General features: G+C 73.2%; 48 protein-coding genes (1 of these 48 running past the window's edge). 20 read left to right on the forward strand and 28 right to left on the reverse strand.

Annotated features, from left to right (window positions below; translation table 11 throughout):
- Positions 1-149 precede the first annotated feature (149 nt).
- From LX15_RS25605 to LX15_RS25620, 4 genes are all read right to left on the reverse strand, one after another.
- Positions 150-1685, reverse strand: coding sequence for a protein kinase family protein (locus LX15_RS25605; protein WP_253672213.1), 1536 nt, complete (start codon positions 1683-1685; stop codon positions 150-152).
- A gap of 98 nt (positions 1686-1783) precedes the next feature.
- Complete coding sequence (murJ, locus tag LX15_RS25610; protein WP_253672214.1) at positions 1784-3445, reverse strand: murein biosynthesis integral membrane protein MurJ; 1662 nt, start codon at positions 3443-3445, stop codon at positions 1784-1786.
- Between the two features lie 284 nt (positions 3446-3729).
- Complete coding sequence (locus LX15_RS25615) at positions 3730-6006, reverse strand: DUF6049 family protein (protein ID WP_253672215.1); 2277 nt, start codon at positions 6004-6006, stop codon at positions 3730-3732.
- On the reverse strand, positions 6003-6500 hold the full coding sequence (locus LX15_RS25620) for an NUDIX hydrolase (protein ID WP_191892457.1): 498 nt from the start codon (positions 6498-6500) through the stop codon (positions 6003-6005). The genes LX15_RS25615 and LX15_RS25620 overlap by 4 nt, the downstream gene beginning before the upstream one ends.
- Before the next feature lie 139 nt (positions 6501-6639).
- Here LX15_RS25620 and LX15_RS25625 point away from each other — a divergent pair, with 139 nt between their 5' ends.
- On the forward strand, positions 6640-8091 hold the full coding sequence (locus LX15_RS25625; RefSeq protein WP_253672262.1) for a CCA tRNA nucleotidyltransferase: 1452 nt from the start codon (positions 6640-6642) through the stop codon (positions 8089-8091).
- 310 nt (positions 8092-8401) lie between these two features.
- Here LX15_RS25625 and LX15_RS25630 read toward each other — a convergent pair whose 3' ends face one another.
- Positions 8402-9745 carry an MFS transporter gene (locus LX15_RS25630; protein ID WP_253672216.1) on the reverse strand — a complete coding sequence of 448 codons (1344 nt, stop codon included), beginning with the start codon at positions 9743-9745 and terminating at the stop codon, positions 8402-8404.
- A gap of 331 nt (positions 9746-10076) precedes the next feature.
- On the opposite strand from LX15_RS25630, the gene LX15_RS25635 reads away from it, so the two are divergent.
- A complete protein-coding gene (locus LX15_RS25635) occupies positions 10077-10649 on the forward strand; it encodes a YqgE/AlgH family protein (protein ID WP_253672217.1) in 573 nt (190 codons plus the stop codon).
- A 51-nt stretch (positions 10650-10700) separates the two neighbouring features.
- Here the strand turns inward: LX15_RS25635 and LX15_RS25640 are convergent, their stop codons facing one another.
- A complete protein-coding gene (locus LX15_RS25640; RefSeq protein ID WP_253672218.1) occupies positions 10701-11144 on the reverse strand; it encodes an SdpI family protein in 444 nt (147 codons plus the stop codon).
- 66 nt (positions 11145-11210) lie between these two features.
- On the opposite strand from LX15_RS25640, the gene LX15_RS25645 reads away from it, so the two are divergent.
- Together LX15_RS25645 and leuS are read left to right on the forward strand one after the other, a co-directional pair.
- A complete protein-coding gene (locus LX15_RS25645; RefSeq protein ID WP_253672219.1) occupies positions 11211-12374 on the forward strand; it encodes an esterase-like activity of phytase family protein in 1164 nt (387 codons plus the stop codon).
- 179 nt (positions 12375-12553) lie between these two features.
- A complete protein-coding gene (gene leuS, locus LX15_RS25650) occupies positions 12554-15427 on the forward strand; it encodes a leucine--tRNA ligase (RefSeq protein ID WP_253672220.1) in 2874 nt (957 codons plus the stop codon).
- Between the two features lie 84 nt (positions 15428-15511).
- Here the strand turns inward: leuS and LX15_RS25655 are convergent, their stop codons facing one another.
- Positions 15512-16276 carry a TetR/AcrR family transcriptional regulator gene (locus tag LX15_RS25655; RefSeq protein ID WP_253672221.1) on the reverse strand — a complete coding sequence of 255 codons (765 nt, stop codon included), beginning with the start codon at positions 16274-16276 and terminating at the stop codon, positions 15512-15514.
- A 136-nt stretch (positions 16277-16412) separates the two neighbouring features.
- Here LX15_RS25655 and LX15_RS25660 point away from each other — a divergent pair, with 136 nt between their 5' ends.
- Positions 16413-18587, forward strand: coding sequence for an MMPL family transporter (locus LX15_RS25660; protein ID WP_253672222.1), 2175 nt, complete (start codon positions 16413-16415; stop codon positions 18585-18587).
- Positions 18588-18674: 87 nt separating this feature from the next.
- Here the strand turns inward: LX15_RS25660 and LX15_RS25665 are convergent, their stop codons facing one another.
- Positions 18675-19475, reverse strand: a complete 801-nt coding sequence (locus LX15_RS25665; protein ID WP_253672223.1) for a MerR family transcriptional regulator — start codon at positions 19473-19475, stop codon at positions 18675-18677.
- 113 nt (positions 19476-19588) lie between these two features.
- Here LX15_RS25665 and LX15_RS25670 point away from each other — a divergent pair, with 113 nt between their 5' ends.
- From LX15_RS25670 to ptsP, 3 genes are all read left to right on the forward strand, one after another.
- Positions 19589-19804 (forward strand): hypothetical protein, encoded by a 216-nt coding sequence (locus LX15_RS25670; protein ID WP_253672224.1) that lies wholly within the window; start codon positions 19589-19591, stop codon positions 19802-19804.
- A gap of 81 nt (positions 19805-19885) precedes the next feature.
- Entirely contained in the window at positions 19886-20218 is a 333-nt protein-coding gene (locus tag LX15_RS25675) for a type II toxin-antitoxin system VapC family toxin (RefSeq protein ID WP_253672225.1), read from the forward strand.
- Positions 20219-20320: 102 nt separating this feature from the next.
- On the forward strand, positions 20321-21964 hold the full coding sequence (gene ptsP / locus LX15_RS25680) for a phosphoenolpyruvate--protein phosphotransferase (RefSeq protein WP_253672226.1): 1644 nt from the start codon (positions 20321-20323) through the stop codon (positions 21962-21964).
- Positions 21965-22106: 142 nt separating this feature from the next.
- On the opposite strand, the gene LX15_RS25685 is transcribed toward ptsP, so the two are convergent.
- From LX15_RS25685 to macS, 3 genes are read right to left on the reverse strand one after another with little or no spacing between them, the layout of a single operon-like run.
- Positions 22107-22730, reverse strand: coding sequence for a DUF1707 SHOCT-like domain-containing protein (locus tag LX15_RS25685; RefSeq protein WP_253672227.1), 624 nt, complete (start codon positions 22728-22730; stop codon positions 22107-22109).
- Entirely contained in the window at positions 22730-23398 is a 669-nt protein-coding gene (locus tag LX15_RS25690; RefSeq protein ID WP_253672228.1) for a response regulator, read from the reverse strand. The genes LX15_RS25685 and LX15_RS25690 overlap by 1 nt, the downstream gene beginning before the upstream one ends.
- Positions 23395-24567: a MacS family sensor histidine kinase gene (macS, locus tag LX15_RS25695; protein ID WP_253672229.1), complete on the reverse strand. Its 1173-nt coding sequence runs from the start codon at positions 24565-24567 to the stop codon at positions 23395-23397. The genes LX15_RS25690 and macS overlap by 4 nt, the downstream gene beginning before the upstream one ends.
- Before the next feature lie 213 nt (positions 24568-24780).
- Here macS and LX15_RS25700 point away from each other — a divergent pair, with 213 nt between their 5' ends.
- Complete coding sequence (locus LX15_RS25700) at positions 24781-25977, forward strand: sensor domain-containing diguanylate cyclase (protein ID WP_253672230.1); 1197 nt, start codon at positions 24781-24783, stop codon at positions 25975-25977.
- A 219-nt stretch (positions 25978-26196) separates the two neighbouring features.
- Here the strand turns inward: LX15_RS25700 and LX15_RS25705 are convergent, their stop codons facing one another.
- From LX15_RS25705 to LX15_RS25715, 3 genes are all read right to left on the reverse strand, one after another.
- Positions 26197-26607, reverse strand: a complete 411-nt coding sequence (locus LX15_RS25705; RefSeq protein WP_253672231.1) for a VOC family protein — start codon at positions 26605-26607, stop codon at positions 26197-26199.
- 73 nt (positions 26608-26680) lie between these two features.
- Positions 26681-27040 (reverse strand): helix-turn-helix domain-containing protein, encoded by a 360-nt coding sequence (locus LX15_RS25710; RefSeq protein WP_253672264.1) that lies wholly within the window; start codon positions 27038-27040, stop codon positions 26681-26683.
- Positions 27041-27201: 161 nt separating this feature from the next.
- Positions 27202-28392 carry an AI-2E family transporter gene (locus LX15_RS25715; protein ID WP_253672232.1) on the reverse strand — a complete coding sequence of 397 codons (1191 nt, stop codon included), beginning with the start codon at positions 28390-28392 and terminating at the stop codon, positions 27202-27204.
- An 85-nt stretch (positions 28393-28477) separates the two neighbouring features.
- Here LX15_RS25715 and LX15_RS25720 point away from each other — a divergent pair, with 85 nt between their 5' ends.
- From LX15_RS25720 to LX15_RS25735, 4 genes are all read left to right on the forward strand, one after another.
- Complete coding sequence (locus LX15_RS25720) at positions 28478-30742, forward strand: hypothetical protein (protein ID WP_253672233.1); 2265 nt, start codon at positions 28478-28480, stop codon at positions 30740-30742.
- A gap of 365 nt (positions 30743-31107) precedes the next feature.
- Positions 31108-32241 (forward strand): hypothetical protein, encoded by a 1134-nt coding sequence (locus LX15_RS25725; RefSeq protein WP_253672234.1) that lies wholly within the window; start codon positions 31108-31110, stop codon positions 32239-32241.
- A gap of 244 nt (positions 32242-32485) precedes the next feature.
- On the forward strand, positions 32486-33958 hold the full coding sequence (locus LX15_RS25730; protein ID WP_253672235.1) for a hypothetical protein: 1473 nt from the start codon (positions 32486-32488) through the stop codon (positions 33956-33958).
- 148 nt (positions 33959-34106) lie between these two features.
- Positions 34107-35441: a hypothetical protein gene (locus LX15_RS25735; RefSeq protein ID WP_253672236.1), complete on the forward strand. Its 1335-nt coding sequence runs from the start codon at positions 34107-34109 to the stop codon at positions 35439-35441.
- A 121-nt stretch (positions 35442-35562) separates the two neighbouring features.
- Here LX15_RS25735 and LX15_RS25740 read toward each other — a convergent pair whose 3' ends face one another.
- From LX15_RS25740 to LX15_RS25760, 5 genes are all read right to left on the reverse strand, one after another.
- A complete protein-coding gene (locus tag LX15_RS25740) occupies positions 35563-36426 on the reverse strand; it encodes a diguanylate cyclase domain-containing protein (protein ID WP_253672237.1) in 864 nt (287 codons plus the stop codon).
- Between the two features lie 171 nt (positions 36427-36597).
- Complete coding sequence (locus tag LX15_RS25745; protein ID WP_253672238.1) at positions 36598-37629, reverse strand: NAD(P)H-binding protein; 1032 nt, start codon at positions 37627-37629, stop codon at positions 36598-36600.
- Between the two features lie 223 nt (positions 37630-37852).
- Positions 37853-38521, reverse strand: a complete 669-nt coding sequence (locus tag LX15_RS25750) for a hypothetical protein (RefSeq protein WP_253672239.1) — start codon at positions 38519-38521, stop codon at positions 37853-37855.
- Positions 38522-38600: 79 nt separating this feature from the next.
- Entirely contained in the window at positions 38601-39689 is a 1089-nt protein-coding gene (locus LX15_RS25755; RefSeq protein WP_253672240.1) for a DNA polymerase III subunit beta family protein, read from the reverse strand.
- 91 nt (positions 39690-39780) lie between these two features.
- The gene (locus LX15_RS25760) at positions 39781-40917 is read right to left on the reverse strand and encodes a serine hydrolase domain-containing protein (RefSeq protein ID WP_253672241.1); all 1137 of its coding nucleotides are present in this window, start codon (positions 40915-40917) and stop codon (positions 39781-39783) included.
- Between the two features lie 198 nt (positions 40918-41115).
- On the opposite strand from LX15_RS25760, the gene LX15_RS25765 reads away from it, so the two are divergent.
- Positions 41116-41880: a GbsR/MarR family transcriptional regulator gene (locus LX15_RS25765; RefSeq protein ID WP_253672242.1), complete on the forward strand. Its 765-nt coding sequence runs from the start codon at positions 41116-41118 to the stop codon at positions 41878-41880.
- A gap of 80 nt (positions 41881-41960) precedes the next feature.
- Here LX15_RS25765 and dnaB read toward each other — a convergent pair whose 3' ends face one another.
- The 6 genes from dnaB to LX15_RS25795 form a co-directional block, all read right to left on the reverse strand.
- Complete coding sequence (gene dnaB / locus LX15_RS25770) at positions 41961-43352, reverse strand: replicative DNA helicase (RefSeq protein WP_372502795.1); 1392 nt, start codon at positions 43350-43352, stop codon at positions 41961-41963.
- Positions 43353-43918: 566 nt separating this feature from the next.
- On the reverse strand, positions 43919-44371 hold the full coding sequence (gene rplI, locus LX15_RS25775) for a 50S ribosomal protein L9 (RefSeq protein WP_253672243.1): 453 nt from the start codon (positions 44369-44371) through the stop codon (positions 43919-43921).
- A 26-nt stretch (positions 44372-44397) separates the two neighbouring features.
- Positions 44398-44634: a 30S ribosomal protein S18 gene (rpsR, locus tag LX15_RS25780; protein WP_253672244.1), complete on the reverse strand. Its 237-nt coding sequence runs from the start codon at positions 44632-44634 to the stop codon at positions 44398-44400.
- 93 nt (positions 44635-44727) lie between these two features.
- Positions 44728-45210 carry a single-stranded DNA-binding protein gene (locus LX15_RS25785; RefSeq protein WP_253672245.1) on the reverse strand — a complete coding sequence of 161 codons (483 nt, stop codon included), beginning with the start codon at positions 45208-45210 and terminating at the stop codon, positions 44728-44730.
- A gap of 23 nt (positions 45211-45233) precedes the next feature.
- The gene (gene rpsF, locus LX15_RS25790; protein ID WP_253672246.1) at positions 45234-45536 is read right to left on the reverse strand and encodes a 30S ribosomal protein S6; all 303 of its coding nucleotides are present in this window, start codon (positions 45534-45536) and stop codon (positions 45234-45236) included.
- 438 nt (positions 45537-45974) lie between these two features.
- Complete coding sequence (locus LX15_RS25795) at positions 45975-47003, reverse strand: hypothetical protein (protein ID WP_253672247.1); 1029 nt, start codon at positions 47001-47003, stop codon at positions 45975-45977.
- Between the two features lie 144 nt (positions 47004-47147).
- Between LX15_RS25795 and LX15_RS25800 the strand changes: the two genes are divergently transcribed.
- The 3 genes from LX15_RS25800 to LX15_RS25810 all read left to right on the forward strand — a co-directional run bounded on the left by LX15_RS25800 (position 47148) and on the right by LX15_RS25810 (position 49915).
- Positions 47148-47918, forward strand: a complete 771-nt coding sequence (locus LX15_RS25800) for a deoxyribonuclease IV (protein ID WP_253672248.1) — start codon at positions 47148-47150, stop codon at positions 47916-47918.
- Between the two features lie 78 nt (positions 47919-47996).
- The gene (locus LX15_RS25805) at positions 47997-49415 is read left to right on the forward strand and encodes a glycosyltransferase family 87 protein (protein ID WP_253672249.1); all 1419 of its coding nucleotides are present in this window, start codon (positions 47997-47999) and stop codon (positions 49413-49415) included.
- 35 nt (positions 49416-49450) lie between these two features.
- Positions 49451-49915 (forward strand): hypothetical protein, encoded by a 465-nt coding sequence (locus tag LX15_RS25810; RefSeq protein WP_253672250.1) that lies wholly within the window; start codon positions 49451-49453, stop codon positions 49913-49915.
- Positions 49916-49958: 43 nt separating this feature from the next.
- Here the strand turns inward: LX15_RS25810 and LX15_RS25815 are convergent, their stop codons facing one another.
- Positions 49959-51548, reverse strand: coding sequence for a glycosyltransferase family 87 protein (locus LX15_RS25815; RefSeq protein WP_253672251.1), 1590 nt, complete (start codon positions 51546-51548; stop codon positions 49959-49961).
- A gap of 144 nt (positions 51549-51692) precedes the next feature.
- Between LX15_RS25815 and LX15_RS25820 the strand changes: the two genes are divergently transcribed.
- Complete coding sequence (locus tag LX15_RS25820) at positions 51693-52043, forward strand: nuclear transport factor 2 family protein (protein ID WP_253672252.1); 351 nt, start codon at positions 51693-51695, stop codon at positions 52041-52043.
- Positions 52044-52105: 62 nt separating this feature from the next.
- Here the strand turns inward: LX15_RS25820 and LX15_RS25825 are convergent, their stop codons facing one another.
- Both LX15_RS25825 and LX15_RS25835 read right to left on the reverse strand, forming a co-directional pair.
- Positions 52106-54556: a transglycosylase domain-containing protein gene (locus LX15_RS25825; protein WP_301305249.1), complete on the reverse strand. Its 2451-nt coding sequence runs from the start codon at positions 54554-54556 to the stop codon at positions 52106-52108.
- An 838-nt stretch (positions 54557-55394) separates the two neighbouring features.
- Positions 55395-55799, reverse strand: a complete 405-nt coding sequence (locus LX15_RS25835) for a DUF5318 domain-containing protein (protein WP_253672253.1) — start codon at positions 55797-55799, stop codon at positions 55395-55397.
- A gap of 172 nt (positions 55800-55971) precedes the next feature.
- Between LX15_RS25835 and LX15_RS25840 the strand changes: the two genes are divergently transcribed.
- Positions 55972-56523 carry a PadR family transcriptional regulator gene (locus LX15_RS25840; RefSeq protein ID WP_253672254.1) on the forward strand — a complete coding sequence of 184 codons (552 nt, stop codon included), beginning with the start codon at positions 55972-55974 and terminating at the stop codon, positions 56521-56523.
- 58 nt (positions 56524-56581) lie between these two features.
- Positions 56582-57671, forward strand: the 5' portion of a protein-coding gene (locus tag LX15_RS25845) for an inositol-3-phosphate synthase (RefSeq protein WP_253672255.1). The gene runs 2 nt beyond the window's last position; the window shows 1090 of its 1092 coding nt (coding positions 1-1090); the start codon lies at positions 56582-56584; its stop codon straddles the right edge of the window (only 1 of its three bases is visible, at position 57671).

Below are 57671 nucleotides of genomic sequence, written 5' to 3' on the forward strand. Positions count from 1 at the left end.
GCCAGAGCCAGAGCCAGAGCCAGAGCCAGAGCCAGAGCCAGAGCCAGAGCCAGAGCCAGAGGGCCAGAAGCCTGGCGAGGGTTCACCTCAGTGAGCGTGAGCCCCGGCCGCGGCGGGCACCCGGCGGAACCGCCTCACCCCCACGCGGGTCAGCCGCGCGCGTAGATCTTCACCTCGGAGATCTCCGTCGCGTTCTTGCCGGCGTTGCCGCCCAGTTCGGTGATCCAGAGGATCACGTGCTGGACCGGTTCCCCACTGGTGATCGGCACGTCGGTCTGCCGCTGTTCCAGCCTGGCCTGCCCGATCAGCCGGGTGTCGTCGAGCCGGGGGTTGCGGTTGGTGGCGGCGCGCACCTCCACCGCGGTGCCCTGGCTCGGCGACTCCACCACGATCTTGGACAGCGCGGTCGGCTCCCTGAGCCGGAACTGGAGGCCGATGCCCGGCTTCAACGCCGGGAACTGCTGCCGGTAGGTGTCCGTCTGCCAGGCCGTCTCGGGGTCGCCGTCGATGACCCGGTCGACCCGGTTCTTGTTGTCCGGCGTGCCCTTGACGTTGTAGATCTCCACCCCCGCCACCTCGACGGCGGGGCCGACCGGGGCGGCCGGGTTCGCGCTGTGGCTGCCCACGACCAGCGGAGGCGTGGTGTGCTTCTTGTCCCCGGCGAACATGTCGACGGCGGACATGACCACGAAGACCAGCACCGCCGCCGTGGCCAGCGCCAGCACCGTCACGCTCGCCACGAGCTTGCGGCGCCGGACCCGCTCCCTGGCCTTCTCCTTGGCCTCGGCGGGTGTCAGCTCGGCCGGCTCGCCGCGCTCCTGGATCGCCCGCATCATCGCGGTCTCGGCCTCGGCCGCCGCGGCCTGCTCCAGGACCTGGAGGATCGCCGCTCCCGTGCGCACCCCGCCGACGCTGGTGTCGACGAGACTGCGGACCGCGATGGTCGATAGCTGGTGGGGCACCGTGGGCTGGAGCGTCCTCGGCGCGACCACCGCGCCGTCCGGGCCGGTCGGGGCCGCGGGAAGGCTGTTGGGGCCGCCGGGCAGCGCCCACCGCCCGGTCAACATCAGGTACAGCGCCGCGCCGACCCCCCGCACGTCGTCCCGGGGAGTGGCCTCGGGGCGCGGCGCGGGGAACGCCAGGCGCAGCTCGCCCTCGGGCGTCACCCGGATGCGTTGGGGGTGGTCGGCGCCCAGCACCAGACCGACGTGGTGGGCCGCCTCGACCGCCGCGGCGAGCGGTTCCAGCAGCCGCGCGGCCGTGCCCGCGGGCAGCGGGCCGTCGGCGACCAGGTCGACGAGGTCGTGGCCCTGGGTCCACTCGGCGACGATGATCCCCAGCGCGCCGGCCGGGTCGCCCTTCCCAGGGGCCAGCACGTCCAACACGCGCGCCATGCCGGGGTGGATGAAGCCGCCGAAGTGCGAGGTCCGTTCGAGGGTCTTGCGGGTGCGCGCGACCGTCTCGGGGTCCGACGGGCTGCCGACCAGCACCGTCATCGCCACGTCGCGGCCGAGGGCCCCGTCGCGCGCCCGCCAGAACTCGGCGTGCGCCCGGTGGTCCGCGCCGAGTCGCGACAGCAGTCGGTACCGACCCTCGCCGAGGATCGCGCCGGCCGTCAGGTCGACACGGCTGGGCGCCCCGCCGTCCTGGCGTGGCGTGACGGATTCCGTCGGCTTTCCACTCACCCGTGCGCTCTCCCGCTCCGCGCGCTCCCGGGATCACCCGGCCGGCCCCCCATCGGCGCGACGGAGACTCCGAGCACGAGGGTACGGGAAGTGGCGGCTCAGCGACGGCGGACGAGACCGCTGATGCGCCGGATGGCCGGCCGCAGCTCCTCGGCGTCGAACAGCATCAACAGCCCGAACGAGGCGACCAACGCGAGCAGCGACTCCAGCACGAGCGTCGTCCACGCCCTCGGCACCGCGCCGATCTCCGGCAGCACCGCGAAGAGCAGGTACACCAGGCCGTACGCCACGGCGCATCCGACGACCGTCGCCCCGACGGCCTTGCCCGTCGAGACCAGCAGGCGGCGCGTCTCCAGGCGGCCGAGGCGGACCCGCAGCCACACCTGGCCGGCCACGGCGCCTGCGACGAAGCTCAGCGAGTTCACCAGCGACAGCCCGATCACGACCTGCTCGGAGTCGCAGACCAGCGGCACCGCGTAGGACAGCGGGATCTTCACGGCCATCATGACGACCATCAGCAGCGTCGGCGTGCGGGCGTCCTTCATCGCGTAGAACACCCGGATCTGGAGCATCGTCAGCGCGAACGGGAAGAGCCCGAACGCGGAGAAGGCCAGGGCGAGCCCCACCCGGCTCGCGTTCTCCACGTTGGACTGGCCGAACGAGAAGAACGCCACGCCGAGGGGCCCGCCGACCACCGTCATCACGCCGCCGAGCGGGATCAGCATGACCGCCATGAGGCGCGCGCCCTGGGACAGGTGCGCCACCACGCCGGGCACGTCGTCGTCGGCCGCGGCCGCGCTCATCCTCGGCATGATCGCAGAGAGCAGGGAGAAGCCGAGGATGCCGTAGGGGAGCTGGAGGAGCAGCCACGCGTAGTTGAACGCGGTGATGCCGCCCTGGGCGTGGTCGGCGGCCACCCTGGTGTGCACGGTGACGCCGACCTGGCTGACCGCGACGTACCCGATCACCCACGCGGCGAGGCCGCCGAACTCGTTCAGCCGGCGGTCCCAGCCCCACCGCCAGCGGAACCGGAACCCCGACCGGCGCAGCGCCGGCAGCATGTACGCGGCCTGGAGGACGATGCCCAACGTGGTGCCCACGCCCAGGAGCAGGAGTTTCGGGTTGGTCAGGCTGACGTCGCCGGTGCCGAGCCCGCCGGGCACCACCCAGTAGAGCAGCAGGACGACGATCACGACCAGGTTGTTCAGCACCGGGGCCCACGCGGGTGGGCCGAACACGTGCCGGGCGTTGAGGATCGCCCCGAACAACGCGCTGAGCCCGAGGAAGACGATCTCCGGGAGCAGCAGGTAGGCCAGCGCGGAGGTCAACGCGGGGTCGGCCCTGCTGTCCGAGCTGATGTAGACGCCGACCAGCAGCGGGGCCGCCACCGTGGCGACCACCGTCGCGATCCCGAGCAGGACCGTGGAGACGGTGATCAGGAGCTGGGTGTAGCCCTCGCCCCCGTCGGCGTCCTCCTTCTGGGAGCGCACCAGGAGCGGGACCACGACGCTGGTCAGCACACCGCCGAGCAGCAGCTCGTTGATGATCGTCGGGAGCGTCTGCGCGATCTGGTACGAGTCGTTGACGGCCCCGGTGCCCACGGCGGCGGCGAGCAGCAGCTTCGACAGGAAGCCGGTGGCCCTGCTGATCAACGTGGGGAGCGCCATCGAGGCGCTGTCCCTGGCCAGCGACTTCTCGTCCCGCAGCCCGGACTCGAGCTGGGTCTGGCCGGACGCCACGGCCTCGGCCCCCTCCGGCACGGTCGGGATGATCTGGGTCTCCGCGGCCGCGACCGGGTCGACCGGGACCCGCCGGATCGGCTCGGTGGGGGCCTCGGTGACCCGGGGGATCCGCTGGGTCTGGTCGAAGGGGGTTCCCTGCCCGGCCTGCCCGCCGCCGGGTCGTCCCCGTCCGGGCGGGCCGGGAGGACCGAGGGGCGGCTGCGGCGGGGGCCCGGGGCGACGGGGCGTCGCGCCCCCGCCCGAGGGGCCCGTGGGCCCGGACGGACGGTACGGACCTGTCGGACCCACCTGTCGCCCGTGCATCAGCTCTCGCTCGCCCCTTCGTCCCCGGGCCGTCCGGTCGTTCCGTGTGCCACCGGAACTCCCTGGTCCGCGGTCGCGCCGGCGCGTGCCGCGCGCACGCGACGAACGAGGCGGCGGGCGACCAACGCGACCAGCAGGACCGCCGCTCCGGCGGTGATGGCCGTGGTGATGGTGCCGTACGCGCTCGAGGTGACGCGGAGTCTGGTGGTCTGACCGAGAGGTGTGCCACCCGGAGTTGACACCGAGACGTCGACGTAGAACTGCCCGGAGCGCTGCACCTCGGTGGGGATGCGCAGCGAGCGGCTGGTGCGCGCCGACACCTGCTGGACCTCCAGCTTCTGGGTGCGCAGGCCGGCGGCGCTGAGGATGTTGATCTGCACGTGCACGGTGACGGGCAGGGTGTTGGCGATGGTCAGCGGCAGCGGGCTGTCCGAGGAGGCCAGCGTGTACGGGGTGGCCTGCCCCAGGACCTTCACGCCCTCCCTCAGGTCGTCGAGCTGGTCCGCGGTGTTGGTCGCCCAGCTCTCGGCCAGGGCCGGCGCGCCGCGCCACGCGGTGGACACCGACCGGAACACGCCGAGCTGGATCGGGCTCACGAGGTTGCCCGGCAGGTAGTTGTTGTTCGCCGGGTCCGGCTTCATGGCCGAGAGCAGGTCCCGCACCTGGTTGTGGATCGTGGTCAACCGGGCGGTGACGTTCGGCGGCACCTCCTGGCCGCCGGCGTCCACCGGGTAGGTCAACGCGGCCGTGCCGGCGTCCGGGGTGGTGGTGGCGAGCTGGGGCAGCCCGGTCGGCTCCGCGAACCTGCCGTCGACGAGGTCGCGCGCCGTGTGCAGCAGGCCGCGCAGGGCGTCGGCCGGCAGGCCCCACCTGCGGGGCGGGGCGAGCACGAGCGGGCCGTCCGGCCGGGCCACGGTGGTCCGGTGCACCAGGACGCCGAGGGCGTTCTGCGCGGCGGTCGTGGCGCGGCCGTCCTGGCCGGACCCCTGGGCGACCGGGTCCAGCGCGCTGTCGAACAGCGGCTCGATCCGCAGGCCGAGCGGCGCCTGCCCACCGCTCGCCTGGCCTCCCGCCACGCGGACGGGGGCGCTGCCCGCCGGCGTGTCCTGGAGGCCGCGCGGCTCCAGCAGCACGCTGGTCGTCCCCAGCGAGACCAGGTCGGACATGGCGCGTTCGTCCAGCACCCCGTCATGCGGCCACACGACCTTGGACGCCGGGTCCACGCCCAGGACGTCCTTCACGGTCCTCGCGCCCTCGGTGACGGCCTTCCCCGTCACCTCGGACAGCCCGGCGCGGGACAGCGCGACCACGTCGACGTCGGCGGTGGGCAGCGCCAGCACGCAGCGCCCCTTGACGACCTCCTTGAGGCGCGCCAGCCAGCTCTTGGCCGCGTTCGCGCCGGAGCCGTCGACCTCGGCGCCGGACCGGTCGCGGCGCACCAGGTAGCCCCGGCTCATCGCCTCGGCCGTCGACAGCAGGTCGGGGTCGACCGCGAAGCACAGGGCGTTGCCCAGCGGAGAACCGGCCGGCGCCTCCTGCTCGACCGCCCTGACCAGGTCGGCCAGCCGCCCGCCCTGGGCGAACGAGGTGGCCAGCTCGTCGTCCCCGAGGACGGCCCTGCCGTCGTCGGCGGTGCCGACGACGCGGGGACGGTCCACGAGCGGCCACAGCATCGTCAGCGGCACCGGCCGGCCGGCGCCCGCGTTCGGCCCGCCGTCCGGCAGGCCGGTGACCGGCAGCAGCATCCTGGCCTCGTCCAGGGCGGCGGACCCCCCGCGCTGCGGCCGTCCGTTCACGACGACCGCGACGGGGTAGACGCCCGGCTCGTTGACGCGCAGCGAGTCGGAGGCGATCGGGCGGAGCTTCATCTCCAGCGTGAACTCGACGCTCTGCCCCGGGTCCACGCCGTCGGCCACCCGCTGCGGGGCGGGGTCGATGTACCGGGTGTTCTCCGAGCCGCGCAGCGCGTCGCGGAGCCGGTCGGAGGTGCGCAGTGCCTCACCGCGCTGGAGCTTGACCTCGACGTTCTCGACCCGGCGGTTGCCCGTGTTCGTCACCCGACCGGTCACGGTCACCTTGTTGGGGCCGCTCGCCGTGACCACCTGGGGGCTCAGCGAGGTCACGTCCACCCGCACCGCCCGCGCCGGGTCGTCCCCCCTGTCGGGCTGCTGCCCGTGCGCCGGCGCCGCGAACGGCGTGGTCAGGACGGCGACGACCCCGGTGAGCAGCGCGGCCCACGCGCGCCCCCACGCCCGCCTCGGTCCCGGCCCGGTCACGCCTGCTCCGCCAACAGCTCGGCCGCCCGACGCACCAGCCGGCGCTCGTCGGCGTAGGCGAGCAGCTCGTCCAACTCACCAAGCGGCACCCACGCCACCTCGGTGACCTCCACGTCCTCGTCGGAAAGCTCGCCGCCCACCGCTTCCAGCAGGAAGTGGTGCACCGTCTTGTGCACCCGCCGGTCGTCGGCGACGAACCAGTAGTCGATCGTGCCCAGCGCGGTGAGCACGCGGCCCTCGATGCCGGTCTCCTCGGCCACCTCGCGCACGGCGGCCTGCTCGGCGGTCTCGCCGGGCTCGATGTGGCCCTTGGGCAGGGACCACAACAGCCGCCCGCGCCGGTCGAGCCGACCGATCACGGCCGCGTGCCGGCGCCCGCTGTCGAGCACCAGCCCGCCGGCGGAGGTCTCGTCGACGGTCCGCAGCCGACGGCCCCGGCGCCGGCTCCGGCGCCCCGGCTTGCTACCGCCGGAACGGCCGGACGACGGGGGCATGGTTGCGATGGTAGTGACACGGGAGGGGCCGCCGTCCGCCTCCGCGCGCGGGCGGGATGAGCTGCGGCAAGTACCCTGGTCCCCCGTGCCGCCGACCAACCACGCCCAGCCGAGCAACCACGCCGCGCGTCCGGCGCCGGTGCACCGAGGGAAGGCCCAGCGCAACGCCGTGCTCGAACTGCTGCGCATCGCACCGGTCGCGGACGAGCTCGCGGAGCGGTTCGTCGCGGCGGGGCACCGGCTGTACCTGGTCGGCGGGAGCGTGCGGGACGCGCTGCTCGGCAGGCTCGGGACCGACCTGGACTTCACCACCGACGCACGCCCGGAGCAGGTGCAGCGCGTCCTCTCCGGGTGGGCCGAGGCGGTCTGGGACACCGGCATCGCCTTCGGCACGGTGGGCGCGACCAAGCGCGGCGCGACGCTGGAGATCACCACCTTCCGGGCGGACGTCTACGACCGGACGACCAGGAACCCCGAGGTCACCTTCGGCGACAGCATCGAGGGCGACCTGGTGCGGCGGGACTTCACGGTCAACGCCATGGCGGTCGAGCTGCCGGAGCGCCGCTTCGTCGACCCGCACGACGGGATGGAGGCGTTGGTCGACCGGGTGCTGGACACCCCGGCCACGCCCGAGGAGTCCTTCGCCGACGACCCGCTGCGGATGCTGCGCGCCGCCCGGTTCGTGTCGCAGCTCGGGTTCGAGCCCGCGCCGCGCGTCGTGACCGCGATGACCGCGATGGCCGGTGAGATCGAGCGCATCACGGCGGAGCGCGTGCAGACCGAGCTGTCCAAGCTCCTCTGCGGCGCGCACCCCCGCAAGGGCATCGAGCTGCTCGTGGACACCGGCCTGGCCGACCACGTGCTGCCCGAGGTCCCCGCCATGCGGCTGGAGATCGACGAGCACCACCAGCACAAGGACGTCTACCACCACTCGCTCGTGGTGCTGGACCAGGCGATCGCGCTGGAGAAGCGGGACGACCCCGACGCCGAGCCCGACCTCGTGCTGCGGCTGGCGGCGTTGCTGCACGACATCGGCAAGCCCGCGACGCGGCGGTTCGAGCCGGGCGGCGGGGTGAGCTTCCACCACCACGAGGTGGTCGGCGCGAAGATGGTCAGGAAGCGGCTGCGGGCGCTGCGGTTCTCCAAGGAGATCACCGAGGACGTCGCGAAGCTGGTGTACCTCCACCTGAGGTTCCACGGCTACGGCACGGGCCAGTGGACCGACTCGGCGGTGCGCCGCTACGTCACCGACGCCGGCCCGCTGCTGTCGCGGCTCCACAAGCTCGTCCGCGCCGACTGCACGACGCGGAACCGGCGCAAGGCGCAGGCGTTGCAGCGCACCTACGACGACCTCGAGGCCAGGATCCAGCGGTTGTCCGACGAGGAGGACCTGCGGCGCGTGCGGCCCGACCTCGACGGCAACGAGATCATGCGGCTGCTGGGCCTGCCGCCGGGGCCGCTCGTGGGCAGGGCGTGGAAGCACCTCAAGGAGCTGCGGCTGGACCGCGGGCCGCTGGAGCACGACGAGGCGGTCGCCGAGCTGTTCCGGTGGGCGCGGGAGCAGGGGATCGACGTTCCCGATCAGCCCTGACCAGGGCCTGGTTCCCCTGGGGCCTCCCGGGGTGGGCTCCGGCTGTTGAGGGCGCGACGGCCGTCGTCGGGGTGCGGCGGGGCCTAGCAGCTCGGCGGCGATGAGGCAAACAGTTGTCCACAGGGCCGCTCGGGCTTTGTCTCGAAGGTGTTGCTCAACCCGATGGTCGGGTGATGGCGGGCGGAGTTATCCACAGGCTCGGGGCGAGGTGTTCCGGCGGCGCCGGGGTGGCCGATAGGCTGGAGCGGGGCTCGCCCCCCGGGTGGGTGGGGGGCTGTCTTCAGGTGGTGTGGAGGGGCGAAGCGGCAGGTCAGGGCCTGGGGGAGATCGCCTCGGGCGGGTCGCTGCGGGGTCGTGGTCCCTGGCGCCGGTCCATCAGCGGGTAGCCGGCCATGCCGACCAGGTAGACCGAGGCCACCGCGACGAGCAGGGTCGGCGCGTACCCGTTCTGGGGGAGCACGACAGCCGTCAGGGAGATCGCCAGCACGTACATGACGTTGAACAGCGTGTCGTAGAGCGCGAACACGCGGCCCCGGACCTCGTCGCCCACGTCCTGCTGGACCGCCGCGTCCACGCACAGCTTCACCACCTGGCCGCCGCCCGCGATGAAGAACGTCGCCACGACCACCATCGGCAGGTTCAGGCACAGGCCCACGCACAACTGCGCGGTCGCGGCCGTGAGCAGCGCCGAGACGACCGCTGTCCGGCGGCCCACCCTGTTCACCAGCGGCGCGGTGACCACGGCGGCCACCAGCATGCCCGCCGCGCCCGCGGCGACCGCCTGCCCGACGCCGGCCATGCCCGCGCGGAACGGTCCCTGGTCGCCGAACGCGTACCGCATGAGCAGCACCCCGGCCAGCGTCGAGGTGCCGAACACCACGCGATGCGCCATCAGCGCGACGAAGCCGGCGGCCACCGACGGGGTCGTGGCGACCGCGCGAGCGCCGTCGCCGAGGCCACGGGCGACCGCCACCAGGGTCTGCGACGGCTCGTCGCACTCGTCCGGGCCGAGTCGGCCCCTGGCGAACCCCGCCGAGACCAGCGCCGCGGCCACCGAACCCACGACGGCGACGGCGGTGACCAGCGCGGAACCCGCGTTGTCCGCGCCGACCACCCCGCGCAGGCCGATCGCGCAGGCCCCGCCGACCGCGGCGGCGGCCGCGCCGAGCGTCGCGGCCAGCGCGTTGGCCTCGACCAGGTGGTCCCGGTCGACGACGTGCGGCAACGCGGCCGACAACCCGGCTCCGACGAACCGGCTCACCCCCATGACCAGCAGCGCGCCGGTGTAGAGCGGGACCCCCTCCATCCCTGAGCCGACGGCGGCGACGGTGAGCAGCACGAGGGCGCCGCGCACGAGGTTCGCCACGACGAGCACCCGCCGCCGGTCCCAGCGGTCGAGCAGCGCGCCCGCGAACGGGCCGATCACCGAGTACGGCAGCAGCAGGACCGCGAGGCCGGCGGCGACCGCGGCCGGGTCCGCCTGCCGTTCCGGGTTGAACAACACCGCGCCGCCCAGGCCGGCCTGGAAGACCCCGTCACCCCACTGGGCGATGAGTCGGGAGGCCAGCAGCCGGCGGAAGCCGCTGCCGGCGAACAGCCGACGCGCTCCCACCCTCCTGGTGGAACTGGTCGCCGAATCGGCGGCGGTCGTCACGGAAACCCAGCCTACGGACGCGGGACGGCCGCGCGGGCGAGATCACGCGACTCGGTCGGCGGCGGGAGTCGCCATGCGGGCGCCGAACACACGACTGGCCGGGCCTTTCGGCCCGGCCAGCGGTGGTCGATGACCCGGTCGCCTCTCGGCGGCATGGCGCGACGCGGCTCCAGCCGTACGGTATTCCGCGAAGGCTCTCTCAAGTGGGCCCGGGGGACACGGAGGCCACCGACCACGACTGACAACGTAGTCCGTCCGCCGGGTGTTCCCCACCCCGGCATGTCTTCGACGTGACCCGTGTCGCAGGGGTGGTCGGTGGGATCATGGGCGGGTGCGACCCGATGCCGACGTCGAGCCGGGCACGCTCCTGGTGGCCGCGCCCGGACTGCTCGACCCGAACTTCCGCCGGACGGTGGTCTACGTCATCGACCACCGCGGTGAGGGCACGCTCGGGGTCGTGCTCAACCGCCCGAGCGAGGTCGCGGTGCACGACGTGCTGCCGATCTGGGGTCCGTTCGCCAGCCGCCCCCGCGCGGTGTTCGTCGGCGGACCGGTGGAGCAGAAGACCGCGTTGTGCCTGGCCGCGCTGCGGACCGGCCAGGACGCGGCGAACGTGCCTGGCGTGATCGCGGTGCGCGGGCCGGTCGCGTTGGTCGACCTGGACAGCGACCCGGAGGACCTGGCCCCGAAGGTGCGGGGCCTGCGGGTCTTCGCCGGCTACTCGGGCTGGGGCACCGACCAGCTCGCCGACGAGATCGAGCGGGGCGACTGGATCGTGGTGCCCGCGCTCCCCGACGACGTGCTCACCCCGCCCGGCGTCGACCTGTGGGGGCGCGTGCTGCGCCGGCAGGGCCTGCCGCTCGCGCTGCTGGCCACCCACCCGATCGACGTCGCGCGGAACTGACGCCCCGTGCCCGGTGGCCGGGGGCGTCGAGTTCCCGTCGGTCAGCTCGGGTCAGCCGCAGATGGACTGCTTGAGGGTGCAGCCGCCGCAGCACCCGCCGCAGCCGGCGGCCTTGGGCTCCGGCAGCGCCGCAGCCGCGCGCGTGCCGAGCACGTTGCCGGCGACGGCGAGGCCGAACGTGCCGACCAGCCCGACCAGGCCGACCACCAGCACGCTCGCCGTGGACGGCAGGCCGAGGACGGCGAGGCCGGCCAGCCCGCCCACACCGCCGGCCACCACGTTCGGCAGGCCGGCCACCCGGTTGGCCAGGCGGAAGGCGTCGTCACTGCGCAGCGCGGGCTCGGTGCGCACTCCCGCGAACCGGTTGCGGGGCAGGGTGCCGCGCAGGCCCCGCGATCCGATGAGGACGAGCCCGGCGCCCAGCGCCAGGAGCACGACGCAGAACGCGATCTGCAAACCGAGCGGGGCGCCGGTGACCTGAGCTGCGAGGTTCACGGGAACGAGCGTAAGCGTGACCCGCCGGCCACCTCGCCTTCACCCCGATCGGGTGTGCTGCGCGCCATGCTGCGACGCGTCCTGCCCACCGCACTGGCGGCCACCGCCGTCGTCACCGCCACCGGCGTCCTCACCGCCACCGCCGTGGCCGAACCCGAGGGTTTCGGGCCGCCGGGCTCGCCCGCCGTGCGCCACGTGCGCCTCCTCGGTGAGCGGGCGATCCCGCATGGCCTGGAGTTCGGGGGGACCACCGTGGGCGGGCTCTCCGGCCTCGACCGCGACCCCAGGACCGGCGAGTACTACCTGATCAGCGACGACCGGTCCGACCGCCAGCCGGCGCGCGTCTACACCGCCAGGATCGACGTCGACGCGCGCGGCCTGCGCGACGTGCGGATCACCGGCACGCGCCCGTTGCGCCGTCCCGACGGCACGACGTTCCCGCCGAAGGCGTCCGACACCCCCGACCCGGAGGCGATCCGGGTCGACCCGGCCGACGGCACCCTCTACTGGACGAGCGAGGGTGACCGGATCGTGCCGACCGGAGGCGCCGCCCCGACGCTGATCGACCCGTTCGTGCGGCAGGCGCGGCGCGACGGGACCCACGTGCGGGAGCTGCGGCTGCCGGACAACCTCCGGATGAGCGCGGAGGAGAGGGGGCCCCGGCGCAACGCCGCGTTGGAGGGGCTCGCCCTCACGGCCGACGGCCGGCAGCTCGTCGCGGCGATGGAGGGACCCCTCCACCAGGACGGCCAGGAGCCGTCGCCCCGCCAGGGCGCGATGACGCGGTTGACCTTCCTCGACAAGCGGACCGGCAGGGCCGTGCGTCAGCTCGCCTACCCCGTCGAGCCGGTGTTCGCCGAGCCGAGGCCCGCGGGCGCGTTCGCCAACAACGGCGTGGTCGAGGTGCTCGCGGTGGACCGGCACCGCTACCTCGTGATGGAGCGCTCGTTCGTCACCGGTGTCGGCAACAGGGTGCGGGTGTACGAGGTCGACGCGCGAGGCGCGACCGACGTCCTTGGCCGGCAGTCCCTGGCGGACGGCCGGTTCCGCCCGGTGCGCAAGCGCCTCGTCGTCGACCTCGCCGACCTTCCCCTGTCCACTGTGGACAACGTGGAGGGCATGGCGTGGGGGCCGACCCTGCCCACGGGCGAGCGGGTCCTCGTGCTGGTCAGCGACGACAACTTCGCCGCGACCCAGGTCAGCCAGGTGGTCGCGCTCGCGGTGCGGTAGCCGCCACACCCCGCCGGGGCGGGCCGGGCTCGCGCTATCCTCGACGGCGTGAGCACGGCCCGCCTGCTTCTTACCTGGCCGCGCTGACCAGCGAGAAGGTCTGCGCGGCGACCCCTCATGCCCTCCGGGCTGAGGGGTTTGTTGTTGTCAGGGGCGGGACGGAACCGGGAGGACGAGCGATGAGCACGGACGTGGCCCAGAACGGCCAGGCCCAGGAGGAGGTGCCAGCCTTCCGCTACACGGCGGAGCTGGCCGCCCGCGTCGAGCGGCGCTGGCAGGACCTCTGGGAGCGGCGGGGCGCCTTCGACACCCCCAACCCGTCCGGCGAGCTCGCCGACCCGGAGCGCCCGGCGTCCGGCGAGAAGCTGTTCCTGATGGACATGTTCCCGTACCCGTCGGGCGCGGGACTGCACGTCGGCCACCCGCTGGGCTACATCGGCACCGACGTCCTGGGCCGCTACAAGCGCATGACGGGGCACAACGTGCTGCACGCGCTGGGCTTCGACGCGTTCGGCCTGCCCGCCGAGCAGTACGCGGTGCAGACCGGAACGCATCCCAGGACCACCACCGAGGCCAACATGGCCCGCTACCGGGCCCAGCTCCGCCAACTGGGTCTGGCCCACGACCCCCGGCGCACCTTCGCCACGACCGACGTCGAGTACTACCGCTGGACCCAGTGGATCTTCCTGAAGATCTACGACTCCTGGTACGACACCGAGGCGAACCGCGCCAGGCCCATCGCCGAGCTGGTCCGCCGGTACGAGAGCGGCGAGCGCCCCACCCCGGACGGCCGGCCGTGGGCCGAGCTGGGCGCGGACGAGCGGCGGCGGCTGGTCGACTCGCACCGGCTGGCCTACCTGTCCGAGGAGCCGGTGAACTGGTGTCCCGGCCTGGGCACGGTGCTGGCCAACGAGGAGGTCACGGCCGAGGGCCGCAGCGAGCGCGGCAACTTCCCGGTGTTCCGGCGCAACCTCCGCCAGTGGATGATGCGGATCACCGCCTACGCGGACCGGCTGGTCGACGACCTGGACCGGATGGACTGGCCGGAGCCGGTCAAGCTCATGCAGCGGAACTGGATCGGCCGCTCGCACGGCGCGCGGGTCCGCTTCCCGGTGGCCGCCGCCGACGGCGACCAGGCGTCAATCGAGGTCTTCACCACCCGCCCCGACACCCTCTTCGGCGCGACCTACGTGGTGCTGGCGCCGGAGCACCCCCTGGTCGACCGGCTGGTGACGGAGGAGTGGCCGGCCGGGGTCGACGTGCGGTGGACCGGCGGTGCCGCCACCCCGCGTGAGGCGGTGGACGCCTACCGCAGGACCGCCTCCATGAAGTCCGAGATGGACCGGCAGGAGAGCAGGGACAAGACCGGTGTGTTCACCGGCGCCTACGCCACGAACCCGGCCAGCGGCGCCCGCATGCCGGTGTTCGTCGCCGACTACGTGCTGATGGGCTACGGCACCGGCGCGATCATGGCGGTGCCCGGCCACGACCAGCGGGACTGGGACTTCGCGTCCGCCTTCGGGCTGCCGATCGTGCGCGTGGTGACCACGCCGGAGGGCTTCGACGGCGAGGCCTACACCGGCGAGGGGCCGCTGACGAACTCCGGGTTTCTGGACGGCATGGCCGTCGAGGAGGCCAAGAAGGCGATCACCGGCTGGCTGGAGGAGCACGGCCACGGCGAGGGCGCGGTCCAGTACAAGCTGCGGGACTGGCTGTTCTCCCGGCAGCGGTACTGGGGCGAGCCGTTCCCGATCGTCTACGACGAGGACGGCACGCCGGTCGCGCTGCCCGAGGACCAGCTCCCGGTGGTGCTGCCCGACATCGACGACTACTCCCCGAAGACGTTCGACCCGGAGGACGCCGACAGCGAGCCGGCCCCGCCGCTGGCCAGGGCGGCCGACTGGGTCGAGGTCGAGCTGGACCTGGGCGACGGGCCGAAGCGGTACCGCAGGGAGACCAACACGATGCCCAACTGGGCCGGCTCGTGCTGGTACTACCTGCGCTACCTGGACCCGCACAACGACAGGGCGTTCTGCGACCCGGAGCTGGAGCGGTACTGGCTGGGCAAGAAGCCCGAGCTGCACGGCCCGGCCGACCCCGGCGGCGTCGACCTGTACGTGGGCGGCGTGGAGCACGCCGTGCTGCACCTGCTGTACGCCCGGTTCTGGCACAAGGTGCTGTACGACCTGGGCTACGTCAGCTCCGAGGAGCCGTTCCGCCGGCTGGTCAACCAGGGCTACGTGCAGGCCTACGCCTACACCGACTCCCGGGGCGCGTACGTGCCCGCCGACGAGGTGGAGGAGCGCGACGGACGGTTCTTCTGGCAGGGCCAGGAGGTCAACCGCGAGTACGGCAAGATGGGCAAGAGCCTGAAGAACGTCGTCACCCCCGACGAGATGTGCGCCCGCTACGGGGCCGACACGTTCCGGCTCTACGAGATGTCCATGGGGCCGCTGGAGGCGTCCCGGCCGTGGTCGACGCGGGACGTGGTGGGTCCGCACCGGTTCCTCCAGCGCCTGTGGCGGAACCTGGTGGACGAGCGGACGGGCGAGCTGCGGGTCACCGACGAGCAGCCCGACGAGGACTCGCTGCGCGTGCTGCACAAGGCCATCGCCGGTGTCCGCGAGGACTACGAGAACCTGCGGTACAACACCGCGGCGGCGAAGCTGATCGAGCTGAACAACCACGTCACGAAGACGTACGGCTCGGGCCCCGGCACGCCGCGCGCGCTGGCCGAGCCGATGGTGCTCATGCTCGCGCCGCTGTGCCCGCACGTGTCCGAGGAGCTGTGGGAGCGGCTGGGGCACACCGAGTCGCTGGTCCACGGCCCGTTCCCCGAGGCCGACGAGCGGTACCTGGTCGAGGACACCGTGGAGTACCCGATCCAGGTCAACGGCAAGGTGCGGTCGCGCGTCGTGGTGCCGGCCTCGGCGTCGCAGGACGAGGTCAGGGCGGCGGCGCTGGCGGACGAGAAGATCGTCGCCCTGTTGGAGGGCGGCCAGCCGCGCAAGGTGATCGTCGTTCCCGGCCGTCTGGTCAACGTCGTCGCCTGAGACGGCCGAGCGGCCGGGGACGGGCCGCGAGCGGGCGGGGCCGGTGCCGGACGGGCGCCGGCCCCGCCGCCGTCGCGGGCGGGGTCAGCGGCTCTCCGGGGCCTCGGGCGTCGCCGGTGTCCCCGTCGGGAAGCCGGACTCGACGGCGAGTTCGGTGAGCATGCGCTCGAAGAGGGGCTCGGCGTCGCGGAGCGGGAACGGGAAGCGGCCGAAGACCTCCAGCGCGATGTGGCCGTAGAGCCGCACCCACCACTTGAGGATGAAGTACACGCCGTCCAGTTCGAGTAGTCCGTTCGGCACCTGGATGCCGGCCTCGGCCAGGGACTCCCTGAGCCGCTCGCGGTAGGCGACCAGGTCGTCGTGCAGCTCCGCCGGGACCTCGTCGGTGGTGGGCACGAACGCCTCCGGCGCGACGAGTACGTGTCCGATCACGTGGATGAACACGCCGCCGAACCGGTCCTGGGCCGGCCGGCGGCCCAGCCCGACCGACTCCTCCTCCGGTGAGGCGAAGACCAGCTCGAACTCCTGGGGGTGGGCCAGCGCCCAGCGGCGGAACGCGCGGCAGACCGCGAAGACGCGGCCGAGCGGGTCGTGCGCGGAGACGCCGCGCAGCGCCGGGGTCAGCTCGGCGTCGAGGTCCGCGCAGATGTCCTCGCAGACGGCGCGCAGCAGCGCCTCGCGGGAGTCGTAGTAGCGGTACAGCGCGGGGGCGGTGATCCCCAGTTCCCGGGCGATGGCACGCAGGGTCACGGCGTCACGCCCCTGTCCCACGAGCAGGGCACGGGCTGTCGCCCGAATGTCCCGCTCTGTGTCGGCGCGCAGTCGCTCTCGCCGTGTGGCCTCGGTCATACCTCACCCCTTGGGGTTGTGAACGCCGTTCACCTCTTTCTAGATTCGCTCGGTGAACGGTGTTTACACAGTTGACGCTGTTCACCGCACAGTAACCCTCGGGCGGCTCCGCCCACCAGGGACCGGGAGGACCAGCGTGTTCGCCAAGTGGGGATCGGTCGTCCACCGCCGCCGATGGCTGGTGCTCGTGGTCGTCGTCGTGCTCGCGGTGCTCGGAGGCGCCTGGGGCTCCGGCGTCTTCGACCGACTGAGCCAGGGCGGCTACGACGACCCGAACAGCGAGGCGGCGCGGGCGGCCCGGCTCGTGGACGACCAGCTCGGCCGGCAGGGCGGGGACGTGGTCGTCGTCTACTCGACGTCGCGGGGCGGCGGCGTGGACGACCCCGCGCTGGCGAACCGGATCAACAGCCGGCTGGACGCCCTGCCCAAGGACGCGGTCAGCAAGGTCGTCTCCTACTGGAACACCCAGGCCCCGACCCTGGTCGACCCCGAGCACCGGCGCGGCCTCGCCGTCATCACCCTCGCCGGGACCGACTCCAACCGGCAGATCAGCGACTACCGGAAGATCGCCGACCGGCTCGACGTGGACGGGGTGACCACCCAGGTCGGCGGGATCGCCCCGATGGCGGCCGCGATCAACGACCGGTCCCAGTCCGACCTGACCAGGGCCGAGGCCGTCTCGCTGCCGGTCACCCTGCTGCTGCTCGTCGTGATCTTCGGCGGCCTGGTGGCCGCCTCCCTGCCGGTCGTGGTCGGCGGCCTCGCCATCCTCGGCTCCCTCGGCGTGCTCCGCGCCCTCACCGGGTTCGTCGACGTCAACTCGTTCGCGGTCAACGTCGCGACGCTGCTCGGGCTCGGCCTGGCCATCGACTACGGCCTGTTCACCGTGGGCCGGTTCCGGGAGGAGCTGGCCGGCGGCCGGTCCCCCGCCGAGGCGGTGCGCCGCACCGTCGCCACGTCGGGCCGCACGGTCGCGTTCTCCGCGACCCTGCTGGTCGTCGCCCTGGCCGGCCTGCTGCTCTTCCCCCAGGACTTCCTGCGCTCGGTGGCCTACGGCGGCATGGCCGCCGTCGCGATCGCGGCGCTGGTCTCGCTCACCCTGCTGCCCGCCGTGCTCGGGATCCTCGGCCCGAAGGTGGACGCGCTGGGCCTGCCCTGGCGCCGCCGTCGCGCGGACGGCGGGGAGGAGGGCCGCGGCTGGGCGCGGCTGGCCCGGGGCGTCATGCGTCGTCCCGCCCTGGTGGCGGTTCCCATCGTGGCCGTGCTCGTCTTCCTCGGCGCGCCGTTCCTGTCGGTGAAGTTCGGCGAGGTCACCGAGAAGGTCCTGCCCGCCGGCGACCCGGTGCGCCAGGCCGTGGAGACGGTGAACCACGACTTCCCCGCGGCCAGCAACGACGGCGCGCAGATCGTGCTGCGCGGCCAGGGGGGCGCGGCGCCCGACCAGGCGACGGTCCAGCGGTTCGTCGCGGAGGTCAAGCGCGTTCCCGGCGTGGACGAGGTGCGCCCCACCGGGGCGGGCGGCGAGGTCACGGTGCTCACCGCGACCCTGTCCGGCGACCCGCTCGGCGACCAGGCCAAGGACGCGGTCCGGGCGATCCGCGACCTGCCGGAGCCGGCGAACACCGAGGTGATGGTGGGCGGGCTCACCGCGCGCGTCACCGACAGCCTGGGCGCGATCGCCGACCGGCTCCCGTTGATGGCCGCGCTGCTGGTCGTCGCGACGCTGGTGCTGATGTTCCTCGCCTTCGGCTCGGTGCTGCTGCCGCTCAAGGCGGTGGTGATGAGCGCGCTGAGCCTGTCGGCCACGTTCGGCGTGCTGGTCTGGATCTTCCAGGACGGGCACGGCGCCTCGCTGCTGGACGTCACCCCCGGGCCGCTGGAGGCCGGCGTCGTGGTGCTCATGGCGGCCGTGGTGTTCGGCCTGTCCACCGACTACGAGACGTTCCTGCTGTCCAGGATGGTCGAGGCCAGGAGCCAGGGCGCGTCCACGGAGGAGGCGATCGGCACGGGCCTCGCCCGCACCGGGCGCATGATCAGCGCGGCCGCGTTGCTGCTGATCGTCGTCACCGGGGCGTTCGCCTTCTCCGACATCGCGATGATGCGGTTCGTCGGCGTCGGCATGATCCTGGCGCTCGCGCTCGACGCCACCGTGGTGCGGATGCTGCTGGTCCCCGCCGTGATCAAGCTGCTCGGCAGGGCCGCGTGGTGGGCGCCGGGGCCGCTGCGCCGGTTGCAGCAGCGGGTCGGGGTCCACGAGGGCGGTGACCTGCCCGAGGACGAGGAGACGCGGCAGGCCGACCCCGTCCGGTGACCACCAACCGGTGTGGGGGACGAGGCGGGGCGCGCACTGGTGCGCGCCCCGCCTCGTTGTCACGGGTACGGGCCGGACGGCCCGGCCTCAGCTCTCGACACCGCGGTTGTCGACACCGCCGTGGTCGATGCCGCAGTTGTCGATGCCGGCGGCCTTCTGGGCCTCGGCCACGTAGGCGAACAGATCAGGGGACGGGGCGTTGAACCTGGCGAGCAGCTCCTGCCCCTGCTCGGCCCACAGCCGCCCGGTGGCCCGGATGATCTCCGGGTCGCCCCCGTGGAACATCCGCACCAACTCGGCCCAGCGCCGGGCCAACGCCCGCACCCTCGGGTCGTCCACCGGGGTCCCCCTGGCGCGCAGCCCGTCCACCTCGGCGATCAACCGGGGCCACTCGGCCTCCACCGCCGTGATCGTCGCCTCGCCGAGCTCCTCGCGCCGCCGCGCCATCCGGTCGAGCTGGTCCGGGGTGAAGTAGGACTCGACCTTCGCCATCATCTCCAACGCCTCCAGGAACTCCTCCGGCTCCGGGACGGCGGTGGACAGCCGATCCAGCAGTCCGCGCACCTGGCCGCGCAGCCGGCGGACCCTCCTGGCCTCCGCGTCGAGCTGGTCGAGCTGGTGCGTCAGGACCTCCCGCAACGACATGACGTCGTCGGTGCGCTCGGACAGCGCCCGGCGGATCTCCTCCAGCGGAACCCCCATGGAGCGCAGCGCCCGCACGCGGTAGAGGCGGCGCACGTCGGCGGAGGTGTAGCGGCGGTGGCCCGACGAGGTCCGCTCGCTCGGCTCCACGAGGCCGATCTCGTCGTAGTGGTGCAGGGTCCTGACGGTCATCCCGCTCGCCCTGGCCAGCTCCCCCACGCTCCAGCGGCGCTCGTCCCCACTCATACCGACGACGCTAGGACCTCACGTCGCGTGAGGTTCAACCAGGCGAGGCGACGGCACCAACGGGTGATTCCTGAGGTCAGATCTTTTCCGAGTTCCTCCCTGGACTGGCGACCATGAGCGCGCGGGACGACGCGCACCGCCTGGTGGACTCCATGCCCGAGGACCGGCTGGACGACATCGTCGACGTGCTTCGTGCCATGTCAGAGGCCGAAGAGCCACTGAGTCGCCACCTCTCCCTCATCGGCGTCTTTCGTTCGGGCCAAGGCGATCTCGCCGCCCGGTCCTCGGAGATCCTGTGTCGGGAGCTGGGTGGCGAGGCGGCATCATGACGGCGTGATCGTCCTCGACACCGGCTCCCCTGGTCGCCGCCCTCGACGCCGACGACGAACACCACGACCGGTGCCCGCCTGTTGACACGGCTGCCTGGCCCGCTCCTGGTTCCCGCGTCTGTCCTCACCGAGGTCCACTACCTCCTCGAACGTCACCGGGGAGGCGGGGTCGAGGCGGTGTTCCCGCGCGCCCTCGCCGCTGGTGAGCTGGAACTGGTCTCGCTGACCGCGAGCGATCTGGAGCGGATGGCCGAACTGGTCGAGACGTACGCGGACTTCCCGCTCGGCGGAGTGGACGCCTCGGTGGTCGCGGTGGTCGAGCGATGCGGCGCCACGGTTGTCGCCACATTGGACCGACGGCACTTCAGTGTCGTGCGGCCGAAGCACGTGCCGGCCCTCTCCCTGGTGCCCTGAGCGGGCGGAGGCGCTGCTCCGATCGTCGGACGCCGGGCGTGGGTCAGGTCACAGGACCCTAGGATCGTGGCCAGCGCGTCACGGGGAGGTATGGTCTAGACCATGTCAGGCACGCGTCTGAGCGGTGTCGGAGTCAGCCCCGGCCGGGCGTCCGGTCCGGTCGTCCGGGTCGCCGAGCCGCTCCCGGAGCCGCCGTCCACCCCGGCCCCCGCCGACCCGGCCGCGGAGGCCGCCCGGATCCGCCCCGCCGCCGAGCTGGTCGCCGGACGCCTGCGCGAGCGGGCCGCCGCCGCCGACGGCGAGGCCAGGGCGGTGCTGGAGACGACCGCCGCGATGGCGGCCGACCCCGCCCTGATCGCCCAGGCCGAACAACTCGTCTCGGCGCGGTCGCTGCCGGCCGCGCGGGCGGTGCACGAGGCCGCCGCGGGGTTCGCCACCGCGCTGGAGGCCGCCGGGGGCTACCTGGCCGAGCGCGTGCGGGACGTGCACGACGTCCGCGACCGGCTCGTCGCCGAACTGCTCGGCCTGACCCCGCCCGGCGTGCCCGAGCTGACCGGCCCGAGCGTGCTGGTCGCCAGGGACCTGGCCCCGGCCGACACCGCGGGGCTCGACCCGAGCAAGGTCCTCGCCCTGGTCACCGAGGAGGGCGGGCCGACCAGCCACACCGCGATCCTCGCCAGGGCGCTGGGCATCCCGGCCGTCGTGGCCTGCCGCGGCCTGCTGGAGCTGACCGACGTGGACGGCTTGGTCGTCGACGGCGAGGACGGGACGGTCGAGCCCGTGGTCGGCCCGGTGACGGTGCGCGCGGCCAGCGCCGAGGCCGAGCCCACCTGGTCCGGGGAGGGCTGGACCACCGACGGCCACCGGGTGAAGCTGCTGGCCAACGTCGGCTCCGCCGAGGACGCCCGCGCGGGTGTCGCGGCCGGCGCCGAGGGCGTGGGCCTGTTCCGCACCGAGTTCTGCTACCTGTCGGCCACCGAGGAGCCCTCGGTCGCCGCGCAGCGCGTCGCCTACGCCGAGGTCCTGGCGCCCTTCGCCGGGCGGCCCGTCGTGGTCAGGACCCTCGACGCGGGCGCGGACAAGCCGCTGGCCTTCCTCAACACCGAGGTCGAGCCGAACCCGGCGCTGGGGGTGCGCGGCCTGCGCCTGTCCATGGCGGCCGCCGGGGTGCTGGACCGCCAGTTGGAGGCCATCGCCGCCGCGGCCGAGGACTCCGGCGCCGACGTGTCGGTGATGGCGCCGATGGTGGCCACCGCCGAGGAGGCGGCCTGGTTCGTCGACAGGGCCCGCGCCGCCGGCGTGGCCAGGGTCGGCGTGATGGTCGAGGTCCCCGCGGCGGCGCTGAGCGCCCGCGAGGTGCTCTCCGTCGTGGACTTCGTCAGCCTCGGCACCAACGACCTCGCCCAGTACGTGTTCGCGGCCGACCGCCAGGTGGGCGGGGTCGCCGAGCTCAACGACCCGTGGCAGCCGGCGCTGCTGCGGCTGGTCGCGCTGGTTGGCGAGGCCGCGACCGAGCTGGGCAAGCCGATGGGGGTCTGCGGCGAGGCCGCGGCCGACCCGGCCCTGGCCTGCGTGCTCGTCGGCCTCGGCGCCTCCAGCCTGTCGATGAACGCCGCCGCCCTGCCCAGGGTCGGCGCGCGGCTGGCCTCGGTCAGCCTGGACCAGTGCCAGGTCGCGGCCCGCACCGCCGTGGCCGCCTCGGACCGGGTCGCGGCCCGCACCGCCGTCCGGGCCGCGCTCGGCTGAGGGCGCGTCCGGCGCCGCTCGCCGGGCGCCGACGACCCGGCGCCGCCAGGTTCTCCGTCGATCCCACACACACTCGGCGGAACACACGAGGGCCGCCTGCCCGCCGAACGCGGGAGGCGGCCCTCGGTCTGACGGCGCCCGGTCAGTCCCTGGCCCAGTCCACCTTCCACGGGTGCCGGACGGTCAGCGGGCCGAGCCGCATGATCGTGCGGGGGCGGGCGACGACCACCGACCCCGCCCGCACCGAGCCCCGCACCACCACGTGCGGCGTGCCCAGCGCGGCGCCGGCGCCCACCTGGTCCTTGACGCTGCCCGCCACCACCGTCAGCTCGTCCAGGTCCACGCTCGCGCCAGGGGGCAGGACCAGGGTCATCGACGACATGCTGTAGCTCAGCTCGATGGTCACCACCGGGTGCGGGATGACCGCCTCGGTCAGGTCCAACGTGCTGGACCCCATCCGGCCGCGCAGCACCAGCCGCCGGGGCACCACCCAGCGCCCCCGCCGGGTGAGGGAGCTGGCGGTGTGCTCCATGGCCAGCGTGTCCCTGGCGTCGACCTCGCGGTTGACCAGGCCGGGCAGGTCGATGAGCACCGCGTTCAGCTCGCCGCGGGTGCGCGCGGCCATGGCCAGGTCGGCGCGGCGGGTGAACTCCGTGAGGTCCAGCAGGCCCCGCCCGGTGGCCCGTTGCAGCAGGTCGACGACGTGTCCCCGCTCCGCGTCGCTGACCCTGAGGTCGCGCGGGGGGACGGGTGCCGACGTGGTCATCACACCTCCTCCGGATCGGCGTCCAGCCCGTGCTCGATCGCGTACCTGGCGAGCTCGACCCGGTTGTGGAGCTGGAGCTTGCGCAGGGTGGACTGGACGTGGTTCTCGACCGTGCGGTGCGAGATCACCAGGCGGGTGGCGATCTGGCGGGCGGTCAGCCCCTTGGCGACCAGCCGGAGCACCTCGGTCTCCCGCTCGGTGAGCCGGGGAGCCGGCTCCACCGAGTCCGGCGCGGCCGCCATCCGCCGGTACTCGCCGAGGACGAGGCCGGCCAGGCCGGCGGTGAACACCGCGTCGCCGGCCGCGGTGCGGTGGACGGCGTCGACCAGCTCCTCCACCGACGCCGACTTCACCAGGTACCCGGACGCGCCGGCCTTGACGGCCTCCAGCACGTCGCTGTGCTCGCCGCTGGCCGACAGCACGAGCACCTTCGTCTCCGGCAGCTCGCCGGTGATCCACCGGGTGGCGTCCACGCCGGACGACCCGTTGAGGTTGAGGTCCATCAGCACCACGTCCGGCCGCACGGCGCGCGCGATCCGTTGCGCCGACTCGCCGTCCCCCGCCGTGGCCAGCACCCGGAAGCCGCGTTCGGTGAGGTCCCTCGCCACACCGTCCCGCCACATCGGATGGTCGTCGACCACCATCACCGACACGTGCTCGTTCGTCATCGCGCGACCCCCTTGCGCCGGGTCCGTCTTCGCGGCACCCGAACCTCCCATTCGGTCCCCTCGCCCGGGGCGGTGTGCAGCGACAGGCTCCCGCCGAGTTCCGCGACCCTGCCGCGGATGGAGTGGGCCACCCCCATTCGGCCCTCGGTCTCCGCGGCGGCGAGCCGACCCTCGGGAATCCCCGGTCCGTCGTCCCGCACGCTGAGCACCACCTCGTCCCCGAGATCTTCCAACAGCACCCAGGCCCTGGCCTCCCCGCCCGCGTGCTTGTCCACATTGGACAGTGCTTCCCTGGCGACGGAGGACAGCTCGGCCGCGACCGCCGCCGGCAGCATCACCTGGGTCGCCGGCACCGACACCTGGAAGCGGGGCGTGGTCAGCAGTTGCAACTGCGGCCGCAGGTCCACCTCTCCGTCTACTGTGGACTCCTGAGGCGCGGCGGCGACCAGCGACCGCAGCGCGATCTCCTGCTCCCCCGCCATGCGCGCCAGCTCGGCGGCCTCGCCGCCCAGCTCGGCGCCACGCCGACGCACCCTGGCCAGCACCTGGAGCACGCTGTCGTGCACCGCGCGGGCCAGTCGCTCGCGCTCCTTGGTCGCCGCCTCCGCGCGCAGGGCGCGTTCGAGCTGCTCCCCGGAGTGGCGGGCGGTCGTCGAGGCCAGGCCCACCACGAAGCCAATGCCGACCAGCAGGACGGTGTCCCTCGCCATGTCCGTGTTGAAGTAGCCGCGCGCCCAGACACTGAGCACCGACACCACGGCGCCGGCGGCGGCTCCCGCCCCCCGTCCGCCGTGGACCGCCGCGAACACCACACAGCCCGACGCCCAGATCGTCGGCACCAGGGGCGCCGGCTGGACGAGCTGCTCCGGGCTGAGGACGAAGTGGGACGCCGCGACCAGCGCTGTGGTGAGTGTCACATCGACGATCACCAGGGATCGTCGGCGTCCGTTGTCGCGGCTGAACCAGAAGACCGTCAGCGCCGTCCACACCGTGACGATCGCGATCTCCAGCCACCCGAGCCACGGACGCTCGTAACCGTCCCTGTGCACGGAGAACACGCCCACCGCGAACAGGTACGTGACGATCCGCAGTGTCACCGCGCCGCGCCACAGCGGGGTGGTGTTGTCCTTGATGATGCGCTTTCCCGCATCGGATGGGCCAGCCTGCACGGTTCGCTCCTCCCCGGTCGTCCATCCTGCCCGGCTCGCGCGTGTGGGCTAACCCCCGGTCGCCGGCTTCTTCTGTTCGCCGGGGATGTGCCACGCTGGCCGGGTTCGAGGGCGCCGCCGGCCGCCGACGGGCGCGGACCGGTGACGAGCGGCCGTGGGCGACTCCCCGTGCCGTCCCCTCGACGTGTCACTCCCGGTCGGGGGGAGGCTGCCGTGCGGCACTGGCCACTGTGGACGTTGAGTCGGCCGGCACTGGGCTACTGGCTGGCCGTCGACGTCGGCGCGCTCGCCGCCGTGACCACGGTCGTGCTCTCGGGCCCGCAGCCGTCGCCGGAGGAGGTCACGCGGTTCGCCGCCATCGCCGTCTCGTCCGGCATCGTGATCGTCGGCACCGCCGTGACCAACCAGGTGCGTCGCGAGGTCCAGCGCAACCCCTGGGCCATCCACGTCTGCTACCTGGTCGCCGGCGTGTTCGCGTTGCCGGCGAACCTGCTGGTGCTCCTGCTGCTGGGACCGGCGCTGCACGGCGTCCTGGGACCCAGGCCGGAACCGCACCGGTGGCTGTTCACGACGGCGGCCACCGTGCTGGCCACGTTCGCCGCGCGCGCCACCGCCGGGTGGGACGACCCGAGATGGGACGTGGCCACGCTGATCCTGTCCGGCACGACCATGCTCCTGGTCCGCGCGGTGGTGGTGGCCGTGGGCCTGCGCCTGCGGTCGCCGGAGGCCAGCGGGGCCGACGTGTTCGGCGACCCGGTGGACGTCGCCGTCGGCGTGGTCGCGGTGTGCATCGGGGGGATGACCGCGATGGTCACGGCGGGCGAACCCGTCCGCGCCCTGATGGCCGCGGCCCCGATGGCGTTGCTGGAACGGGCCGCCCAGCTCCCCCAGTGGCGGCGGTCGGCGCAGCGGGACGCCAAGACCGGGCTGGCCAACGCCGCGCACTGGGACCGGCTGGCCAGGGACGAGCTGACACGCGCCAGGGGCAGGGGGTTCTGCGCGGCGGTCCTGCTCGCCGACCTCGACCACTTCAAACGGGTCAACGACCGCTACGGCCACCTGGCGGGGGACGCCGCCCTGGCCGCGGTCGGGGTGTTGCTGCGCAGCAGCGTGCGCCGGGGGGACCTGGTCGGCCGGTTCGGGGGTGAGGAGTTCGTCCTCATGCTGCCCGACACCGCCCCGGCCGAGGCGGAGGCGGTGGCGCAGCGGGTCCGGTTGTCGGTGGCGGCCCTGCGGGTGCCCACGACCGGGGCGGACGGGCGCCCCCACGAGTTGTGCGGGCTGACGGTGAGCATCGGGGTGGCGACCACCGAGCGCTTCGGCTACGAGCTGTCCGACCTGCTCGTCGCGGCCGACTCCGCCCTGCTCGCGGCCAAGGGCTCCGGCCGCAACCTCGTCACCGTGGCCTAGGGCCGTCCCCTCGGGCGTCGACGGGGCGTCGTCGGGTGGCCCGCGACGGGGGCGGCGGACGCCGGAGGTCCGCGCCGAAACCGGGTGGGGCCGGGGACCAGCCGGCTCGGATCGATCGCGCGGTGACGGCCGCCCCGACAGGTGGCTCTCCTGTCTCCTCCGGCGCCGTCACCGTCGCGCGATCCGACTCCGTTCGCCCCGTGGCCCGTCGACCGGGCGTCAGGCCCTCGGCTGGGTGAAGCGGATGCGGTTGCCGAACGGGTCGCGGAGACCGCAGTCGATCCCGTACGGGCGCTCGGTGGGCTCCTCGGTGAACTCGACGCCCCTGGCGAGCAGCGTCTCGTACGTCCCGCGGCAGTCGTCGGTGGTGAAGATGAGCCAGCCGCCCATCGCGCCCTTGGTCACCAGTTCGCGGACCTGCCGGGCCGTCTCCTCGGACATCGCGGGGGCGCCCGGCTTCTCCAGCAGGATCTGGCGCTCGGGGTGGCCGGGCACGCTGACGGTCAGCCAGCGCATGAATCCCATGTCCACGTCGGCGGCGACCTCGAGGCCGAGCTTGCCGACGTAGAAGTCGAGGGCCTCGTCCTGGTCGAGGACGTAGATCTGGGAGTGGGTGATGGCGTTGAACATGGCGGGAACGCTAGTTCGGGTGGCCGGCGGAAAACTTATCCGAAACCGACCAGTTGGCGGAGGCGGCGCGCGGTCAGCCGCTCGGCCGCGTCCACGCCATCGTGAAGCACGTCGGCACGCCCACCGACGGCGTCTCCCCGCGGTACTCCCTCGGTGACCGGCCGACGATGTCGCGGAAGGTGCGGCTGAAGGTCCCCAGGCTGCCGAACCCGACATCGAAGCAGATCTCCGTCACGCTGCGGTCGGTCTCCCGCAGCAGGAACATCGCGCGTTCGACCCGACGCCGCTGGAGGTAGCGGTGCGGCGTCTCACCGAAGGCGGCCCGGAAGGCGCGCGTGAAGTGCCCCTCCGACACGTGGGCGATGCGGGCCAGGGCCGGGACGTCCAGCGGCTGCGCGTAGGCACGGTCCATCGCGTCCCTGGCCCGGAGCATCCGGCGGTTGTTCTCCTCCACGGCGCGGCCCACGGCGCCATCACACCACGACGACCGCCGTCACCGGCATCTCCGGAGACTGAAGCGTCCCCACCCGGGAGGAGGCGGTGCGCCGCGGCCTCGCGCTCGTCGCTCGGAGTTCTCCGACGAGCGACCTTCACCTAGTCCGAGCCAGACGAGGAGTGCCGGGACGTCCTCCCGCCACCCGGTGGCCCCGAGGCCTCGGCGGGCTCGTCGGGTTCGGCCTCCTCGGGTTCCAACGCGTCGACCTGCGACGGCAGTGTGCCCTCGTCGGCGACCAGCGAGCGGACCACCGCGTTCGACACCGCGATCAGCGGGACCGACAGCAACGCGCCGGCGATCCCGGCCAGCGAGGCGCCCACGGCGATGCCCAGCACCACCGCCAGGGGGTGGAGCTGCACGGCCCTGCCCAACAGCAGCGGCTGGAGCACGTGCCCCTCCAGTTGCTGCACCGCGAGGACCACGGCCAGGACGAGCAGCGCGGGCACGATCCCCTTGGTCACCAGCGCCACCAGCACGGCGACCGACCCGGAGATCAGGGCGCCCACGATCGGCACGAACCCGCCAAGGAACACCAGGGCGGCCAGCGGCACCGCCAGGGGGATGCCGATCGCCCACAACCCGATGCCGATGCCGACGGCGTCCACCACGGCGACCACCGCCGTGGCCCGCACGTACCCCACGAGCGAGGCGAAACCCCTGCTGCCGGCCACGGCCGTCCGCGCGCGGACGTGCCCCGGCAGCAGCCGGACCAGGAACGCCCAGATGCCCCGGCCGTCGTACAGGAAGAAGATCAGCGTGAACAACGCCAGCAACATGCCGGTGAGCAGCTCGCCGACGGTGCCGGCCGTGGTCAGCGCGCCGGAGGTGATCGCCTCCTGGTTCGACTTCAACGACTCCAGGAACTTCTCCACGTAGCCGCTGAGCTGGTCCTGCGTGAGGTGCAGGTTGTTCTTCAGCCAGTCCTGGATCGTGCTGATGCTCTCCGTGACGCGTTCCCGCATGTCGGGCAGGCCCCGGATGAACGCGTTGATGACGAAGGTGAGCACGCCGCCCACGACCGCCAGCCCGCCCACGAGCACCAGCACCGTCGCCAGCCCCCTGGGCACGCGCCACGCGACCAGGCGGTCCACCGCCGGCGCGAGCAGCGCCGACAGCAGCAGCGCCACGCCGACCGGCACGACGACGACCCTGAGGTCGTCGAAGACCTTGCCGAGCACCCACACCACGCCGGCGAGCACCAGGAACCGCCAGCCGATCGCCGCCGCCACCCTGAGGGAGAACGGGATCGCCTGTTGGGCGTCGACCGGTTTGTCAGCCGCGTTCCGCACCCTGGCCACGTTAGCTGGCGGAACGCCCTCGTGGGCTGCTCCGCCACGGCATGATCGGGTTCACCCGTCAGGGGGAGGCGGGCTGGTGGCGGCGGAGAGCACGGGCCGGGAGGGCGTTGTGGCGGGTCGGATGCGGCACTCGGAGCTGACCGAGCTGGAGCGCGCCGTCGGCCAGGCCTTCGCCCGAGGGGAGCGGCTGGACCTGCGCGCCCGGCGACAGGGATCGGCCACGACCGGCGACCGCCAGGTCCGCGCCGCGGTGCTCGTCGCGCTGCTCACCGGGCTCCACCAGGTCAAACCCGTCGCGGTGCCGGCGCTCCGCCTGGTGGGCGCCGAGATCAGGGGCGCGTTCGACCTGGAGTCCGCCGACGTCGCGCACCTGGTCGAGCTGGACCGCTGCACGTTCGACGCCGTCGCCGAGTTCCAGCTCGCCCGGTTCCGCGGACTGCGACTCACCCGGTGCCGCCTGCCCGGCCTGCGGGCCCGCAACCTGCGCGTGGACAGCGACCTCGAACTCGACGGGACCACCTGCACGGGATCGGTCGACCTGACCGACGCCACGGTCCACGGCACGGTCCGCCTGGCGGGCGCGGTGCTGCGCAGCCCGCAGGACCACGCCCTGCTCGCGGCGCGCCTGCGGGTCTCCGGATCGCTCCAGGCCAGCGGACTGCGGGCCACCGGGGAGGTGCGGCTGCGGGGCGCGCACATCGGCGGCAGCGCGCACCTCGGCGGCGCGCAGCTCCACAACCCGGACGGCGACGCGTTGGAGGCCACGGGGCTCGTCGTCGACGGCAACCTGTCGTGCGACCGCGACGGCGGGCGCTTCACCGCCCACGGGCGCGTGGTGCTCGCCGGGGCGCGCGTCGGCGGGGACGCCGTGTTCTCCGGCGCGACGCTCAGCGTGGCGGAGGAGGCCGACCACCAGGTCCTCGTCCTGCCGAGGGGCACCGCCGACGGCACGGCGGCGCTGGTCGCCGACCGGATGCGGGTCGACGGCAACGTCGAGCTGGACACCGGGTTCACGTCGGCGGGCTCGGTGCGGCTGCCCAACGCCAGCATCGGCGGCTACCTGCGGCTGTCCGGCGCCTGCCTGGGCCGGCAGGAGGCGCTGGCCGGGCTGGGGACCGACGCCGACGTGCAACGCGTCCCGGTCGCGCTGGTCGCCGACGGCGTCCAGATCGGCGGTGACCTGGAGGCCAGGGGCTCGGTCGCCGTGACCGACGGCGAGGAGCGGGACGAGACGCCGGCTGGCGGCCCGCTCCGCGCGTACGGGCAGGTCCGGCTGGTCGACGCCCACGTGCGCGGCAGCGCGAGCCTGTCGGGCGCGCACCTGGTGGGGCCGGGGATCGACGTGCTGTTCGCCGACCGGCTCCAGGTGGGCGGGACCCTGTTCCTGCGCAACATCAGGGCGAGCGGCTCGCTGCGCCTCCAGAACGCCCACATCGGGTCCACTGTGGACTGCACAGGGGCGCAGCTCACGGAGCCGCGCCGCCGGCCCGACGGCTCCCGCAAGCCCTCGCTCGACGCCCGCGTGGCGAGCATCGGCAAGGACCTGCTGTGCAGCTACGGCTTCCTGGCCGCCGGCGGGGTCCGCGTGCGGTTCGCCGAGGTGGGCAAGATGGCCAGCTTCACGGGAGCGTTCCTCGGCGACGCCGGGAACTCCCTGGCGCTCAACGCCTACGGGCTCACCGCCCAGCAGCTCGTGCTGCGCTTCGCCGCGCCGCCCCAGGGACGGGTCGCCCTCACCCGCGCCCGCGTCATCTCGTTGAGCGACGCGGCGGAGCTGTGGGCCGCCACGGGCGGCGTGGCGTTGGAGGACTTCGCCTACCAGGCCGCGGTGGCGCGCCCCGAGGTCGACGTCCGGACCAGGCTGAGCTGGCTGCGCCGGGTCCTGCCGGACTACACGCCCGGCCCCTACGAGCAGTTGGCCAGCGTGTACCGCGTCAACGGCGACGAGGAGCGCGCCGAGCAGGTGCTCATCGCCAAGCAGCAGCGCCGCTTCGCCGAGCTGGGGCCGGCCGGCCGGGTCTGGGGCTTCCTCCAGGAGTGGACCGTCGGCTACGGCTACCGACCCTGGCTCGCCGTGCTGTGGTTGGCGGTGTTTTGGCTCGGCGGCGCGCTGTGGTTCGCCGGCCACCCGATGGAGCGGCTGGACGACGACCAGCACCCGGTGTGGAACCCGTGGCTGCTGTCGGCGGACACCCTGCTGCCGATCGTCAACCTGGGGCAGGACGGCATGTGGCGGATCACCGGCGCCTCGCAGTGGATCAGCGGGGTGCTCACCGCCGTCGGCTGGATCCTCGCCTCGACGGCGGCCGCCGGCGCGACCCGCGTCCTCAAACGGAGTTGACGCCCGCCGGAATTCCCCCACCCGGGAAGATCCGCGGCGGCCGGGTTCGCGACCGGATTCGCGGATCGGCGATTTCCGCGTCGTGGACCGGATCACAACACGATCGGTGATCACCCCACGAGGTCGTTGATCTCGCGTAACTCGATGGTGGGGACTTGTCGTGCCGCGGCTGCGCGCGCACTCGGTTCCGTGCCAATGTTCAGCCCGCGTCACACCGGCGATCAAGCAATGCGGGATCGCCGCCGCCGAATCCGGATTCGTCGGGAACGGCGGGACGCGGAGACACCGAGAAGTACAGACACCGAGAAGACGACGAACAGCGACCAACACGGGTCACCGAGGTCACGACGGACGGGAGCGCCAGGGTGCCGAGCCAGTGGGGAACGACGGGAGGCCGCCTCACGCGGTCGCTCGCCCGTGTCCTGCTGGCGGTGGCCGGCGCGGTCGTCGGCGTCCTGGCGAGCTGGCTGGTCGCCAGCGCCACGGCCGCCGCCGACGGACCCCTCGCCGGCGTGACCGACGCCCTCGGCGCCGCCACCGGGATCGAGGCTCCCGCGCCCGTCCGGTCCGCGGCCCAGCTCCCCGTCGGGTCGCTCCGCTCGCTGGAGCCGGCCCAGCCGGTGCGGCGGCTCGCCGACTCCGGCCCGGTCGACCTCCTGGGCGGGGCCGGCCTCGCGGTCTCCCCCGGGGAGAACGCGGAGAGCACCGGGAGCGCCGCCGACCTGTCCCGGTCGGTCGCGCGGACCGTGCCCCGGGTCGACGACGCCCTCCGCTCCGGGGTGGCCGGACTGACCGAGCACCTCCGCGGCGCTCCGGTCGACCACGTCCGCCCGGTCGCCCGCACCGTCAACGGCACGGTCGACGCGGTCAGCGGCGCGGTGAACGGCATCGGTGGCGTTGGTGGCCTGCCCGGCACGGACGCGGTCGGCGAGGCGATCGGCGGTGGCCTGCCCGGCATGCCCGGGCTGGGCGAGCGCCGCCCCGGCGCCGGCGCGATCGACGCCGCGCGAGGGACGAGGACCGTCGGAACGTCCCCGTCGGGTCCGCTCTCCCGTCCCTCGGTCCTGCCCGGCGCGTCCGGTCCCCTGGCGGTCCCCGGCGCGGAGCACGGCGCCAGCGCCGTCCCCGGTCCGGTGTCCCCGTCCGCCCAGCCCGGCGAGCCCGGCGCGTGGCCGGCCGCCGGGATCGTGGCGGCCAGGGCGCTCGCGACGGGTGGCGCGGCCTCGGCCGCCCACGCCGGCGAGCCCGTCGAGCACGGCGGCCCGCTCGGCGACCCCGAGCCGGTCCTGCCCGACCACGGGCCCGGTCAGCCGGCCACCCTCCCCGGCCCGTGCCACTGCGGTCACGACGGCTCGGGCGCCGCGTCCGGCGGCCCTGCCGTGACCACCACCGCCCCCGGCGCCCAGCTCCCGCTGGCGGGTGGCCGTGGCTCCCTGACCCCCGCCGCCCAGCGCGGCGGCGCCGGGCGCGTCGAGCAGCCCGGCGTCACTCCCGACTGAACCCGCCCGCGCGGCCAGCGATCGCGGACGCCGGGCGCCGCCGGGTGCGGCGGGCAGCACCTCCCCGTTCGTGATCAGGGCCGGACCTCCTCGGTCCGTCTCCCTCCGCCGGCCGCGCGAACCGCCCAGCGGACGACCCGTCCGCGCAAGACCCGGGTGGTCGCAGCCCCGACGCGGTCCTCCCCAACCGCGTCCGGCCGCCCGCTCCCGACAGGTCACGAACGGAAGAAGGAGATCCCCCCAGATGAAGACCTGGACCCAGCGCGTCGCCCAGATCGCCCTCGTCAGCACGGGCCTGCTGGCGGTGGGCGCTGGCCTCGCCTCCGCCGCCACCGAGCCCACCGGTGCGACCGGCGGTGACCAGGTGACCAAGCCCGTGACCGACTCCGCGGCCAAGGCGGTCGCCACCCAGGGCGCCGCGACCAGCCAGGCGACCACCCAGACGACCACTTCGGCCGAGAACACCGCGACCACCGGCGCCACCCCCACCGACCCCGCGACAGGGACGGCCACCGCGGCGAAGCCGGCCGAGGGCGGCCAGCCGAGCAGGCCCGTGATCGACCCGGCGACCGGCGCCCCCGGCACAGCCCCCGGCGCGCGGCCCGCCGACGGCGGCACGGCCGCGAAGCCCGTCGAGGCCAAGCCGGCCTCGAACAACAACTCCCCGACCAAGGCGCTTGAGGACGCCATGAAGCTCGACGCCCTGACCGAGCTGACCAAGAAGCTGACGAGCAGGGCGGGCAGCGCGCTCCAGCAGCGGTCCGGGAGCGCCGACGGCGGCTTCGGCGGGACCTTCGACGCGAGCTACGGCGACAGCTTCGCGGCCAGCTTCGACGACGGCTTCGGCGACGGGTTCGGCGGGTATGACGACGACCGTGGTGATCTGCGGGAGCCGAGCTACGAGAGCGTGTTCGAGAGCTACCAGGCGATGGCCATGGCCGACGCCTACCAGAACCTCTCGTCCGCGCGCCCCGCCCACCGCCCCGCCGGCGAGCCCGCCCACCGCCCGGCGAGCGAGCCGGTGAGCCAGCCGAACACCGGAACGGGCCGCCCCGGCGGCCGGCCCGCCACGCCCTCGACCGCCCGGCCGGGCGCCAAGGTCACCACCACCGGCGTGCCCGCCTCGTCCAAGCGGCCCTCCCAGAACCAGATGTCGACCCTCGGCGAGCAGAAGCTGCCCAGCACCGAGCAGGTCGCCTCGGAGGTCGTGAAGGGCGTCCCGCTGACCAAGGAGCTGTCCCAGCACGACCTGTCCGGGATCGCCGACCCCGCCCAGGTGGACAAGCTGGCGGACGGCGTCCAGCAGGTCGACAAGTTGGGTGGTCAGGTGCCGCTGGCCGGCGACCTGACCAGGGGCGGCCTGGGCGGGCGCGAGTTGGACGCGCTCACCAGGCAGCTTCCGGGCTCGAACGAGCTGCGTCGGCTGCCCACCGGCGACCTGACCCGCAGGTTCGAGGCGGACGCGCTGACCGGCCGACTCGACCTGGACAAGGTGGGTCGGGCGGTGCGGGCGATCGCCGACGAGACCAGGGGCGGCACCTTCACCCGTCCCGCGGAGCTGACCGGCGCCCAGAGCCTGCGTTCGCTGGCCGAGAGCGGACTGGTGGAGAAGACCGCCGCCGGCGCGCAGGAGTTGACGGCGTTGGACCAGCTCGGTGAGCCCGTGCAGCGGGTCGTCCGCGGCGGCGTCCCCGGCCTGAGGCTGGGCGGCCAGTGAGCCGACTGCGGCCGGGGCGGTGGGAGAGCACGAGCGCGTCGCGCGGGTGGCCCCCCTCCCCGCCGGCCCGACGACGCCCGGAAACGCCCCGGCCGCAGTCCCCCTCCCGCCAACCGAGCCCGAACCCGACGACGTGAAGGAGATCCCGATGCACCCCTGGGCGAAGCGAGGCATCCACGCCGCGCTCGTCACCGGTGGGATGTTGGCCGTCGGCGGCGGCGTGTCCGAGGCCGTGGAACCAGCGCCCGACCGGCCCACCCCCCCGCTGGGCGATGCGACCATGCCGCTGGACGTCATCGACGACACCTTCGACCGGGGTGCCGTCCGGGCGGGCGAGACCGCCCCGGCCGGCACCCGAGGCTGGCCGGAGCACCCGGCCGTCCGCCCCGAGGACGTGTTGTGGGAGATCCGCACCGAGCAGTCGGAGCCGGTGGTGATCAGCGGTGTCGCGGGCACCTGGTCCGGCACCATCACCGACCTGCCCGTGGCGGACCGCGACGAGCCCGACTGGCCCGACCACGACCCCGCGCCTCCGGCCGCGCACCGCGCGCCGACGCGTCCCGGCGCCGAGGAGACCGAGGACACCCTCGTTCTGGAGCACCTGGCCGACTGGTTCGCGGTGGCCGACGCGCAGCGCCGGGACCGGGTGGTCGCGGCCACCATCGACGCGCTGGCCGACGAGCTGGCCACGCTCGCCGCCAGGACCGCGCCACCCTCGGTGGAGCCGGACGCGCGGACGGCGCGCGCGCTGACCGACGTGGTCACCGCGGACGCGGCGGTCGTCGAGGCCCACCCCCGCGAGGCGTGGATCACCGAGGCCCCCCGGTCGCTCGGGCCGTCCAGGGCCCGCGGCGACGAGCACGGCCCCGCGCTGCGCTCCGACGACGCCGGCCGGTCGAACCCGGACCAGCTCCTGCCGGCGACGCCGACGAAGACCCCGGCGGGCGCGCACCTGTTCTCCGTGAACCGGCAGGTCCTGCGCAGGGCGCTGGCCTGGCAGCGCCCGGTTCCCCCGCCCACCGCGGGGGAGCGGCGCGAGGTCAACCCGCTGGAGATCCGGGGCGAGCGGGTGCTCCCGGTGACCGAGGTGCCGTACCACCCCCGGCCGAGGCCGCGCGCGACCGAGCGCTCCCAGGTGCCCACGACCCAGTGGGGCACGTGGCGGCCGTCGCTGCCGCCGCTGGTCTTCCCCACGTTCGACCTGGCCGAGGCGCCCTCGGCCGCGCGGCCGGGACCGGCCCCGACCGCGCCCACGCCGTCGGTCCCGGCCACCCCGGAGGTCCCCGAGACCCCGGAGATGCCGCAGCAGGCGTTCGCCCGCCCCTCCGGCGGCGTGCCGTTGCAGGCGAACCTCGGCGCCCTGGACCTCAGCGAGATCGAGATCAACGACGAGCAGGTGGTGCCGGAGGGCGTGTCGGAGACGCCCGCGCTCAGCACCGTCGACTCCGTCACCTGGCTGCGGAACGTCACGACCCGCGGCTGACCGGCGAGGCCGGCATGCGGAACCCTCGTCCTCGCGTCGGGCCCGGGAGCCACCTGGCTTCCGGGCCCGACCTCTGCCCAGGCCCTGGTGGTTCCCGCACCGGTGGTGTCGTGGGCGCTGCTCAGCGTCTGCGGGGACGGCGGAGTCGCGCTTCGGCGCTGGTGAGCACCGAGAGCACGGGCGCGGCCCCGTCGCTGGTGCACCACGCGACGCGCAGCGCCGGCAGGATGCGGTTGCGGCCGATGCGCAGCGGTCGGGCGGCCACCTCCCTGGCCCGGTCGGCGATCGCCTCGCCGGTCCCGGTGGGGTGTTCGGCGACGACCGCGAACTCGTCGCCGCCGTACCGGGCGACCGTGTGGTCGGCCCGCAGGCCCTGCCGGAGCCGGCCGGCCAGCGCGACGAGCAGTTCGTCCCCGCGCCGGAACCCGTGTTCCGCGTTGAGCGCGGCCAGCCGGTGCACGTCCATCAACACGAGGGTGGCCAGGGTGCCGCGGGTCCTGGCCCTGGTCAACGCCTGGTCGAGCCGGTCGAGCAGCAACGCGCGGTTCGGGAGCCCGGTCAGCGGGTCGAGCAGTCCCCTGCTGTGCGGGAGGTCCGTGTCGACCGGGTGCAGCAGGACCAGCAACCGGTGCCGGCCCCGGGAGCGCACCGGGTGGTAGTCGGCCCAGACCCGGGTGTGGTGCACCCCGTCGCGGGACACGACCATCGGCAGCGAGAGCGTGGAACTCGTGCGGAGCACCTGGGCGGCCAGCGCTGAGGGCTCGGGCAGTGGCGCCCCGGAGTCGTCGCACGCCGACCACCCCGGAGGGCGGGCGCCGTCGACCAGGTCCTGCCGGGACATCCCCAGCAGCGCGGCGGCCCGATCGTTGGCGGCGAGCACCTCGCCCTGTTCGTCCTGGAGCAGCACACCTACCGGCAGGTCGGCGACGAAGTCGTCCCAGATCGCGCCGGTGATGGTGGGTGCCGCCGTTCGCACGGCACTCATTTGGCTCTCACCTTCCGCCGATCGGAGCCTTTCGCTGAGGGTCCTCTCGATCCACGGTCAGATCAAGCCCTTGACACCACCCGGATCGGTGATCTTCTCCGCGCTTTCGGCCCAGTGCATGGGATTACGGAGCGCTCTCACCCTTGCGGGCGCGGCATATCCCCCGAACGGTCAGAACCGGTGTGCCGCCAGGTAAGCGTCCTCCGTCGCGTAGTCGAAGAAGTCGATCCCGTCGTACTTGTCGACCAGATCGGTGAACACCTCGCGCCAGTCCCGGTCCGCGACACTGGCCAACACCCACTCCACCTCCGCGGCCAGCGACCCCAGGCAGCTCGTCACCGGTCGGTAGCCCAGTTCCTCGTGGGCCCTGGCCATGCTGAGCACGACGTCCCCCGGCAGCGACCACGGCGTGACGCCCAGCGGCGGGGGCGCGTCGGGAGGGAGCGGGACCTCGCGCCACTCGTGGTCCAGGAGCTCGGCGACGGCGCGACCGATCTCCAGCACGGTGGGGGCGTCCGGGTCGACGGCGTTGAGCACCCTGGTGCCGGGGCGCGCCCCGGCCAGGCGCACCAGCTCGGCGATGTTGGCGACGGCGCTCGGGTGGAACCTGTTGGCCCCGCCGAACGCCAGCGGCACGCACGTGCGCCCGTCCAGCACCCGCTTGACGAACCACCATTCCCGGGAGTGCACCGAGTCCGTGCCGTGGATCGCGCCGGGACGGAGCACGGTCACGGGGACGACCGCCCTGTCCAGCAGGGACCGCTCGACCGCCCTCTTCTCGCTGGTGTAGCCGCCCGGCCCCGGCTCGACGGTGCGCTGGTCCTCGCTGATCGGCACGGGCAGCCGGGGGAAGTCGTCGACCCGGTCCATCCCCCGGCCCTCGTCGTCGACGTAGACGCCGGCCGTGGAGATCACGACGAGGTGGCCCACCCTGTCGCCCAACGCCAGGAGCTGCTCGGCGTGCTCGGGCGTGTAGCAGACGCAGTCGAGCACCAGGTCCGCCCCCGTCGCCAGCGGCGCGAGGTCGTCCGCCGGGTCCTCCCGGTCCCACCTCACCGTCCGCACGTGGTCGGCGAGGCGCGCCGGAACCGCGCGTCGGCCCCGGGCGGCGAGCGTCACCTCCCACCCGTCGTCGAGCAGACGCTCGGCCGTTCCCAGCCCGACCTGGCCGGTTCCCCCGATGATCAGCGCTGTGCCACCCACGCGAGCAGGGTGAACCGAAGCCGACACCCCGGCAACGAGTGTTCGCCTCGGGCGGAACGATGTCAGGAATTCCGCCCACGGGCGGCAGGAAAGGCGAATGGCCGCGGCGCGAAACGATGTTGCCCGTCCGGGGCAGCCATTTCCGGCGATCGGCCGAAGGCGGGTTCCGGGAGGCGCGGGAAATTCGATCTTCGCGCCCTCCCGGAACGGTTCGCCCCCCGGCTCAGGCGGTGGGGGCCGGCCTCAGGTCGGGCAGACACGCGATCGCCGCGCCGAGCGTCTCCTGCTCGTCCTCGGGCAACCAGCGCGACGCGTGCACCATCCGCAGGGCGGTGGCCAGCCGGACGAGGTCCTCGTCCGTGCCGAGGTTCCCGAGGTACGCGGGCAGGATCAGCCCCAGCGCCCGCAGGTCGGCGCGGGCGCAGAGCCGCGCCAGGAGGCCCGAGAGCGGCTCCTCGACCGGGTGCGGCTCGTGCTGGCCGTTCTCCCGCAGGCCCTCGGCGATCGCGAAGCGCACCCAGTCGCCGTACTGGCCCGGTGGGACCGCGTCGACGTGCCTCGCGGCCAGGGCGAAGTGCTCGTGCGCCTTCCCGGGCTCACCGAGGTCCTGGTACGCCTTGCCCATGTTCAGGTGCAGGGAGGCGTAGAAGCCTTTCACCCGGTCGTCGCCCACCCGGTCCGCCCGGTTCAGGCACTCCTGGTTCCAGTGGAGCGTCAGCTCGGGAGTGGGTTGGTGTCGGGCCACGTAGTGGGCGGCGAGGCAGGCCTCGTAGTCGTCGCCGGCGGTCTCCCACGCCCGCTGGAAGAGGTCGCGGGCGTCGGCGTCCCTCCCCTCGGCCTCCGCCTGCATGCCCTGAACGCACAACCGCACGACGGGGTTGTCGGGGTCCATGGATCTCTCCTCCTCAGCGAGTGGACGCCGGGCCGTCCGCACGGCGTCCGCGTGGTCATCCGGCGTCAGTCGTCCGCCGTCAGTCGTCCTCGTCCGGTCGCCGGACCGGCATGACGAGGGTGGTGAAGCTGCCCTGGTCCGCCGACCGGACCACGACCGGTTCCGTCGCCGACGAGATCTCCAGCAGCACGTCCGGGCCGACGCTGGCGTCCAGGGCGGGGAGGAGGACGCCAGGATCGAACGAGATCCGCACTGGTCGTCCGGTGAGGATGGCGCGCTCGGCGACCGCTGGCGCGCCACGGCCGGAGACCGTGACGCGGTCCTCGGCGATGTCCAGCGTGGCCGGTCCGTTCTCCCCGGCGGTGGCGACGGCTCCCCGCAGGGCCTCCCGGTCGACGACCACTCTGGTCCGCGCGGTCGGGAGGGCGTCCAGGATCAGCCGGTAGGAGGGGAAGTTCCCCTCGGCGGTCGGCAGCGGCCGCACCTCGTCGTCGCCCCGGACGACGACGGCGCCGCCGTCGACCTCGACGCTGACCTCGGGCAGGCGGAGCGACCAGGCCGCGAGGTCCCGCATCGCGTCGACGTCGACGAGCGCCTCGTGCGGCGCTCCCTCGACCGAGAGCGGGCGCAGCACGCGCACCGCCAGGCGGTACCGGTCGGTGGCCACCAGCCGCAGTTCCTGCCCGTCGAGTTCGAGCAGGACGCAGCCGAGCACCGGGAACCGCGCGCGGACGTCGGCGGGCGCGACGGCGGACGCCACCTGACGGACGGCGCTGGACAACTCGGCTCCGCCGACGCGGACCACCGACCGGGGCTGACCGCCGGGCAGGGCGCGCAGCACGTCCTCGATCACGGCCTGCGCCGCGGCCGCCCTGTCCCGCGTGCGACGCGCGTGCTCCGTGAGGACCGCGCGCGCCGCCTCCGGGCGGCCGTCGAGCACCACCGAGGCGTCCACCAGGGGCAGCCCGGCCTCCCGGAGCCGCCTGACGAGGACGGCGCGGGGTTCCTGGTCCGGCGAGTAGTAGCGGTACCCCGTCACCTCGTCCACGTGGGCGGGGCGGAGAACGCCGCAGTCGTCGTAGAACCGCAGGGCGCTCGGAGCCAACCCGACGCGGCGCGCGAAGACGCCGATGGGCACCAAGGCCCCGGTGTCGTCCGTGTCGTCCATGCGGCTGATTCTTCGGTCTCAAGCGACATGAAGGTCAAGGCGAGCACGAACACCGGGAACGTGGTGCCCCGCGGCAGCGGTGGTGAGCGCCTCACGCGCCGATGGAGACCCCGAACCCCGCTTCGAAGATCCTGCGGAGGACCTCCCAGGACTTCAGCTCGATGTTGGTGTGGACGGAGATGGCGTGCTCGCCGTCGGCGGTCGACACCGTGAAGAACATGGTTCCCCAGTAGCTGCCGCCCACGCCGCGCAGCGTCTGGTCACCGGTGACCGCCTTGTCGAACTCGAACAGGCCGAGGCCGTACCGCGTGTGCGGCAACCAGTCGGCGCCCTCGGTGGAGACCGTGGTCCACATCTCGCGGTGCTGGTCCGGTGGCAGCAGGGCGCCGCTCGCCAGCGCGCTGACGGCGCGGATCATGTCGCTGGTGGTGGAGACGATGTTGCCGGGGAGCCACGAGGTGTTGAACTCGGTGACGTCCAGCGGCTCCAGCCCGGGCTCCTCCAGGAGCGTGGGCCAGTTCTCCCCGGTGACCGAGGCCATGTCGACCCCGTCCTGGAAGAACTGGTTGGAGTACGCGCGCGGGTGCGGGTCGCGGTATCCCAGTTCGCCGGCGGGGCGCACGTAGGTGTGGGCCAGGCCGAGCGGTCGGAAGACCCTGCGCTCGACCTCCTCGGCGAAGCTGTTGCCGGTGATCTTCTCGATCATCGCCTCGGCGAGGTAGAAGCCGCCGTTGGCGTACAGGAAGCGCTCGCCGGGCTCCGCGACCGGCGGCTGGGAGACCGTCATCCGGAACAGGTCCTCGGTCGTGTACTCGTCGAACCGGTGCTTGAGGAACGCCGCCCGGGTGCCGTAGCGGCTCGTCAGCTCGGGGGCCAGACCCGTGGCGTACAGACCACCGGTGTTGCTGAGCAGGTGCCGGACGGTGATCCGGTCGCCGTCGTAGCCGTTGACGTCGAGCACGCCCGGCAGCCACCTGTTCACCGGGTCGTCGATGCTCAGCCTGCCCTCGGCCTCCATGTCGAGGAGCACGGCGGCCATGAACGCCTTGCCGCCGCTGCCGATCTGCGCGTGCTCCCCCGGTTGGCGGGGCGCCCCGGTCCTGAGGTCGGCGACGCCGGCGCTGCCGAACCAGGACCGGTCCCCGTCCCTGGCCTCGACGACGATGCCGGGAATGCCGACCTCGGCCACTGCCCAGTCGAGCACCTGCTGGATGTCGGTGTGGGTCATGTCGGTGCCTTTGCTGTGAGAATTTTTCCGGTGAGGTGAAAGCTACGTTGCATGCACAACACGGTCAATCAGCTTCTTGTGAAGCAACGCATAAAAGCGCAGCTCAACCCGTGAATTTCGTTGCATGGCTCTGACGACTAATGCAATGCGTCTGTTGCGTTAAGCTGTTCGGCGACGTCGAGGGCCTGGGGATGTGGAATGCCGGGAGAAAGGCTCACCCAGCAGGACCGGCGGCAGATCGCCGCGGGACTGCGTGACGGGCTGACCTACGCCGCGATCGGCCGCCGCATCGGACGCCCGACCTCAACCGTCACCCGCGAGGTGATGCGCAACGGCGGGCCGGGCGGCTACCACGCCGACCGCGCCCACCGGGCCAGCACGCACCACGCGCGCCAGCGCGGGACGTCTCCGCTGCCCCCGTCACCGGAAAGCTCCGTCCGCGCCGAACGCCCGGGTCCCGGGAGGCGGGACCCACGGGTCGTGAACGCGGTCGCGGCACACACCACGGAACTGTTCGTCCAGACCGGGCTTCCGCGGATGATGGCCAGGGTGCTCGCCGCGCTCCTCACCACCGACAGCGGCAGCCTCACCTCGGCCGAACTCGTGCGACGCCTGCGCGTCAGCCCCGCCTCCGTCTCCAAGGCCGTCGGCTACCTGGAGGCTCGGGAACTCATCAGACGCGAACGAGACCCCCACCGCCGCGCGGAACGCTACGTGATCGACGACGACGTCTGGTACCAGGCGATCATGGCCAGCGCGCGCGTCGACCTCCAGATCGCCGCCGCGTGCGGGACCGGAGCCCAGCGGCTCGGCGTCGGCACCCCCGCCGGCGCCCGGCTGGAGAACATGAGCCGGTTCCTCCACCGCGTCAGCGGCGACCTGGTCCGCTCGGCCCAGCACTGGCGTCAGGTCTACGCCACCCACCCGCCCGCCGAGACCAGCGGCGACGCCACGACCGGCTGAGCGCTCGCCCCGCTCCGGTCCGCGCTTCGGCGTCCCTGCGGCACCAGCGGCACCAGCGGGACCAGCGGGACCAGCGGGACTCAGCCCTGGGCGAGGTCGGTGAACCGGCTGTAGTGGAGCTGGTGCGCCACGGTGATCGTGGCCGTCGGACCCGCGCGGTGCTTGGCGAGGATCAGGTCCGCCTCGCCCATCCTCGGGTCGTCCCGCTCCCACGCGTCCGGCCGGTGGATCAGGATGACCATGTCGGCGTCCTGCTCCAGCGAACCGGACTCCCGCAGGTCCGCCAGCATCGGGCGCTTGTCGGTCCGCTGCTCCGGACCACGGTTGAGCTGCGAGATCGCGATCACCGGGACCTCCAGCTCCTTGGCGAGCAGCTTCAGGTTCCTGGAGAACTCCGAGACCTCCTGCTGCCGCGACTCGACGCGCTTGCCGGAGGTGAGTAGCTGCATGTAGTCGACGACCACGAGCTTGAGGTCGTGCCGCTGCTTCAGCCGCCGCGCCTTCGCCCTGATCTCCATCATCGTCAGGTTCGGCGAGTCGTCGACGAACAGGGGGGCCTCGCTGATCTCGCTCATCCGCCGCGCCAGCCGGGTCCAGTCGTCGTCGCTCATCCGCCCCGACCGCATGTCGGCGAGCCGGATCCGCGCCTCGGCCGAGAGCATGCGCATCACGATCTCGATGCGGCTCATCTCCAGCGAGAAGATCACGCTGGCCATGCCGTGTTTGATGGAGCAGGAGCGGGCGAAGTCCAGGCCCAGGGTCGACTTGCCCACACCGGGACGCGCGGCCACGATGATCATCTGGCCGGGGTGGAGACCGTTGGTGACCGCGTCGAGGTCGGTGAACCCGGTCGGGATGCCCAGCGACACCCCGCCCCGCGAGGCGATCGCGTCGATCTCGTCCATGGTCGGCTGGAGCAGGTCCTCCAGCGCGACGTAGTCCTCGCTGGTCCGCCGCTCGGTCACCTCGTAGATCGCGGCCTGCGCGCGGTCGACGACCTCGTCGATGTCCGCGCCGTCCTGGCCGTGGTAGCCGAGCTGCACGATGCGCGTCCCCGCCTCGACCAGGCGGCGCAGCACGGCCTTCTCGGCCACGATCTCGGCGTAGTAGCCCGCGTTCGCCGCCGTGGGCACCGTGGCGATGAGGGTGTGCATGTACGGCGCCCCGCCGACGCGCAACAGCTCCCCGCGCCGCTCCAGCTCCGCCGAGACGGTGATCGCGTCGGCCGGTTCGCCGCGGCCGTAGAGGTCGAGGATGCAGTCGTAGATCGCCTGGTGCGCCGGGCGGTAGAAGTCGCCGGGGCGCAGCACCTCGACGACGTCGGCGATGGCGTCCTTGCTCAGCATCATGCCGCCGAGGACCGACTGCTCCGCCGCCAGGTCCTGCGGGGGCATCCGCTCGACCCCGTGGTCGAGCGCGCCGTCGCCAGGGCCCCCGGAGGGGCGCGTCCCGCGGTCGTCGGCCAGCGCCACCGCGTCAACACCTCCCAGCTCGTCGTGGCCAGTCTCGGCGCGCCCCTGGTCGTCGTCCGGCGACCCGGCCCACGGCGGGCCGCCGCGGCGGCCGGTGGGTGGGCACAACGAGCGGGGACGCTAGATCGCCCCACCGGAGCAGGCAACCGAGCCTGTGGATCAACTTGGGGACAGCCCTGTTGATGGACCGGCGAGGCTGACCACAGAGCCCGCGAGAGCCTGTGGACAACCTGTGGGCAACTCGCGTCCCGCTGGACAACAGCGCAGGTCAGAGCCTGTGTGCAAGCTGTGGAAAAAATGACGCCGAACGGGTCCGGCGTGTCCGGTGTGACAGCCCGTGCGGCGTGTCGGGAACCTGCCGTCACAAGGTCGCGTGGGGCGTCCCACGGCACGCGCAGACGGACGCGCCGCCCATCTGGTTGATCGGACCGATCGAATGGACGGCGCGTCCGCCGCGCTCACGCGGGGCGCCGACACCCGGTCACGTCCCGTGGACGCGACCACGCGGGTCGCTCCGCGTCCACGGGACGGAGCCGGACGCCTGACGGCGGGCCGAGCCGTGCGGCTCAGGCCGAGGTGACGTCGAGCTGGACGGACACCGTGACCTCCGGGTGCAGCCGGATGCTGGCCTGGTGCCTGCCCAGCGTCTTGATGTGGCCGGACAGCTCCACGGTGCGCTTGTCCAGCAGCGGGCCGCCGGCGGCCTTGATGGCCGACACGATGTCGCTGTTGGTCACCGAACCGAACAGCTTGCCGGAGCCCTCGGCGGCCTTCGCCTTCAGCGTGACCGCGCCCAGGCCCTCGAGCTGGCCCTTGACCTCCTTGGCGTGGTCCAGGTCGCGGATGCGCCGCGACTCCTGGGCACGCCGGATGGTCTCGACCTGCTTCTGCGCGCCACGCGAGGCCACGATGGCCAGGCCGCGGGGCAGCAGGTAGTTACGGCCGTAGCCGTCCTTGACCTCGACGACGTCGCCCGGACCGCCGAGGCCGCTCACGTCAGCGGTGAGGATGAGCTTCATGACTCTCGTCTCCCCTCGTCAGCGGGTCAGCGGGCGGTGGACGTGTAGGGCAGCAGCGCCATCTCGCGGGCGTTCTTCACCGCGGTGGCCACGTCGCGCTGGTGCTGGCTACAGTTGCCGGTCACCCGGCGGGCACGGATCTTGCCGCGGTCGGAGATGAACTTCCGCAGCAGGGTGGTGTCCTTGTAGTCGATCATCTGCGCGCTGTCCTTGCAGAACACGCAGACCTTCTTCTTCGGCTTGCGCGCGGGCGGCTTAGCCATGTTGGGTCGTCCTCCTGGACTACGACGCGGGTGTACCTGGTCTGGGTTGGCCGGCCGAGGGCACGGACCAGGCCGCCGGATCGGGAGAACCGATCAGAACGGCGGCTCGTCGCTGTACCCGGCGGAACCGGCGGGCGGAGCGGAGTTCCACGGATCGTCGACGGGGCCGGAGCTGGGGCCGCCGAAGCCACCGCCCCCGCCGCCACCGCCGCGACTGACCTTGTTCACCTTGGCCGTCGCGTACCGCAGCGAGGGGCCGATCTCGTCGACCTCCAGCTCGATGACCGTGCGCTTCTCCCCTTCGCGGGTCTCGAAGGAGCGCTGGCGCAGCCGGCCGGTCACGATCACCCGCATCCCCCTGGTGAGGGACTCGGCGACGTTCTCGGCGGCCTGGCGCCAGATGTTGCAGCGCAGGAACAGCGCCTCGCCGTCCTTCCACTCGCCGCTCTGGCGGTCGAAGGTGCGGGGCGTGGAGGCCACCGTGAAGCTGGCCACCGCGGCCCCGGACGGGGTGAAGCGGAGTTCCGGATCGGCGGTCAGGTTCCCGACCACCGTGATCGTCGTCTCACCAGCCATCGTGGTGGCTCCTCACCGGCCGGTCAGGCCTTGGCGCGGGTGTCCTCGCGGCGCAGGACCTTGGTCCGCAGCACCGTCTCCTGTAGGCCGAGCTGGCGGTCGAGCTCCTTGACCGCGGCCGGCTCGCAGTTGACGTCGATCACCGCGTAGATGCCCTCGCCGCGCTTGGCGATCTCGTAGGACAGCCGCCGTCGACCCCAGACGTCGACCTTCTCCACGTTCCCGCCGGACTCGCGGATGACGTTGAGGAAGGTGTCCAGCGACGGAGCGACAGTGCGCTCGTCCAGGGACGGGTCGAGAATGACCATCACCTCGTAGTGACGCATGAAGACCACCACCTCCTGTGGACTCACGGCCACGGCCTTTCCGTGGCAGGAGGGTCGTCGCGTCAGCAACCGCGCCAGAGTAGCAACAGCCCGGCGACCGGCCGAATCGGGTGACCTGGGGCACGCGTGGGCCGGGAGCCGGTGGCGGCGGTTGGTGACACTGAGTGTACGTCGTACGTCCGATCGGGGAGGTGCTGTGCGAGGTCGGGTGGCGGCTGTGGATAACGGGGCCGAGTTGTCCACAGTCACCCGGATTTATCCACAGCGGAACGTGAGGGTCTGGAACGCTGTGTGACCGGCCGATAGGCTGGAGCGGGGCTCGCCCCCCGGGCGGGAGGGGGCTGACCTGGGGTGAGGGGTCAGGGCCTGGGGTGGCGGTGGTGTCCGCCGGCCTGGCGAGGGCTCGGCTCGGAGCGCTCTGGGCGACGTCTCGGGGCGTCAGTTCGGGTCGCGGCGTTGGGCGACCCGGCGCACCAGCGCGGCCGTCACCACCGCGAGGGACAGCATCGCGAGCACGACCGGTGTGCCCACCCGACCCGCGGTGCCCGCGGGGAGCGCCTCCGCGCCGCCGGCGCTCGTCACGCCACCTGTCGAGGTTCGACGGCCCGTCCCCGTGCCGTCCCAGGGAGGAAGGAGCCCCGGGGGCGGGCTGCCGCGCCGGGCGTCCGGTGAGTGGGGCCTGAGGTCGGAGAGGTCGAACGGCAGTCCCGAGTAGTCGGTGAACGGTGCGCGGCCGAAGTCCCACCGCGCCAGGCCGAACAACTCCGGCTCGCGTTCCTGGGCCACAGCTTCCCGCGCTCCACCGGAGTCCGCCTGCGGCTGCTGTTGCGGCGCGGTGGGGATGTCCGGCGTGGAGCGGTTTCCCGGCACGGTGGGGCCGGGGCCGGGGCCGGGCTGCTGGGGTTGGCGAGGCGGCGGCTGCTGGGGTTGCGGAGGTGTGGGAGGGCGTCCTCCTGGCTTCTGGCCGCCGACCACCTGGTGGGCCACGTCGGCCACGGCCTTGGCGCCGTCCTGGGCCGGAGCCGCCACCGCGTTCACCGCGTGCAGCGTGACCCCGCACATTCCGGTCAGCAGTGCGCTCACCCGGGCGGTGAGTTGCCCGATCACCGGTCCCAACAGCGGGATGCGCCGTAACTCCGCCACGACCGCCTGGGCGATCTGCCCGCCGGTGACCTGTCCGCCACCGGCCGGGATCGCGCCGAGCGGGATCGGCGGGAGGGAGCGGATCGCCGAGTTGGCCGGCTCCGCGAGCAGGAACCCGCCGGGGACGGCGCGGACCAGGTCCACGACGGGCGCGGCGACGGCCGAGGGGCTCAGCGCGACGGGTTGGCCGGGCGCGCCGGTCACGGTCGTGGCGCAACTGCCCAGGACGACCGGCTCGGCGGCCCCGGCGGAGCCGGCGCCGGTCACCGCGGCTCCCGCGGCCAGGGCGACGGCCGTGGCGACCCGTGTCCACCGTCGCGCCATGGGTCCTCCTGGTCTACTGGCGGGTAACCCGGGTGGTTCCCGACCGTACGCGCCTCAGGTGACACGCGCCATACTTTCGGGCGCGTCACAGACACGCGTGGTGACGCTGCACCACCGAATCCCGGTACTACTACCCTCGACCCCATGCGCATCGGGGCCCACGTCGGCGTCGACGACCCGCTCGGCGCCGCGAAGCAGCGCGGCGCCGAAGTGGTCCAGTTCTTCCTCTCCAACCCGCAGAGTTGGACGGCGGCCCAGCCGCACCCCCAGGCCGAGGCGCTGCGCGCCGCGGACATCGAGGTCTTCGTCCACGCGCCCTACGTGGTGAACGTGGCGTCGCTGAACAACCGCATCCGCATCCCGTCCCGCAAGGCCGTGGTGCAGCAGGCCGGGGTCGCCGCGCAGGTCGGAGCGTCCGGGCTGATCGTGCACGGCGGTCACGTCACCAAGGGCGACGACCCGGCCGAGGGCGTCGCCAACTGGCGGAAGATGTTCGAGCGCCAGGCCGACGCCGGGGGCTTCCCGGTGCCGATCCTGATCGAGAACACCGCCGGCGGCGACAACGCCATGGCCCGGCGGTTCGACATGCTCGCCAGGCTGTGGGACGCGGTGGGCGAGTTCGGCGCCGGCTTCTGCCTGGACACCTGCCACGCGCACGCCGCGGGCGAGGAGCTGCTCGGCGTCGTCGACAGGGTGAAGGCCATCACCGGTCGGATCGACCTCGTGCACCTCAACGACTCCCGGGACGACTTCGGCTCGTCCCGGGACCGCCACGCCAACATCGGGGCCGGCACGATCGACCCGGACCTGCTGGTCGCCGTGGTCGCCGCCGCGGGCGCGCCGGTGGTCGTGGAGACGCCGCCCGAGGGGCAGACCGACGACATCACGTTCCTGCGCGACAAGCTCGGCGGGTGACGGGTGCCCGGCCGGCCGGCGATCGAGGGTGGCACCGGGACCGCTGACCCGCCGACCGGAGGGGACCGGGAGGTGCTGGTGCCGGAGGACGACGGACGGCCGGACCGGCCGCGCCCGGCGCTCCGGCTCGGCAGGGCCGCGTTGGCGCTGCTCGTCCTGCTGTGCGGGCTGACGCTGCTCGCCGGCTACGCGAACAAGGAGCGGTGCACCGGGCCCGAGTTCAACGAGTGGGGCCGCAGCGAGCCGGACTACCAGAAGCGCGTCTACGGGGACTTCTGCTACTCCGACATCCAGCACCTGTGGATCGGGCGGGACATCGACCGGCACGTCTTCCCCTACCTCCAGGGCGGTATCACCGAGACGGGTGAACTGTCCGGCGGGTCGATCGAGTACCCGGTGCTCACCGGCCTGGTGGTCTGGCTGGGCGCGCTCGGCGCCACCAATGACGCGGGGTTCCTGCTGGGCTCCGCGTTGGTCATGGCGCCGTTCGGGCTGCTGACCGCCTGGCTGCTGGGCAGGTTGTCGGGGTGGCGGGCGTTGGTGTGGGCCGTCGGTCCCCCACTGGTGCTGTACGCCTTCCACAACTGGGACCTGCCGGTCGTCGCCTGCGCGGTCGCCGCCGTCTTCGTGCTGCACCGCGGTTGGGGTCGCGACGGCGCGTCCCGGCCGCTCGTCTCCCGGGCGACGGTCGCGTCGGTGCTGCTCGCGCTCGGGTTCGCGTTCAAGCTCTACCCCGGCGCGTTCGTGCTGCCGCTGGCGCTCTACGTGCTCGCCGGGGGCGGGCGCACCGAGGACGGCGGGCACGAGATCCCGAGGGAGCACCGGGTGCGGGCGGCCGTCCGGGTGGTCATGGCCGCCGTCGTCACCGTGGTGCTGGTGAACCTGCCGTTCGCCCTGTTCGGCTACGAGGGTTGGCGGGCGTCGTTCACCTTCCAGCAGCTCCGGCGGGTGGACATCACCACGAACTCGGTGTGGTTCTGGGGCTTCCGGCCGTTCTCCGACCCGACCAACCCGGACTTCCAGGGCCTCGTCGACTGGCTGTCGCCGACGTTGGTCCTGGCCTCGTTCGCGGTGGCCTGCCTGGTGGGCTGGCAGCGCCACCGCCGGGACGGCGTCTACCCGTGGGTGCAGGTCAGCGCCGCGATGCTGTGCGGCTTCCTGCTGCTGCACAAGGTGCACTCCCCGCAGTACACGCTCTGGCTCGTGCCGTTCCTCGTCCTCGTCCGCGTGCGGTGGGGCTGGGTCCTGGCCTACTTCGTCGCCGACCTGGCCATGGGCGTCGGCATCTTCCGGTGGTACTACGCGATCGCCAACGGCCTGCCGTCCGGGATCTACGACGGGTTCGCGGCGCAGGCCGTGATGTTGGGCGTGTGGGGCAGGGCCGCCCTGCTGGTGGGGCTGTTCGTCGCGTTCCTGTCCGCCGAACCCGCCGTCGACGGCCGGATCGGCGCGGGGGCGCTACCGTCGGGACGACGCGTTCCGCTGCCCACGGGCTAGCCGCCCGGTCGGGCCAGGGAGCCCGGAGGTGCGAGATGCCCGCTGCGCCGGTGCTGAGGGGGCTGCAAACCACGGCGTTCGCGTTCGCCGCCGCGTGCGTCCTGGTCACGGTGATCGCGGTCGGCGGCATCTACCCCGGCGTGGGGCTGGGCTTCGACGCCGCGGCGCTGGTGCCCCTCGTCGTGGCCGCGGCCGACCTGCTCCTGGTGACGCTGCTGGAGCGTCAGGCGCCGCCCCCGAGCGCCGTCGACCCGGTGGGCGCCGCCCACCTGCTGCGGACGACCGCGCTGGTCAGGATGGCGTTCGCCGAGGCGCCCACCCTGGTCGGGTTCGTCCTGGTGTTCGTGCTGTCCGACACCGTGCTGCCCGTCGTGCTCGGGCTGCTGGGCAGCCTCGTGTTGTTCGCGGTCTGGTGGCCGGGCGAACGCCTGGTGGCGGCCGTGCGCCGGCGGATCGAGCCGATCGGCGGTGGCCCCGCGCTGAACGAGGCGTTGCGGTGAGCCGGGCGGGCCGCGCACTCGCCCCACCCCGCCGCGCCGCGCCTCACCCGGACGCCGAGAAGCTGGGCGCCTCCGCCGCCGGCCTGGCGGCCGAGGGCGCCGGACGCCCGAGCACGACGCGGTCCTCGGCGCCCTCCAGCACCCCGCCGCACGGGTCGTCGTCCCCGGCCTGCCGGACCCGGTCCGTCCCCGGCCGGTAGATCTCCCGCACGACCAGCACGCACAACAGCACCACGAACGCGTCGCGCAGCACGACCGAGCCGAGGAACCAGTCCGGCGGCAGGCCCTTGTTGTCCGGCCCCAGGTAGAAGAACATGCGGGGCGCCCAGACCAGGGCGTCCACCGCCATCCACGCCAGCAGCAGCCGCCACCGGGGCAGGGCGAGCACGGCGAGCGGGACCAGCCACAACGAGTACTGCGGGCTCCACACCTTGTTGGTCAGCAGGAACGCCGCGACCACGAGGAACCCGAGCTGGGCCAGGCGCGGCCGCCGGGGCGCGGACAACCCGACCCACGCCACGCCCAGGCAGCAGGCCACGAAGAGGAGCGCGCTGACCGTGTTCAGCACGGTCGGCGTCTGCCCCGGCTGGAGCGGGCCGTCCAGTCCCGGCCAGCCGGTGAAGTAGGAGATGACGTTGTAGAGCGAGTCCGGGTCGGCGCCCCGCTCGGAGTTGAGCCGGAAGAACTCCCGCCAGCCGTTCGGGTAGAGCAGCGCCAGGGGCGCGTTCACCGCCGCCCACGTGGCCACGGCGGTGAGCGCCGTGCGCACCCCCTCCCGGGTTCGACCCGCGCGCACGCAGAGCACGAGCAGCGGCCCGAGCAGGAACAGCGGGTACAGCTTGGCGGCGCCGCCGATGCCGAGCAGCACCCCCGCCAGCACGGGTCGGCGTCGTGCCCACGCCAGGAGGCCGGCGGTGGCGCAGGCCGTGGCCAGCGCGTCGAAGTTGGTGAAGGCGTGCACGACCACGAGCGGGGAGACCGCCGCGATCGCCGCGTCCCACGACCGCCGCCTGGCCAGGCGCGCCACGCCCCACACCGTCACGATCCACGCCAGGCCCAGCCACAACGCCGTGAAGTCGAAGTAGACGACCACGGGCAGGGCCGAGGGCAACCACCCCGATTGCGCCACCGCGAGCCAGCCGTGGGCGAGCTGGGCGTTGACCCACTGGAACAGCCCGGTCAGCACCGGGTACTCCATGTACCGCACCTGGTCGCGGTCGCCCTGCTTCTCCACCCACGAGTCCCGGTACGGGAACGCGCCCTGGTCCAGCCGTTCCGCCGTGTAGAGCGGGACGGTGTCCGAGTAGCACATCGCCACGTACTGCCGGCTGCCCCGCCAGTCCAGCTCGAGCTGACCGGAGCTGGAGCGGTGCTCCTGGATGCACGGCGACTTGGCCAGCCACGCCAGGGCCAGGGTCACGGTGGCCAGCAGCAGCACCACCCGGAGCGGGGTCCAGAACCAGTGCCGCCCGACGACCGCGTGCCGGCCCAGCGGACCACCGAACGGCCGGCTGGCCTGCCGGGCGAGCGGTTCGGTCCAGGTGGGCACGACCCGCTGGACCGGGCTCAGCGTCCCGGTGTCCGCGTCCGACTCGGCGTCCGGGGGGGTGATCGACGACTGCGGGCTGGGCACGGCCGGATGCTACGGGTTCCGGCGTCGGCGCGGTGTGTGCGTGGCGCGGCGGGCCGACGGCGCTCCGCCGGTCGTTCCGCCGGTCGTTCCGCCGGTCGTTCGGTGCGCCGGGCCGGGCGGGACGACTCGGACGACACTGGTCGCATGGAGATCGACGCTGGGGATCAGGAGGCCGTCGCGGTCGTGCAACGGCAGCTCGACGCCTACAACGCCCGTGACCTGGAGGCGTTCTGCGCCACGTACCACCCCGCGGTGGTGGTCGAGGACGGGTTCGGGCAGGTCGTGCTGACCGGGATGGCCGAGCTGCGGCGGGCCTACGCGGACCGGTTCGCCCGACCCGAGCTGCACGCGGAGCTGGTCGGGCGGCTCGCGGTGGGGCCGTGGGTGGTGGACCAGGAGCGGGTCACCGGGCTGGAGGTGGAGCCGGTGCACGCCATCGCCACCTACCTGGTACGGGAGGGGGTGATCACGCGGGTGCGACTGATCCGGGGGTGAACCACCCCCCGGGAAGACCGAGGGCCGGCCACCCGTCGGGGTGGCCGGCCCTCGCCGTCGTGTCACCGTGGTTCCTCGGGCGGACTCATCGTCCCGTCGGGCAACCTGCCCCCGCGGTTCGGGTTCCGCGTGTCGCCGGGGTCCTGATCATCGGTGCCGGTGGGGCCCGTCGGCGGGCAGCGGTGCCCCCGGCTCGGGACGCACGAGGTGGTCGGGGGCTTGCCCGACGTCACCTGCGCGTCCGAGGTCGGGGTGGGCGAGGTCCCGGACGACGGCGTGCTCGTCGGCGTGTGGGACGCCGTCTCCTCCTTCTTGTTGCTCGGCGAGGGCGGAGGCGGCGGCTCCGCCCTGCCGATCGCCTTGAAGTTGGAGAACTTCTCGACCGGCTTGTCGCTGAGGTAGGCGTTCATGTAGTCACGCCAGATCATCCCCGGCAGGTCCTTGCCGTAGATGTCCTTCTTCACCCCCTGCGGGGTGATCCACTTGATCTCCTGGATGAAGTCCGTTCCCACCCACACCGTGGTGGAGACCTGGGGGGTGTAGCCCGCCATCCAGGCGTCCGAGTTGCGGTCGCTGTTCTCGATGCCGTGCGTGCCGGTCTTCGAGGCGACCTGGCGGTTGCCCTTCAGCGCCAGGTTGGAGCTGCTGGCCACCTGGAGCATCGACTCGGTGACGTTCCTGGCGATCTGCTGGTTCTTGTCGGCGGACTGGTCGAACGCCGGCCCCGTCTTCTGGTCGATGAACTGGGCCACGACCGTGCCGTCCGGCTTGACCAGCTTCTGCACGAAGTGCGTCTCGTGCTTGGTGCCCTCGGCGGCCAGGGTGTTGAACGCCGTGGCCAGGTCGATCGGCCGGACCGGGTACTGGCCGAGGGCCAGACCCGCCTGCGGGATGCCGTTCGCCTCGGCGAGGGTCTTCTGGGCGCCGTACTGCTCGGGGATGCCCGCCTCGATCGCCGCCTTCGCGACGTTCTGGAGACCGACGTCGACGCCCATGTTCACGAACGCGGTGTTGATGGACATGCGCATGGCGTCCTTGACCGCGCACTCCTTCCCGCAGCGGGCGTCGTCGCCCGCGTTGCGGAAGATCGTCCCACTGATCTTCTGCGGCGTCGTTCCGTCGTAGGTGGTGCCGATGCCCTTGCCCTGCTTGAGGCCGGCGATGGCGACGAAGGGCTTGAACGTCGAACCCGGCGAGCGGTAGCCCTGCCAGTTGTAGTCCATGCCCTTGCCGTCCTTGCTGCCGTAGTAGGCGAGGACGCCCCCGGTCTTGGGGTCGAGCGACACGGCCGAGGTTCGCAACTCCTCGGGCTGGTTGGTCATGTTCCTCTTGACCGCGTCCTCAAGCTGCTGCTGGGCCTTGGCGTCGATCGTGGTCACGATCTTCAGGCCCTGCTGCTGGGCCTGGTCCCAGCCGTACCGCTTCTCCACCTCGGCCTTCGCCCGGTACTGGATCTGCATCCTGGGCCCGTCGGCCATGCCCTGGTTCTGCCACTTGTCCGCGGTCTGCCAGGTGGTGGGGTACTGGAGCTCGCCCGGCTTGCGCCCGTCGAGCCAGCCCTGCTCGTTCATCCGCTTGATGACGTAGTCCCAGCGGTCCTTGGCCCCGGGGAGGTCGACCTCGGGGTCCCACTGCGAGGGCATCTGGATGGCGCCGGCCAGGACCGCGCCCTCCTCCAGCGTCAGGTTCTTGACGTCCTTGCCGAAGTACGCCTTGGCCGCCGCCTGGATGCCGTACGCGCCGCGCCCGAAGTAGATCGTGTTGAGGTAGCCCTCCAGGATCGTCTTCTTGTCGACCTGGTCGGACATCTTCTTGGCCAGGACGATCTCCCGGAACTTCCGGGTGTAGGTCTTCTCGTCCTTGCCGGTGGCGACCTTGATGTACTGCTGGGTGATGGTCGAGCCACCGCCCTCGAGGCCGCGGATCTGCCGCCAGACCGCGCCGGCGATGCCCCGGTAGCTGAAGCCGTCGTCGCTCCAGAAGGTCGGGTTCTCGGCCGCCAGCACGGCGTTCTGCACGTGCTTGGGGATGTCGTCGAGCTTGACCTGCGTCCTGGCCCCCGACTCCGGGACGATCTTGCCCAGTTCGGTCTGGCCGTCGGAGTAGTAGAAGGTCACGGTCTGCTGCTGGTCCAGCGCGACCTGCTCCGGCTGCGGGATGTCCCACATCTGGTAGCCGATGAAGAAGGCCGCGATGGGCACGACGAAGCCGAGCGCGACCAGGACGTAGCAGGTGCGCCGCACGCGTCGCCAGATCTTCTTCCGACGCATCCGACGCCCCTCCTCGTCGGTCGGCGGGGTGTCCTCGGGCTCGGGCTCGGCCTCGGCCTCGGGCTCCTCGGAGCGCTGGGCCAGCGGAGGACCGCCCGGCTCACCCGGCAACGGCTCGTAGTGCGTGAGCAGCTCCGGTTCCCGGGGCTGGTCCTCGTGCAGCGGCGGCAGCAGGTTGGTCGGCTGCTCGCTCGGGTGCTGCGGCGGCACGGGCGGCGGCACGGGCCCGCCGGGTCCGGGCATGCCGGGCCGGGGTCCTCCACCGGGTGGATAGGGGCCGCCCGGCGGCAGCGGGCCGTTGGGGCCGGACATGCCGGGGCCGCCCATCGGCGGTCGGGGGCCACCCGGTCCAGCAGGGCCGGGCCCGCCGGGGCCGGGCATGCCCGGACCGTTCGGACCGGGACCGCCGGGGCCGTTCGGACCGGGGCCGCCGGGACCCTGCTGCGGGCGAGGCCCCTGCGGCCCGCCCCTGGCCGGCATGCCCGGAGGCGGAGTGTTCGGACCTGGCGGAAAGCCGGGCGGCGGGGTGTTCGGCCCCTGGGCGGGCATGCCGGGTGGCGGCGTGGTCGGGCCCTGCCCCTGACCAGGGAACCCTCGGGGCGGCGTCATCGGGCCGGGCCCCTGGGTGGGCATCCCCGGCGGTGGTGTGTTCGGCGGTGGTGGCGGCGAGGGCTGTTGCCCCGGCCACAACGGCTCCGCCGAGGGGGGAGGCGAGACGGGCCGCTGCGGCGGCTGCGCGCCAGCACCGGCCGGCGGCCACTGGGGAGCGGACGGGGGAGGCGGGGCCGACGCCGGGCCGCTCTGGCCGGACGCCCCGGAACCGGACGACGACGCGTCGTCGTCCCAGTCGGGGCTCCAGTAGCCGGTGCGCTCGCCGGTGGCCTCCTGGCCGTCGGGCCGCCACGCCTGCGTGCGCTCGGAGTCGGGGTGGCCGCCACTGTCGCGGCCACCCCCCTGCGGTCGGTGGTCTCGCTCGTCGTTCACGAGTTGGGCCTCCCAGACCGGCGCCCGACAGGGGTCGCCGTTCGGTGGTGGTTCTCCGTGCGGTGCTCGGGCACCGACGTCGTCAGCCGGGGCTGGCTCACTCGGCCGCGGTCCTCCGCGTCGACCGGCCGCCACGCGCGCCGCGCTTCCCCAGGACGTATGACTGGACCAGATGGTTCCAGCTACAGGTGCGGCAGACCTCGACCACGTAGACGGAGAACTCCTGGAACAGGGTCGCCATCTTCGCCAGTTCCTCGGAGCCGCGGGCGGAACCCGAGGCGTGTTTGAGCTCGTCGCCGTAGACCCAGGAGACCAGGGTCAACGGCTCCTTGCGGCACACCGGGCAGGTGACCGCGCTCGGCTCGCCGTGGAACTTGGCGGCCCGCAGCAGGTACGGGCTCGCGTCGCAGACCTCCATGACCCCGACGCGACCGGCGTAGACGTCCGCGAGCAGCGCGCGACGCTGCAACGCGTAGTCCACCACCTGTCGCTGGGTCCGCACGTCCCCCAGCGTACGTGCAGTGCCCCCACCGGCCATTGGGCCGTTCAGGGCAGCGTAACCGGCGCCACGCTGGGGGCGAAGCCGACCGACCGGGCGGTTCGTCGCGCGCTGCGACATTTGGATGTATCGGGGCGATATAATCAGTTGACCCATCGCCGTGAAGGGGGTGCCCGTGCTCGAGCTCGCGATCCTCGGTCTGCTGCACGAGGCGCCGATGCACGGCTACGAGCTGCGCAAGCGGCTGCACACCCTGCTCGGCGCGTTCCGGGCGTTCTCCTACGGCTCGCTCTACCCGACCCTGCGTCGCCTGCAACGCGCGGGGCTCATCGCCGAGGAGGCCGACGTCGAGGAACTCGCCGACAGGACGTGGGGCCGCCGCGCGCGGCGCGTGTACCGCCTGACCGCCGAGGGCAAGGAGCGGTTCGCCGAGCTGCTGGCCAACGCCGGCCCGCAGACGTGGGAGGACGACTGCTTCGGCGTCCACCTGGCGTTCTTCTCCAGGACCCCGGCCGACGTCAGGATGCGCATCCTGGAGGGCCGCCGACGGCGGGTCGAGGAACGCCGCGAGGGGTTGCGGGCGGCGTTGGCCAGGGCCGGCGAGCAGATCGACCGCTACACGCGGGAGCTGCACCGCATGGGACTGGAGAGCACCGAGCGCGAGGTGCGCTGGCTGAACGAGCTCATCGCGCGCGAGCAGGCCGAACAGCGGGACCGCGACGACTGAGCGCGGACCGTCAACCGCATGGACCGACACGTTGGAATTGAGTGAGGAGGACCCGGCCATGGGCGGAGACCGCCGCAGTGTTCGGGTGGCCATCGTCGGCGTGGGCAACTGCGCGGCGTCGCTGGTGCAGGGCGTCCATTACTACCGCGACGCCGACCCCGCGACGCGCGTGCCGGGCCTGATGCACGTGCAGTTCGGCGACTACCACGTGCGGGACGTCGAGTTCGTCGCCGCGTTCGACGTGGACGCCAAGAAGGTCGGGCGCGACCTGTCCGAGGCGATCGTGGCCAGCGAGAACAACACGATCAAGATCTGCGACGTCCCGCCGCTCGGGGTGCCCGTGCAGCGGGGGCACACGCTGGACGGGCTGGGCCGGTACTACCGGGAGACCATCGAGGAGTCCGACGAGGCCCCGGTCGACGTGGTGGCCGCGCTGCGGGAGGCCGAGGTCGACGTCCTGGTGTCCTACCTGCCGGTGGGGTCGGAGGAGGCGGACCGCTTCTACGCGCAGTGCGCCATCGACGCCGGTGTGGCCTTCGTCAACGCCCTGCCGGTGTTCATCGCCTCGGACCCGGAGTGGGCGGAGAAGTTCCGCGCCGCCGGCGTGCCGATCGTGGGCGACGACATCAAGTCGCAGGTGGGCGCGACCATCACGCATCGCGTGATGGCCAAGCTGTTCGAGGACCGCGGCGTCGAGCTGGAGCGCACCATGCAGCTCAACGTCGGCGGCAACATGGACTTCAAGAACATGCTGGAGCGCGACCGGCTGGAGTCCAAGAAGATCTCCAAGACCCAGGCGGTGACCTCGCAGGTCGACCGGGACCTCGGTCGGCGCAACGTGCACATCGGCCCGTCCGACTACGTGGAGTGGCTGGACGACCGCAAGTGGGCGTACGTGCGGCTGGAGGGTCGCGCGTTCGGCGACGTCCCGCTGAACCTCGAGTACAAGCTGGAGGTCTGGGACTCCCCGAACTCGGCGGGCATCATCATCGACGCCATCCGGGCGGCGAAGATCGCCAAGGACCGCGGGATCGGCGGCCCGATCCTCTCGGCGTCCTCCTACTTCATGAAGTCGCCGCCGGAGCAGTACAGCGACGCGGTGGCCCGCGAGAAGGTCGAGCAGTTCATCCGCGGCGAGGTCGAGCGCT

Source organism: Streptoalloteichus tenebrarius (assembly GCF_024171885.1).
Classification (GTDB): Bacteria; Actinomycetota; Actinomycetes; order Mycobacteriales; family Pseudonocardiaceae; genus Streptoalloteichus; species Streptoalloteichus tenebrarius.

Bases quoted from the DNA above. Each gene is read 5' to 3' on its own strand.
- LX15_RS25730 (WP_253672235.1), top strand. From the start codon at position 32,486: ATGAAGACCTGGACCCAGCGCGTCGCCCAGATCGCCCTCGTCAGCACG.
- LX15_RS25755 (WP_253672240.1), bottom strand. From the start codon at position 39,689: ATGGACGACACGGACGACACCGGGGCCTTGGTGCCCATCGGCGTCTTC.
- LX15_RS25740 (WP_253672237.1), bottom strand. From the start codon at position 36,426: ATGAGTGCCGTGCGAACGGCGGCACCCACCATCACCGGCGCGATCTGG.
- LX15_RS25655 (WP_253672221.1), bottom strand. From the start codon at position 16,276: ATGACCGAGGCCACACGGCGAGAGCGACTGCGCGCCGACACAGAGCGG.
- LX15_RS25670 (WP_253672224.1), top strand. From the start codon at position 19,589: ATGAGCGCGCGGGACGACGCGCACCGCCTGGTGGACTCCATGCCCGAG.
- LX15_RS25760 (WP_253672241.1), bottom strand. From the start codon at position 40,917: ATGACCCACACCGACATCCAGCAGGTGCTCGACTGGGCAGTGGCCGAG.
- LX15_RS25750 (WP_253672239.1), bottom strand. From the start codon at position 38,521: ATGGACCCCGACAACCCCGTCGTGCGGTTGTGCGTTCAGGGCATGCAG.
- LX15_RS25705 (WP_253672231.1), bottom strand. From the start codon at position 26,607: ATGTTCAACGCCATCACCCACTCCCAGATCTACGTCCTCGACCAGGAC.
- LX15_RS25800 (WP_253672248.1), top strand. From the start codon at position 47,148: ATGCGCATCGGGGCCCACGTCGGCGTCGACGACCCGCTCGGCGCCGCG.
- LX15_RS25820 (WP_253672252.1), top strand. From the start codon at position 51,693: ATGGAGATCGACGCTGGGGATCAGGAGGCCGTCGCGGTCGTGCAACGG.
- LX15_RS25685 (WP_253672227.1), bottom strand. From the start codon at position 22,730: ATGACCACGTCGGCACCCGTCCCCCCGCGCGACCTCAGGGTCAGCGAC.
- LX15_RS25735 (WP_253672236.1), top strand. From the start codon at position 34,107: ATGCACCCCTGGGCGAAGCGAGGCATCCACGCCGCGCTCGTCACCGGT.
- rplI (WP_253672243.1), bottom strand. From the start codon at position 44,371: ATGAAGCTCATCCTCACCGCTGACGTGAGCGGCCTCGGCGGTCCGGGC.
- LX15_RS25785 (WP_253672245.1), bottom strand. From the start codon at position 45,210: ATGGCTGGTGAGACGACGATCACGGTGGTCGGGAACCTGACCGCCGAT.
- rpsR (WP_253672244.1), bottom strand. From the start codon at position 44,634: ATGGCTAAGCCGCCCGCGCGCAAGCCGAAGAAGAAGGTCTGCGTGTTC.
- LX15_RS25710 (WP_253672264.1), bottom strand. From the start codon at position 27,040: ATGCTCCGGGCCAGGGACGCGATGGACCGTGCCTACGCGCAGCCGCTG.
- LX15_RS25795 (WP_253672247.1), bottom strand. From the start codon at position 47,003: ATGGCGCGACGGTGGACACGGGTCGCCACGGCCGTCGCCCTGGCCGCG.
- leuS (WP_253672220.1), top strand. From the start codon at position 12,554: ATGAGCACGGACGTGGCCCAGAACGGCCAGGCCCAGGAGGAGGTGCCA.
- rpsF (WP_253672246.1), bottom strand. From the start codon at position 45,536: ATGCGTCACTACGAGGTGATGGTCATTCTCGACCCGTCCCTGGACGAG.
- LX15_RS25620 (WP_191892457.1), bottom strand. From the start codon at position 6,500: ATGCCCCCGTCGTCCGGCCGTTCCGGCGGTAGCAAGCCGGGGCGCCGG.
- LX15_RS25810 (WP_253672250.1), top strand. From the start codon at position 49,451: ATGCCCGCTGCGCCGGTGCTGAGGGGGCTGCAAACCACGGCGTTCGCG.
- LX15_RS25665 (WP_253672223.1), bottom strand. From the start codon at position 19,475: ATGAGTGGGGACGAGCGCCGCTGGAGCGTGGGGGAGCTGGCCAGGGCG.
- ptsP (WP_253672226.1), top strand. From the start codon at position 20,321: ATGTCAGGCACGCGTCTGAGCGGTGTCGGAGTCAGCCCCGGCCGGGCG.
- LX15_RS25765 (WP_253672242.1), top strand. From the start codon at position 41,116: ATGCCGGGAGAAAGGCTCACCCAGCAGGACCGGCGGCAGATCGCCGCG.
- LX15_RS25645 (WP_253672219.1), top strand. From the start codon at position 11,211: ATGCTGCGACGCGTCCTGCCCACCGCACTGGCGGCCACCGCCGTCGTC.
- LX15_RS25825 (WP_301305249.1), bottom strand. From the start codon at position 54,556: ATGCCCGGACCCGGCGGGCCCGTGCCGCCGCCCGTGCCGCCGCAGCAC.
- LX15_RS25690 (WP_253672228.1), bottom strand. From the start codon at position 23,398: ATGACGAACGAGCACGTGTCGGTGATGGTGGTCGACGACCATCCGATG.